Source organism: Rubellimicrobium arenae (assembly GCF_017916275.1).
In the GTDB taxonomy this organism is placed as follows: Bacteria; Pseudomonadota; Alphaproteobacteria; order Rhodobacterales; family Rhodobacteraceae; genus Rubellimicrobium; species Rubellimicrobium arenae.
Genome location: NZ_JAFMST010000008.1, coordinates 258985 through 306449 on the forward strand (window position 1 = coordinate 258985; position 47465 = coordinate 306449).

Consider the following 47465-nt stretch of genomic DNA (forward strand, 5'->3'; position numbering starts at 1 on the left):
TGCCGAAGGTCGAACGGGGAGCGGTCGGCTCCACGACGACGGTGGGCTCGGGCTCGGCAACGACGGGGGCGAAGCCGCCGGCAACGGCTTGGCTGGCCAGGGTCGCAGCGACGGCAGCAGCGAGGAGGGCTTTGGTGAGGCGCATGTCTCTACTCCGGTTAGTAACAAAGCGTTGATGCGGTAGTAGCTTCATACACCCCACGACTCAAGAAAATGCATCCCGGTTTCGGGAGCTTGGACGATTCAGAGCCTGTTGCTGCGCAAATATGCAACAGTGGGCGAGACATACTGGCGCGAGGCCACGATCTGGCCCGAACCGTCCAGCCAATAGATGTTGTCGAAGATCAACGCTTGGCTGCGGCACTTCTCGTCGAAGCGGTTCAGCGTCGCCTCCCGCAGGCCGAGGTTGACCGTTTCCTGCCCCGCCGACGTGATCGTGCAGGAGAAGCTGGAGGTGAGGACCTGATCCTGCGCATCCAGCGTTTCCATGCGGCGGCTGACCGTTCCGCCGCCTGCCCGAAGCGCCTCAAGGACGCCGGCCGAATCCATGGTGATCAGGTCGTCGCCGAACCCCCGCGTGGCCACGAGGATGCCGCCATCGTAGGCCGCCGTCGGCCCGGACTGGAGCGCGAGGGTGACCTCGTCCCCGTTCTCCTGGATGATGCGACCCGGCTCGACCAGGCCAAGCGCGTTGACCTGCATGAGGCGATAGGCCCCGGGGTCGGCGGCGATGGCCTCGGAGGAAAAGCCCCCCGGAATCACGCGGGGCGCGCTGACCGTGGTGTCCGATCCCACGCCGCCCAGGATCGTCTGAACCTGCGACACGACGGAGAGGGCACGCGCCTCGGCCGAGGCGCCGGGCTGGCCGGAGGTTTCGCTGTTCTGGCCGCAGCCCGCCAGGGCAAGCGCGGCCGCCACTCCGCAGATCGTCCGCTTCATCGCCAGAACCGCCCCCATGAATCCTCAAGATCCGCGTAATGCCCTTCGCGCACGATGTCGTAGAGCCGTCCATCGACGTCCAGCCTCGCCCCGCCGTCGCGGTTCAGAGAGCGCAGGCTCGTCCCCACTTCGCGCCGGGTCGGCCGGCCCAGGACGAAGTCGATCGGGATGTTGACCCGGATGCCCTTGTCGAAGGAGCCTTCCCCGAAATCCTCGGCCGGGATGTCCGTCAGGGTGAAGTAGCCGCCCACGGACCAGCCATTCTCGAACTCCCGGTCGAGCCCGAAGGTCGCGCCCCAGTCGCCGGCCAGGAACCGGCCGGCGTCGATCTCGCCCTGGAACCCGTTGCCGAAGTCGTAATAGGCCGACACATGGCCGGTCACGACGTCATAGTCGCGGAAGCTCAGCATGTCGTTGTAGTCGCGCTGGACAGCATAGTTGACCTCGGCCCCCAGGGCGAGCCGGGCTTCGACGGGCTTCCAGAGGAGCTCGGTCGAGACGCCGCCGTACATCTCCTCCAGGTAGCCCAGCGTCATGCGGCTGTAGAGGTTGTCGCCGGGCCGGCCGTACCAGGCCAGGGTCAGGCTATCGAGGGTCGGACCGCCGTCGCTCCCGTAGAGGCTCTGGTTCCGGCGCACGACCGGAACCCCGCCCAGGGGTTCGACCTCGCCGTCATCGTCCTCGCTCGAGGCGAGGATCTGCTGCCGGATGGCACCGGACAGGATCAGGTTCGGACGAAGGCGGTAGGCCGCCGACAGCTCGGCCCCGAACCTCAGCCGGAAGGGGTCGGTCGGGTCGAAGAGCGAGAGGCTCACGTAGGGACGCAGCCCCCAGGTGAAATCCTCGCTGGCCGGCGGCACCTCCACGAGGCCCGCGGGGCCGCCGGCGTCGCCGAACTCCGCCTGGGCCAGGCTGGCGGCCGTGCCGCCCACCTCATTCTCGAAGGCCTCGACGTCGGACCGCGCAAAGGTCACGGCCGACAGCGGGATCCCGTTCTGCACCGGCTCGAGCGTGAGCGTCTCGATGGAAGGCGGAAGCTCTTGGCTCAGGATGCGGACCACGCGGCCCATGGCCTGCGCCTCGGCCCGGTAGCGCGTGTTGGTGTAGCGGACACGGGCCGACCTGTCGTCGAGCGCCACTGCGACGAGTTCGACCCCCTCGGTGCGCAGAGCCTCGCGCAGGCTGGCGAGGACGGTCGACTCCGGCAGATCGGCCCGGTCCCAGCTCTGGGCCGCGCGCAGCCCTTCGGCCCGGACGGCGACCGGCTGCGGCGCAGGGTCGAGGCCGACGCCGAAGGGACGGTCGTTCGGGTTGACCGTGAAGGTCCCGGTGAAGGACAGCTGGGTGCCGTAAAGGTAGCCCAGGCCCAGCTGGATTCCCGGCAGCGGCCGCCAGGTTGCGCCGAAGTTCAGCGGGGATTCGCGGTCGAACAGCGGATCGCCATTCTGGTCGACATAGGCGTCGTCGGACGAATACTCCGCCTTGAGGATCCAGCGTTCGTTCGGGGCCCATTCGATCCCGCCGAAGACCGCGGCATCGCCCCGGAAGAATGCCTCGTAGCCCACGTCCCCGCCTTCGTCGCCGGTCACGAAGGTTTCGGGCCGGTCCCCCAGGAAGCCCAGCGGATTGTCGAAGCCGCCGTGGGTGGCAAACCGTCCCCAGCCCAGGCCCGCCGTCACGCGGAAGGCGTCGCCGACCGTCTTGGTGGCGACCACGTATTCGCCCGAGTAGATCCCGGTTCCCAGGAAGTCCTGCAGCCCCAGAGCCACCATGGGGACGTAGCGGCTCTCGTCGTTGAAGCGGAACCGCAGGTCGAAGCTGCGGTCCCAGTAGGGCTCGTCCTCATCGACCGTGAAATCCGGGATGCCGGAATAGCGGAAGGAGCCCGAAAGGCGCCGCGTCACCTGGAAGGTGAAGGTGTTGCGGATCTGGCCGCCGAAGTAGCCCACGGTGCCCGCGATCTCCCCCTCGTCGGCGCTGAGGGCGGATGGCATCTCCAGAAGCCCCGGCGTGCCGAAGAGCGTGTAGGTCACGGCACGGTCCTGCGCGAGGCCCGGCCCGGCCAGGAGCAGCGCGAGCACGCTTGCGGTGCCCAGGCGGTGATGAAGGGCCATGGCGGGTCTCCTCGTCGTGGTCGCGCTCACCTAATCCGAAGCGGTGGGCAATGGGAAGCCGACACGGGAGATCGGGCGGCCTCTTTGCCCTGCGCCTGGAGGTTCCGGGGTCAGCGCGACAGCCAGGCCGCGGCAGCCCGACCAGCCCGTCGCCCCGTGGCGAGGCAGGCGGTCAGGAGATAGCCCCCCGTCGGGGCCTCCCAGTCCAGCATCTCGCCGGCGGCGAACACGCCCGGGCGGTCGTGAAGCATCAGGTCCCCGGTCAGGGCCGAGAAGCGCAGGCCGCCCGCAGTCGAGATGGCCTCGTCCAGCGGCCGGGGCCCGGAATGCCGCACGGGCAGCGCCTTGAGCAGGGGCGCGAGATCGTCCGGCAAGGGCCGTCCCCATTCCTGCACGAGAGCCGCCCGCGCGCCCTCGATCCCGAGCCGCTTCCGCAGGCGGCTGGCCACCGTCTCGCGCCCGCGCGGGCCCAGCCTCTGCCGCACCGCCTCGGTGGACAGGTCGGGCAGCAGGTCGAGCCGGAGCGGAGCGCCCTCGCGCAGGGGGCGGGACAGCGGATAGAGTCCTCCTCCCTCCAGGCCGCGCGCGGAGACCACGACCTCCCCGCGCGAGACGAGGCCTCCGGCGCTCCAGGCCGCCCCCTTCACGGGTTCGCCGAAGTGGCGGGCCATGTGGGGCGACCAGTCCACCAGAAGCCCCATGTTGGAGGGGGCGAAGGGCGCGACGTCGGCGAACTCCGACGCCCAGGCCCCGTCCGAGCCCAGCCGCCGCCAGCTCGCGCCGCCCATGGCGAGGATGGTGGCGCCGGGCCGCAGCAGGCGTGGCCCCTGGGGCGTCTCGAAGCGGGACACCTCGCCGCCGTCGAACCCGGTCCAGCGCCAGCGCGTCCGAAGCTCCACGCCCCCGTCCGACAGTCGCCGGAGCCAGGCGCGCAGCAGCGGCGAGGCCTTCCAAGCCGTCGGGAACACGCGCCCGGTGGAGCCGGTGAACACCTCCTGCCCCAGCCCGCGGGTCCACTCCATGACCTCCTGCGGCCCGAATTCCCGGAATGCATCGCGCAGCGCGGGGGGCAGCGCCTCGCCCGCGCCGAAGGCGGCCCGGAAGGCGTCGGCCGGCTCGTCCTTCGTGATGTTCAGCCCGGACTTCCCGGCCATCAGCAGCTTGCGGGCCGGGGAGGGCATGCCCTCGGCGATAAGCACGGGATGCCCTGCCCCGGCGAGAACCTCGGCTGCGGCAAGCCCCGCCGGACCGGCCCCGACGACCAGCGCGCCGGGCCAGTCCTCGGGCTGAGGGCCGCAAGCGTCCGAAGACGGATTGCTGGAGGAGGAGGTGTGTGGCAAGCGAAGGTCCATGGATCGCAGGGCGCGCCTCAGCGGTGCCAGCCTCGCGGCGGCTCCGCAAGTCCGGGCAGGGTCACGACATCCGGATCGGCCTTGCTCCTGACCAGCAGCGAACCGATTTAGGGGTCATGGGCCGCTCCCGACAGACCCGACGCTGGACCGAACCCGACGCGGGGCCTCCGCCTCCGCCGGCGGATCCGGACTGCGCGCTCTGCGGGCGGCCGATCCCGGCGGATGCGCCCAAAAGCCTCCACCACCTCGTCCCCAAGCTGAAGGGCGGGAAAGGCGGGCCGACGGTCCTGCTTCATCACATCTGCCACAAGGAGATCCACGCCACCCTGTCCGAGGCCGAGCTCGCCCGCGACTACGCCACGCCCGAGGCGCTCCGGGCGCATCCGCGGCTGGCCCGGTTCGCCGAATGGGTGGCCAAGCGTCCCCCGCACTTCCTGTCGCGCGTGCCCAAGGGCCGCTCGCGCCGGTAGGCAGGTCCGCTCTCGGGCCGCTCGCGAAGGCGTTGGCCAGCCAGGCGGGCAGGAGCCCGGCTTTCCCCTTCCCCACCGCTTCGGCCCGGCCTAAGGTCCCGCAGGAGTGCCGAAAACCCCACCTTGACCCACCCCCATGAGGCGCGTCAGGGAAGGGGAACACATTCATCAGGGAGTTCTTGCATGTCCGCATTCAGCACCAGGCCGGCCGTTTCGGCCACCGCCCTCCTTCTCGCGCTGGGCGCCGGCCCGGCCCTGGCCGACGTGACCGCCCAGCAGGTCTGGGACGACTGGAAGGCGCAGATGGGCGTCTACGGGCAGGACGCGATCAGCATCGGCTCCGAGTCGCAGCAGGGCAGCGTCCTCACCGTGACGGATCTCGGCTTCAACGTCACCGGCGAGGATGGATCGACCGCCAGCGGGACGCTGGGGCAACTCGTGTTCACGGAGAACGGGGACGGCACCGTGACCGTCACCATGTCCGAGGAATATCCGATCACCATCACCACCCCCGCCAACGCCGAGACGGGATCGCAGGCCTCCGAGGTCGCGCTGGCCCTGCGGCAGAACGGCCTTTCGATGAAGGTGTCGGGCCAGCCGGGCGCCATGACCTATGACGTGGCGGCGGCGCGCTACGCGCTCGAGCTCGACAGCGTCAAGGAAGCGGGCACGGAGGTTCCGGCCGAGGGGCTCCTGGCGTTCAACGACGTGTCGGGCACCTACACCTCGACCACCGGCACGACGCGCGACATGACCTACGACCTGACCGCCGCGTCGATGGACCTGCTCGTCGACGCGACGAACACCGAGGACGGCTCGCATTTCATGATGTCGGGCAAGGTCAACACCGTGGCCACCAAGGCCACCGCGTCCATGCCGCTGGACCCGGCGGCGGACCCCGAGATGATGCTGATGAACGGGATGGCCGTGGACGGCGGCTACACCACGGCGAACGGCAGCTACATGTTCGAGGTCACCGACGCCACGGGCCCGACGAACGGCAGCTTCACGACCCAGGGCAGCCAGATGTCGTTCAAGCTCAGCAGGGACGCCGTCGCCTACAACGGCCAGGCCACGAACGTCGCGCTGGACGTGACCAGCGCCGCCATGCCCATGCCGATCAAGGCGAGCCTGGCGCAGTACGGCTTCAACTTCGAGATGCCGCTCGCCAAGTCGACCGCCCCTGCGCCCTGGGCCATGGGGATCAACCTGACGGACCTCGCGCTCAATGAGGAAGTGTGGTCGATGTTCGACCCGCAGGGGATCCTGCCGCATGACCCGGCCTCGCTGGTCATGGACCTCACGGGCACCGCGACGATGCTCTTCGACGTGGCCGACCCGTCCCAGGCCGAGGCCATGGCCGCCTCGCCGATGCCGGCCCAGATCAACTCGGCGAACATCAACGCGCTGAACGTCGACTTCGGCGGCGCGCAGGTCACCGGCAGCGGCGCCTTCACCTTCGACAACAGCGACATGACGACCTTCCCCGGGATGCCCCGGCCGACCGGCGCCGTGGACCTCCGGCTCGACGGCGTGAACGGGCTCATCGACAAGCTCGTGCAGATGGGCCTGCTGCCGCAGGACCAGGTCATGGGCGCGCGCATGATGCTGGGCGCCTTCACGACGCCGGTCGGGGACGATCAGCTCACCTCGCGGATCGAGGTCACGCCCGATGGCCAGCTGCTCGCGAACGGCCAGCGCCTCCAGTAGGCCGGAAGGCGATCCGGAAATCCGGCGGGGGAGGGTTCGCGCCCTCCCCCGTTCCCTTCGGGGGCCGGCTTGCCCCGGCTTGCCGCGCAGCCTAACTCGGGCGGGGACAGCAAAGGACGCATCATGGCATCGCTCGAGGACCTCACCGCCCGCCTTCTGGATGCCGCGCGCAGGGCGGGGGCCGAGGCTGCGGACGCCCTGCTCGTCCGCGGCACTCACCTGTCGATCGACGTGCGCCAGGGACGGCTGGAGGAGGCGCAGCGGTCCGAAGGGATCGACCTCGGGCTCCGCGTCCTGATCGGCCAGCGGCAGGCGGTGGTGTCCTCCTCCGACAGCCGGGATGCCACGCTCGCCGCCATGGCCGAGCGGGCTGTGGCCATGGCCCGCGAAGCGCCGGAAGACCCGTCCGTGGGGCTGGCCGATCCCTCGGAGCTGGCCTCGGATCGCGATGCCGCGCGGCTCGAGCTCAGCGACCCGTCCGAGGATCCGGAGCCCGCCGCCATGGAGGCCCGCGCCCGCGAGGCCGAGGCGGCGGCTCTCGAGGTGCCCGGCGTGACGCAGGTGCTGTCGGCCTCGACGGGCTGGTCGCGGCGCGAGGTGTTCCTGGCGGGCACCAACGGCTTCGCCGCGGGCTACGGCCGGAGCGACCATGGCCTGTCCTGCGGCGCGATCAGCGGCACCGGCACCGGGATGGAGCGCGATTACGACTGGGACTCGCGGGTCTTCCGCGCCGAGCTTCGCTCCCCCGCCGAGATCGGGCGCACCGCGGGGCAGCGCGCGGCGGAACGGGAAGGCGCTCGCAAGCCGCGCACCGGGACCTATCCCATCCTGTTCGACGAACGCATCGCCTCGTCCCTGATCGGCCACCTGCTGTCGGCGATCAACGGCGCTGCCATCGCTCGGGGATCGTCCTTCCTGCGCAACGCGATGGGAGAGCAGGTGCTGCCCGACCACCTGTCCCTGACCGAGGACCCCCACCGGGTCCGCAGTCCGGCCTCGCGCCTGTGGGACGCGGAAGGGCTGCCGACCCGGCCCCGCGCCATCGTCGAGAACGGCCGCCTCACCACCTGGACGCTCGACCTCGCCTCGGCCCGGAAGCTCGGGCTCGCGAGCACGGCCAACGCGGCGCGGAGCCCTGGGGGCACGCCGTCCCCCTCGGTCACCAACATCGCGCTGACGCAGGGCGACGCCTCGCGGGAGGACCTGCTGGCGCAGATGGGAACGGGGCTTCTCGTGACCTCCCTGATCGGCTCGACGATCAATCCCAACACCGGAGACTACTCGCGCGGGGCGTCGGGCTTCTGGATCGAAGGCGGGCAGATCACCTATCCCGTGAACGAATGCACCATCGCGGGCAACCTCGGGGACATGCTCCGCCGCATCATCCCGGCCAACGACGCGCGGTCCTGGCTTCCCCGCGTGGTTCCGTCGCTGCTGGTCGAGGGCATGACGCTCGCGGGGGACTGACGGGGCGTCGCTTGACCCAGAGCCCTATTTGCTTAGGGTGCGGCGCGCCCTTCAAAGGAACACCCCCATGACCCAACGCCTGCACCTCGTCTTCGGAGGCGAACTCGTCGATCCGACGAAGAACGTGTTCCGCGACATCTCCAAGCTCCATATCGTCGGAATGTTCCCGGACTATGCCTCGGCCTATCAGGCCTGGAAGGCCGAGGCCCAGCGCACCGTCGACAACGCACATATGCGCTATTTCATCGCCCACCTGCACCGGCTGCGCGACGAGGAGGCCGCCGCGTCCGCGACCGAAGAACTGGGGAGCTGATCCACCGAAATGCCTGGTTCCTTGGTGCTGGGCGCCTATCTGGCGCTGGCGGCCCTGGGTGGCGGCCGCAGCGAGGCCGAGCCGCCCCGGCCGGATGGGTCCCTGCTCTGGGTGCATCTCGACGGGGTGGCGCGCCTGCCCTCGCTCATCGCTCTGACCGAGCAGTTGCCAGCCGACGTGTCGATCCTGGTGACGCTCCCACGCGGGACCGATCTGCCTCCGACGACTGGGCGCATGATCCTGCGCCATGTGCCGCACGAAGGCGGCGGGAGCGTGCAGGCCTTCCTGGATCACTGGACGCCGGACGCCCTGCTCTGGGTCGGGGGCGGACTGCGCCCGGCGCTTCTGGCGAAGGCCCGGATGCCCAAGCTTCTGGTCGAGGGCGCGCCCGATCCTCAGATCATGATGCGCGGGGCTGGCTGGCCCTGGCTCGCGCGGTCGGTCGTGCCCTTCTTTGATCGCGCTCTGGTCGCGGGGGACGCCGCCGCGGAACGCCTGGCCCGCGCCGGCCTGTCCGACGACCGGCTTGAGATCGCCGGATCGCTGGACGCCCCCGCTCCCGTCCTGCCCTGCAACGAACGCGAGCGGCGCGACCTTGCCCAAAGCCTCGGAGCGCGTCCCGTCTGGCTCGCGGGGGATCTTCCCCTGGCCGAGCTTCCGTCCATCGTGGCCGCCTACCTGCACGCCAGCCGGACGGCGCACCGGCTGCTGCTCATCCTCGCGCCGCGCCATGCGGATGAAGCCCCCGCCTTCGCCCGCGCCCTGAACGACGCGGGGCTCCGGGTGGCCGAGCGTGCGGAAGGGGACGAGCCGGAGGACGGCACCCAGGTCTACCTGGCCGACGGCCCGAGCGAGATGGGCCTCTGGCTCCGGCTCGCCCCGCTGGCCTATCTGGGCGGCACCCTGACGGACGGAGCGGGGGGACGCCATCCCTTCGAGGCGGCGGCGCTGGGATCGGTGCTGATCCATGGCCCCGTCACCATGCCGCATGCGGCCGCCTGGGCCCGGCTCGACGCCGCCGGAGCGGCCCGGGTCATCCTGAACGGAGCCGAGCTCGGACGTGCGGTGGAGGCGCTCCTGGCCCCTGACAAGGCGGCGGCGATGGCCCATGCGGGCTGGGACGTGGCCACGCAGGGAGCCGAGGTCGCCAACCGCGTGGCGGATCTGATCCGGGTTTCCCTGGCCCATCCCGCCCCTTCGGGTCCTGCGGCCGAGGCTCCCGCCTTGGCCAACCCGGCGAGCGCGTGATGCGGCAACCCGGCTGGTGGTATGATCCCGAGCCTCGACTGGCGGCCCGGCTGCTGGCCCCCCTGGGCCTGGCCTATGCGGGAGCCACGGCCTGGCGGCTGTCGCGCGCCACGCCCGACCATGCCGGCGTGCCGGTCATTTGCGTCGGCAACCTCGATGCAGGGGGAACGGGCAAGACGCCGGTCACCATCGCCCTGGCCGAGCGGCTGTCCGGCCGGGGCGTGCCGGTCCATGTCGTCTCGCGCGGCTACGGCGGGCGCCTGGCCGGGCCGGAGCGGGTGCTTCCCTCCCATGGCGCGGCGGATGTAGGGGACGAGCCGCTCCTCATCTCGGCCTTCGTGCCGACCTGGGTGGCACGGGACCGGGCTGCGGGCGTCCGGGCGGCCGCAGCCGCCGGGGCCAGGGCCGTGATTCTGGATGACGGGTTTCAGAATCCGTCGGTGCGCAAGGACCTCTCGATCGTCGTGGTGGATGCGGCGCGCGGCTGGGGCAATGGGCGCGCGATCCCGGCGGGTCCCCTGCGGGAGTCGGTCGCCGCCGGGCTGGCCCGGGCCGATGCCGTCATCTCCCTGGGGGAGGAGGTTGCGCAGGACGTCTTCCGGGCCCGCTGGGGCTCGGCCCTGAGATCCCTGCCCCATCTTCGCGGGGCCTTGCGCCCCTTGCCGACCGGGATGCCCTGGGCGGGCCTGCGCGCCCTGGCCTTTGCCGGCATCGGCCAGCCCGGAAAGTTCTTTGCCACGCTGAAGGGCTTGGGTGCCGAGATCGTGGCGACGCGCTCCTTCGACGATCACGAGCCTCTGAGCCGGCCGCTGCTCCAGCGCCTGGAGGCGGACGCCGCCCGTCTGGGCGCGCAGCTCGTGACCACGGAGAAGGATGCGGTGCGGCTTCCGCCGTCCATGCGGGCGCGGGTGCTCACGCTGCCGGTGCGCCTTCATCTGGAAAGCTGGGACCCGCTGGACGCAAGGCTCGACCGCTTGGGCCTGGGTCAGTCCCAGGGGGAGCCGAGGCAGCCCTGATGCTCGCCCAGGCGGGGCGAGGCGCGATCCAGCGCCAAGGCCGAGTCGGAAAAGACGATGGGCGTGCGCACGCCGGGGACGCCGTCCGGTTCGATCCGCAGCCGCCGCGCGATGACCTGGGGATCGGCAAAGACGTCGGCCATGTCGTTGATCGGCCCGGCGGGCACGCCCTGCCCTTCGCAGCGGGACAGCAGCTCGTCGCGCCCAAGGCGCAGGACCGCCTCCTGCAGCAGCGGCACCAGGATGTCGCGCCGGGCCAGCCGGTCGGGATTGGTGGCGAAGGCCGGGTCCGTTCCCAGGGCCTCGAGGCCCAGCAGCGCGCAGAAGCGCCGGAACTGGCCGTCGTTCCCCACCGCCACGATGGCATGGCCGTCGGCGCAGGCGAACACCTGATAGGGCACGATGTTGGGATGCGCGTTCCCCATGCGCTGGGGCGCGATCCCGCTGGCGAGGTAGTTCATGGCCTGGTTGGCCGTGATCGCCGTCGCCACATCCAGAAGCGCCATGTCGATCCGCTGGCCCAGCCCGGTCGCGTTGCGCTGGTGGATCGCCGCCAGAATAGCCGTGGCGGCATAGACCCCGGTGAAGATGTCGGTCACCGCCACCCCGACCTTCTGCGGCTCGCGGTCGGGCTCCCCGGTGACGGACATCAACCCCGACATGCCCTGGACGATGTAGTCGTAGCCGGCCCGGCAGGCGTAAGGCCCATCCTGCCCGAACCCGGTGATGGAGCACCACACGAGCCGGGGATTGAGCGTCGACAGCGCCTCCCAGCCCAGTCCATATCGGTCGAGGCCGCCCAGCTTGAAGTTCTCGATGACCACGTCGGCCCCGGTCGCCAGGCGACGCACGGCCTCCCGCCCCTCCTCCGTAGAGAAATCCGCCACGACGGACCGCTTGCCGCGATTGCAGGCGTGGAAATAGGCGGCGGCCGTCTCGCCGTCATGGCTGATGAACGGAGGACCCCAGCGTCGGGTGTCGTCGCCTTCGGGACTCTCGACCTTGACCACGGTGGCGCCCAGGTCGGACAGGAGTTGTCCGGCCCAGGGACCGGCCAGGATGCGCGCGAGCTCCAGAACCCTCAGGCCGCTGAGCGGCGGGCGGCCATGCTGCGTCATCGCGCGCCGTTACTGCGTTTCGGCCAGCTCGGAGTCGATGATCGACTTGAGGTCGTCATAGGCCATGTTGGAGTGCGACTCGCCGTTGATGATGAAGGTCGGCGTGGACTGGATGCCGTCACGCTCGGCATTCTCCTGATACCAGGCCACGAGGGCCTCGGCTTGCGCCTCGTTGTTCAGGCAGGCGTCCAGCGTGGCGTCATCCATTCCGGCGGACTTGCCGATGCGGCGCAGGTTCTCGGCGATCTGGGCGGGCTCCCCTTCGCCGATCCAGTCGCGCTGGGTGTCGTAAAGGATGTCGCTGATCCCGAAGAACCGCATCTCGCCGCCGCAGCGGGCGATCATCGAGGCCCAGAGGCCGAAGCGGTCGAAATAGACCTCGCGGAAGACGAACCGCACCTTGCCGGTGTCGATGTAGTCCTCCTTGAGATGCTGGTACTGGTCGGCGTGGAAGGCCGCGCAGTGCGGGCAGGTGAAGGACCCGTACTCGACGATGGTGACCGGCGCATCCTCGGCCCCCTGCGCCATGTCCTGGATGGTGACCGGGGCGGCTTCGGCGGCCGTATCGGCAGGCGCGGCCTGATCTGTGGCTTCCTGCGCCCAGGCGGAGGACAGCATCCCGACGCCGCCAAGGGCAAGCGCAGAGGACAGGGCGGCGATAAGGACGGGTCTCTTCATGGACAGGCCTCGATACTTGGGCGTCCCGTCAGGGTCGGGACCTCGACAGGACATTGGCGGCGAGCGCAGCGAGCGCAAGCCTCAATTCCGAGTCGCTCACGCCATTGGCAAGAGGCTCGACCTCGCTGGGCGGAACGGCGACGCGGGTCGCGATCTGGTCGGGGACGGGCACGGCCTCGTTCATGAAGGCCTCGGGGCCGGCCTGCTTGATGCGGATCCTGGCGATCGCGTTGTAGCCGTAGCAGGCGTTCACTCGCTCGCGCAGCCGCTCCTTCTCCATCTCGAGCCGCAGCGCCGCGGCGCCCAGCGCGAGGATGGTGAGCGTGGCCCCCTCCTCGGCCCCCTTCTTGCCCCGAGGGTGGCGCACCTCGAGGGGCCTGGCGATGGCGGCGATGGATTCGCCCACGATCTCGGACCAGTGGGTCAGGAGCCGCGTCGCGGAAAATCCCCGCGCCTCGCCCAACTGACGGATCTTGGCGCGAAGAAGGTCGGCGGCAGGGGTGAAATGTCCGTGACGGTCCACGCGGAAGCCTTTCATGTGGATGGCATGATGATAGGCCGGAGCGCATGGCGGCGACAGTCCCCCGGCAGGGAAGAATGGGCACGGACATCACGAACAATCTCCTGGCCTGGTACGACCGCCACGCGCGGACGCTGCCCTGGCGCACGCCGCCCGGATCGGGGGCCACGCCGGACCCGTATCGGGTGTGGCTGTCGGAGATCATGCTCCAGCAGACCACGGTCGCCGCCGTGAAGGGCTACTTCGAACGCTTCACGGCGCGCTGGCCGACCGTGGACGCCCTGGCGGCGGCCGACGACGCCGAGGTGATGGCCGAATGGGCGGGGCTGGGCTACTATGCACGGGCGCGGAACCTGCTGGCCTGCGCCCGGACCGTCGCGGCGCGCGGCGGCTTTCCCGAAACCGAGGCGGGCCTCCGGACCCTTCCGGGAATCGGCCCCTATACGGCGGCGGCCGTGGCCTCGATCGCCTTCGGCCAAAGAGCGGTCGTGGTCGACGGCAACGTCGAGCGCGTGATGGCGCGGGTCTTCGACGTGACCACGCCCCTGCCCGCCGCCCGGGCCGAGATCTACGCCCATGCCGATGCGCTGACCCCCGACGAACGGCCCGGGGACTATGCGCAGGCCGTGATGGACCTGGGCGCGACCGTCTGCACGCCCCGTTCGCCCGCCTGCGTGATCTGCCCCTGGCGCGAGCCCTGTCAGGCCCGCGCCCGAGGGGTGCAGGCGGACCGGCCGGTCAAGCTGCCCAAGCGCGAGGTGCCGCAACGGCGCGGCGTCGCCTATGTCGGCCGGCGCGAGGACGGGGCCTGGCTGCTGGAGACCCGGGCCACGGACCGGATGCTGGGCGGGATGCTGGGCTGGCCCGGCTCGGCCTGGGACCGGGGCGAGGAGCACGCGGATCCGCCGGCCCCCGGCGATTGGGTCACGTTGAACGTCGAGGCGCGGCATGGCTTCTCGCATTTCGGGCTGACGCTGAAGGTCCTGGTCGCCCGCCTGCCCCGCGATGCCGAACCGCGACGCGGAGCCTTCGTCCCGGCGTCCGACTTCCGGCCCGGCCAGCTTCCCACGGCGATGCGGCGCGTCCTGGACGTGGCCCTGACCTCGCCATTGATCACGAACCCTGAATGGATTGTTCCGGATTGAGTGGTCCAGAATCGCAGGCCGGTGTTGAATGCATGACACAGGCGGGCGATGATGAGAAAAAAGGACCCTGCCGGGTAGCGAGCCATCGGCAGGGCCCCAGGTGGGAGCCGGGCGCTAAGGGCGCTCGCCAGCTCCGGCGGTCTGGAGGCCCGCCCAGAAGGGGCGGGCCAATTCTTCAAATGTGATGGATCAGTGGACTCCGGCCATCTCGGCCCGGATCTGCTGGCGGAGCACGTCGATGGGCACGAAGCCGCCATCGCGCCGGAAGTGCCAGTAGGTCCAGCCGTTGCACGACGGCGCGCCTTCCAGGTGCGCCCCCACCTGATGGATCGAGCCCTTCACGTCCTGACCGACCAGCGTTCCGTCAGCCCGGACCTTGGCCTTGTGACGCCCGCCCAGCGACCAGAGCTCCTCGCCCGGACGCAGCATCCCGCGCTCCACGAGCACGCCGAAGGCGACGCGGGGCTCGGACTTCTTGGAGGTGGTGGTCTCCAGGGCGGCGCTGTCGAGCCGGCGGATCTGCGCGATCCGCGCTTCGGCCGCCTTCCGGTAGGATTCTTCCCGCTCGATGCCGATGAAGTCGCGGCCAAGCCGCTTGGCCACCGCGCCGGTCGTTCCCGTTCCGAAGAAGGGATCGAGGATGACGTCGCCCGGATTGGTCGTGGCCAGGATGACGCGATGCAGGAGGGATTCCGGCTTCTGGGTCGGATGCGCCTTGGACCCGTCCGCGCCCTTCAGACGCTCGTGCCCGGTGCAGATGGGCAGCATCCAGTCCGAGCGCATCTGCACGCCTTCGTTGAGGGCCTTCATGGCCTCGTAGTTGAAGGTGTACTTGGACGCTTCGTTCTTGGAGGCCCAGATCAGCGTCTCGTGGGCGTTGGTCAGCCTCTTGCCGCGGAAGTTGGGCATGGGGTTCGACTTGCGCCAGATGACGTCGTTCAGGATCCAGAAGCCCTGGTTCTGAAGCTCCGCCCCCAGCCGGAAGACGTTGTGGTAGGAGCCGATCACCCAGATCGCACCATGGGGCTTGAGGACGCGGCGGGCTTCGCGAAGCCAGTCGCGGGTGAACCGGTCATAGTCGCCGAAGCTGCCGAAGCGGTCCCAGCCTTCCTCCACGCCGTTGACGCGCGAGTTGTCCGGGCGGTGCAGCTCCCCCTTGAGCTGGAGGTTGTAGGGGGGGTCGGCGAAGACCAGGTCCACGCTCGAGTCCGGCAGGCGACGCATCATCTCGATGCAATCGCCCGCAAGTATCCTGTTCAGAGCGCTGCCAAGGCGCTCCGCGACTGCCGTTTCTGCCATTCACTGCCTCATGAACCGGCGAATTTTTTCGCTCTGGTTGGGGATAAGTTGAGGACAGCGAGGGGAACTGTCAAAAGCGAAATGTGATCAGGAACTTACCTTTTCCGCTTGCCACAAGACCTTGTGGACCGGAGCGAAGGTACGTCTATGATATGGGGTCGGCCCCAGGCTTTGTAGCGCAGCCATGTGGCTTTTTGACCCATAACCCATGTTGGTCTCCCAGCCGTAGCCCGGGTGCTGTTGCGCCAGCGCGACCATGATCCCGTCGCGCCACACCTTGGCCACGATCGAGGCCGCGGCAATGGACAGGCTGCGCGCGTCGCCGCGAACGAGCCCCGTCGCCGGGCAGGTCAGATTCGGAGGCAGCTGCGATCCGTCGACCAGGGCATGGTCGATGGGGCCGCCAAGAGCCTCTAGGGCACGGATCATCGCAAGATGCGTGGCGCGGAGGATGTTCAGCTCCTCGATCTCCTCCACCGAGGCCTCGCCCAAGCCGACTCGGGCCGAGGCGCGGATGGCTTCGGCGGCCTGCTCCCTGCGGCGGCGCGTCATGACCTTGCTGTCGTAAAGGCCGGACGGGATCCGGTCTGGGTCCAGAATCACGGCAGCGGCGATCAACGGGCCGGCCAGGGGGCCACGGCCGACCTCGTCCACCCCGGCGATTCGGAGATGGCCACGGGCGAGGAGGGCCTCCTCATGGGAAAAGTCGGGCGTGATTCTCATGGCGCCATCTGGCCGCCCCGCCCCCTTGGGAGCAAGCGGCACGGACCATGTCGGCCGTGGGGAGGAGCCCTGGAGGCCCCTCCCCCGGGCCGGACCACGGACGAGCTGGGGCGAACGCCCGTGCCTTGCCCCCGGATGGGGAGGGGTCCGAAGATCCCCTCCCCGCCCACGACGCGAACCAACTGGGGCGATGGGTCCGCGCCGCTCTCCGGCGCTCGGCCCCCTTGAGGGTCCGGGCCGGATCTCTCGAATCGCACCTGGCCGGGCGCGCGTCCCGTGCAAGCTCCACGAGGCTCGCCGCCGGAGGTCCGGACGGCCGTCCCGGACCAAGGCTTCAGCGTCCGGCCGGCACCGCCCGACGTTCACCGAGGTGTCGGATCGCATTTCGGCCAGGGGGCGACGTCATGCAATGACCGTCCCTAAGCCGCCGTCCGACAAGGGGGGGACCCGGCCGGGTTAGAAGCGGGTTATTGAATAGCGGGGTCCGCTCGGGCAGGGTCGAGGCATGAAGATGTCCTTCCCTCTGCTGCTGCCCTTGCTGGTCCTGGCCGCCGCCGCCCACGCGCAGGAACCCTGCTTCGCCGACTACAAGGCGTCGCGGGACAATCCGCTCGAGTTGCAGTACGGCGTGGCCGAGATCCGCGGCGACTGCACCGTGCGCGAGGCCGAACGGGAGCTGCGTCCCCGCCTCGCCGCGGATGACTGGCAACTCCTCGAGGTGATCTCTACCTTTGGGGAGTCGGGACTGGAGGAAAGACGTGAAAGCGCTGGCGAGTATTTCCTCCGCTACTGAGCTCACCTCGGGCGAGGCCCGGGCCTGGGGCAGCCGCGCGGTCGCGATCGGCATCGCCTCGATCGTGGCGATCCTGCTCGGGGCCGCGGTGCTCCTGTTCATCAACCTTCCGGACGCGAACGCCTTCAACGCGCGGGTCGAGCGTCTCTTCGTCGAGACCGACTTCACGACCCAGCGCGAACTCCGGCTCCTCGAGGTGCTGGCCCAGTCCGGCACGGCGTTCGGAGAGGTCCTGACTTCCTACCGCACGATCATCTTCGTGCTGCTGGTCTTTGCCACCGCCATGATGATCGCCGCCGTGGCCTTCCTCGTGATGCTGGTGGCGCTCAACCGCCGCATGGGCCAGATCGAGCGCAAGGGCATCGAGGTGAACTCGCTCCTCATCTCGCGTGAATCGAACACGGTCTACCTCAACAACTTCGAGTTCAAGCTGACCGAGGCCGCCACGGAAACGCTGGCTGTCCTCGCCGAGGCGCGCATGGACGACGAGGTGCTGTCGGGCGCGCAGATCGAGGCGGTGATCTCGGGCCGCGACGCGTCCCAGTGCGACGAGGCGGCCGGAGCCACCCGGATCAAGCGCCTCCGCGACACCCTGGGCAACCAGATGGTGAGCGAGCTCCTGGTCCGGAACATCGCGCGCAAGGGCTATACCCTGGCCGTCGACAAGGCGGCGATCCGCATGGTCTGAGGGGACCGCCCGGTCCCCTGCCGCGCGCGTCAGCCCAGCGTCCGGGCCAGCACCGCTTCGGCCTCGGCGACGAGGCGGGCCTCGTCGAGGCCCGGGAACTCCCCCTTGGCCCAGGCGATGCGCCCGTTGATGAGCGTGAGGTCCACGGCCATGCCGACGCCGACCTTGGGGATGAGGCTGACCGGGTCATGCCGGGTGCCCACATAGTCCAGCCGCCGCGTGTCGATCGCGAACAGGTCGGCGGCCATCCCGGGCGCGAGCCGCCCGATGTCGCTGCGGCCCAGCACCGAGGCTCCTCCCTCGGTGGCATAGCCCAGGAAGGCCCCCGGACGCGGCACCGGGTTCCGGCGCGTCCCTGCGGCAAGGCATTGAAGCATGTAGGCCGAGTGGACGCAGTGCATCAGGTTCGAGTTGTCGTTCGACGCCGCCCCGTCCGCGCCGAGGCTGATCCGTACCCCCGCCGCGTCCAGCGCCGGGATGTCGGTGACCTCGGCGCCCACGAGGTAGACGGGCTCGGGGCAGTGGGACATGCCGGTGCCCGATGCGGCCATCCGGGCGATCTCCTCCGGGCGCAGCTCCCAGCAATGGGCGTACCAGGTGTCCGGCCCCGCGAAGCCCAGCGATTCGCAGTACTCCACGGTCCTCATGCCGTGGCGCGCCTCGATCACCGGGCTCTCGCCTTCGCCCACATGGGTGTGCAGGAGCACGCCCCTGTCGCGGGCCAGGCGCACCGATTCGACAAAGGTGTCGCGGTAGCAGTTCACGGGCTGGCAGGGCGCCACGACGACGCGGACCATGCCGAAGGGATCGGGCTCGTGATAGGCATCGATGAGCCGCCCGCAATCGGCGAGGAACTCGTCCGTGGTCTCCAGCATGGCGTCGGGGATGGTGCTTCCCTCGGACTTGGGCAGGGTGTTGGTCCCCCGCCCGGCGTGGAAGCGCAGTCCGAACATCTGCGCGGCTTCGACTTGGCGGTCCACGATGCGCGTCCCGGCCGCGCGCGGGAAGTTGTACTGGTGGTCGAAGGCCGTCGTGCAACCATGCTTGATGAGCTCGGCCATGGCCGTAACGGAGGCATGGTAGAAGCAGTCCTCGGTCAGCCGGGCGAAGATCGGATAGATCGTGTCCAGCCATTGGAGCACCGACATCCGGGTCCAGTCGAGCTCCACCCGGTTCCGCACGAAGCACTGGAAGAAGTGGTGGTGCGTGTTGACGAGCCCCGGGTAGAGGAACCAGCCCGAGGCGTCGATGACCTCCACCCCCGGCCCGGCGTCGAGGCCCGGCCCGATGGCGCGGATCGCGGGGCCGTCCGTCAGGAGGTCCACATCCCGCAGGACGGGATCGCAGGCACCGGTGACGACGGCGGCGCAGTTTCGGAACAGGTAGCTCATGCAGGGGCCTCGGTCATGCCCGGGAAGGGCGCAAGGTCGTGAATCGGGGGACCGGCGGAGGTGACGGCCTGCGGCGGAAGGAGCGGCCGGCACAGCCCTGCGACCGATCCACCGACGCGATGCGGGCCGGGTGGCGGCTGCGACCTCCGGGGGTATGGTATCGTGCGGCGCTCATGGGGCGGGATGTGTGGCGGGTCCGTTGGTTCGGCTGGCCCGACTAAAGCCGCAGGTTCGCTCGTCCGCCAGCGCCAGCGCCGTTTCCGCCGCTCGGTCCGGGCCGCTGCTGGCAAAGCGGGCGGCGTTGTCCAGTTTTGAAGCGGAGCGGCAGCGCCGAGGTCCCGAGAGGCATCCGGCGATTCGCCGCCCAGCTCCGCCCTTCGCGCCCAGGTTCGACGGAAGGCCTGCCGCAAGGGGGCTGCTGGTCGCGCCGCCTACCAGACGATGGGGTGGGTCGCGCCGGTCGTCACGTTCACGAACCCCTCCGGCAGCGCCTTGGTCGGGGCGACCAGGACCCATCGCCAGGGCGCGCAGGTCAGCGTGGCGAACTTCAGGAACTCCGGAAAGCCAGGCTCCCAGAGATGGAGGGCGGACTCGGCGTACATCCAGTCCACCTGGGAGCCCGCCCGGTACAGCGCCTGCATCTCGGCATCCAGGTCCTCGGCCGGCCGGGCCGTCATCAGCCCGCCGACCTCCAGCCGGACCTCAGCTGCGACCTTTCCCCGGTGGACGAGGACCCAGCCCCCGCCGATCTCCTGCAGGCGGTTGACGGCCCGCGCCATGGCCGCGTCGTCCGAGCCCACGCACCAGACGTTGTGGCTGTCATGGGCAACCGAGCAGGCCAGTGCGGTCTCGGGATCGCGCGGGCCGCAGCCGGTCCAGAACATCCGCGCCACCGCCCCGTCGCCCCGGTAGCGGTCCACCAGCGCCCATTTGGTGATCTGGCGCCCCGGGTCGCGCTGCACCTCGCCGCCCGCCACGGGCAGTTCGACGGTCAGGAAGTCGTCCTCCCAGTGGAAGGGGCGCAGCACGGCGGCCTGCATGGTCGTCCGGCCCGGAGCCGCCGCGATCGCGAAATCCCCGGCCACCAGGGTCCGGCCCACGTTCATGGTGTCCGTGGCCCAGTCCGGCCAGTCGATCCGGATCGCCGGCCCGACATAGCGGGTCCGCTCGCCCACCCGCTGCCCGTCGGCCCAGACCTCTGCGATTCCGACGCCCGGCACATCATCCAGAAGCACCAGGTCGGCATAGCGCCCCGGGGACACCGATCCGACCAGATGCTCGAGCCGCATGTGCCGCGCCGGGTTGATCGTGGCGCAGCGCAGCGCGATCTCGGGCGGCAGGCCCTGCGCGATGGCGGCGCGGACATTGTGGTCCGATGCGCCCTTGTCCAGCGTCTCGGTGGCGCTGCGGTCGTCGGTGGTGAAGGCCACGTTCGACCAGTCGGGCAGGCCGCGCGCGATCAGCGCGGGCAGGATGCGATCATAGGAAAAGGGGCGCAGCTCGACGAAGATGCCGCGCATCAGCCGGTCCCAGGCTTCGTCCGCGGCCCAGACCTCGTGGTCCGAGGACAGCCCGGCCGCCGCGAAGGCCGAAATGTCGTGCGGGTCGGTAAGGCCGGAGCCATGCCCTTCCACCACGCCGCGCCCGGCCATGGTCGCCCCGATCACCTCCCACATCCGGGCATAGCCGGGGTTCTCGGGGTTCCAGACGGCCGGCCAGTCCATCACCTCGTCAAGGCCGGTCACCGTGGGATCGGCCAGGAAGCGCCTCAGGTCCGAAGCATCGTAATGGCCGCCCGTCTCTTCCCAGGCGGAGGGCGGGACCGCCGAGCCGGGCTGGACGAAGATCTTGAGCGGGCTCCCGGCCAGGCGCGCCTTCTGCCAGAACTCCAGGTTCCTCGCGCCGTTGACGTTGCCGAACTCGTGGCTCGCCTCGCAGGTCCAGGTATTGCCGCGGGGGAGGACGAGGGCGGCCTCGTGCTCGGGCGTGAGGTGAGTGGACTCGATGTGCTTGTGGACCTCGCCGAACCCCGGCACGGCCGAAAGGCCATGGCGCCGGACACGTTCCCCCGCTTCGCCGCGCCAGCTTCCGATGGGGCCGACATAGGCGATGCGGCGCCCGGCGATCACCACCTCCTGGTCGGCCAGCCAATGGCCGGCATAGGCCGCGAACAGCCGGCCGACCTCGATCACCCGATCCGCCGGCCGCCGGCCCAGGGCCACCAGCGCGAGCGTCTGGCGGATGCGGACCTCCTCGGCGGCGTCGGGGCGCAGGTCGGGGGTCATGCCGCGCTCTCCCGACGCCGGGTGCGGGCGGAGAACAGGATGAGGGCCAGCACGGTGACCACGAAGGGGATGGTCTGGATCAGCTCGCCGGGGATCCAGCCGAACAGGCCGGGCATGACGATGGACAGGGCCTCGAAGACCCCGAAGAGCAGCGCGGCCAGGAGGGCGCCCACCGGATGCCGCGCCCCGAGCAGCACCGCGCCCAGCGCGATGAAGCCCCGGCCCGCGGTCATGTCGCGCGTGAAGCCCACATAGTTGAACATCGCCAGTTGCGCCCCGCCCAGCCCGGCCAGCGCGCCCGACGCCACGAGCGACCACATCCGCACCGCATCGACCCGCACGCCCGCCGCCTGGGGCGCGGCCGGGGCCTCGCCCACCGCCCGCAGCCAGAGCCCGCGCGGCGTCCGGTAGAGGATGTACCACAGGCCGAACACGGCAAAGGCCGCGACCCAGCTCAGCAGGGAGTGGCCGGACAGGAGGCCCAGGACGGGCACGCCGTCGACCCAGGGAATGTGAACCGCAGGGATCTTTCCGGACACGAGGTTGATCGAGGTCCCCTTGTCGCCCCCCGTCGCGAGCGAGAGCGCGAAGGGCGTCCCTCCGGCCGCGAGGATGTTCACCGCAAAGCCCACGAGGATGATGTCGGCCCTGAGGCGCAGGTGGAACAGGCCCATCAGCGCGCCCAGCAGCGCCCCCATCCCCATGCCCGCCAGCACCGCGATCCACCACGGGGCATGGACGGACACGATCACCGCCGTCAGGGCGGCGATCAGCATCATGCCCTCGAGCGCCACGTTCAGCGCTCCGCTCAGGTCCGAGACGAGGCCCCCCAGCGTGGCGAGAAGAAGGGGCGTGGTGGCGCGGATCACCGCGACGAGGAACGTGGCCGAAAGGACGGCGGTCAGGAGTTCGGTCATTCGGCGGGGGCCCCCACGGCCGGAGAGCGGCGTCGGCCGAGCCGCCCGAGCCATCGCCGGCCCGGCAGGCGGACGGAGGAGGCGACGAGAAGGATGATGAGCGCCTGCACCACGCCCAGCATCTCGGTCGGCACGTCCGAGCGCAGGCCCATGAGCTGCGCGCCCTGTCGCAGGTAGCCGTAGGCGAGCGCCACGACGGGCACGGCCAGCGGGCGGGACCGGGCCACGATGGCGATCAGGATTCCCTCGAAGGCGAGGTTCCCCTCGAAGTCGATGGCGATGCGCCCGAAGGCCCGGCCCTGGACGAAGACCGCCCCGAGAAGGCCCCCGATCGCGCCCGAGGCCGTCATGGCCGACACCATGATCCGGCGCGCCGGGATGCCGGCATAGTCCGCGAAGCCGGGGTTGTGTCCGACCAGCCGAAGCCTGAGCCCCCAGGCCGTCCGATAGAGCGCGAACCAGGCCAGCCCCGTCGCGACCAGCGCCACGGCGATCCCCAGGTCGAAGCGGGTGCCGGGCACGATGGCCGGGAACACCGCCTGCGGAGGGAAGTCGGGGCTGTTGAGCTGCCCCGTCCCGGGCGGGGCCAGATGCGCCCGCACGATCCAGTTCACCACCCGTATGGCGATGTAGTTCAGCATCAGGGAGGACACGATCTCCGAAGCGCCGAACCGGGCCTTGGCCCAGCCGGGCACGAAGCCGTAGGCCGCCCCGGCGGCCATCGCGGCCAGCATCCCGAGCGGGATCGCCAGCGGCGTCACGCCCAGCGGCGACAGCGCCACCAGCGAGGCCAGGAGCCCTCCGACATAGGCCTGCCCCTGGACGCCCAGGGCGAACTGCCGCGCCTGGAACACGAGGCTGAAGGCGAGGCCGGTCAGGGTCAGCTTGGCCACGTCGTCGATCCAGAGGCCCCGCGTCCGGTTGGAGGACATCGGCGCCATCAGGAAGGTCGAGAACGCCTTCGCGGGTTCGTCGGAGGTCGCGAGCACGATCAGGAAGGCCACGACCAGGGCGACGGCAAGGGCGGCCAGCGCGCGCCCGGTCTCGCGCAAGAGGGTGGCGGTGCGGGAGGATGCGGCGGTCATGCGAGGGCGGCCTGCATCTCGGGCGCGGCCTGCCGCTCGATGCCGAGCATGTAGGCTCCGAGCCGTTCCGCCGTCAGGTTGGGCGTGTTGCGGAAGGCCGCCACGATGCGGCCCCGGTAGAACACCAGAAGGCGATCCGACAGCGCCAGGAGCTCCGACAGGTCGGCCGAGGCCAGGATCACGGCCGCCCCGCCGTCGCGCGCGGCCGTCAGGGCGTTCCAGATGAACTGCGTGGCGCCCAGATCCACGCCGCGCGTGGGCTGGTTCACGAGAAGGAGGCGCGGCTGCTCGGCCAGCTCGCGGGCGACGACGACCTTTTGCATGTTCCCGCCGGACAGGGTGCCCACCGGCGCATCCGGCCCGCCCACCCGGATCGACAGCCGGTCGATCAGGCGGCGCGCCTCGCCCCGGATGGCCCTGCGGTCCAGAAGTCCGCGCCGCACGAATCGGCGGTCGCCCAGGCGGGTGGCGACCAGGTTCTCGGCCACGGTGGCGCCGGTCGCCAGGCCGGTCGCGATGCGGTCTTCGGGGATGTTCGCGACCCCGAGCGCCCGCCGGGCCGGCACGTCGAGCGTTCCGATCTCCTGACCACCCAAGCGCACGGAGCCCGCCGCGACCGGGCGAAGGCCGGCCACGGCCTCGATCAGCTCGGCCTGCCCGTTCCCCTCCACGCCCACCAGGCCCAGGATCTCGCGGGAGCGGACCTCCAGGCTCAGGTCCTCGGCGATGGTGGCCCCGCTTTCGGCCATGAGCCGCAGGCCCGACACCGACAGGGCCACAGGCCCCTCGTTCCTGGCACGCTCGACCCGCAGCGTCACCTCGCGCCCGACCATCATCGCGGCCAGGCCCGCCTCGTCCGTGTCGCCCCGCGCCACCTCGCCCACGCTGCGCCCGGCCCGCATGACGGTGATCCGGTCCGAGATCGCCAGAACCTCCGGCAGCTTGTGGGCGATGAAGATGACCGTGCGGCCCTGCGCCACCAGCGCGCGGATCGCGGTGAACAGCTCCTCCACCTCCTGCGGGGCAAGGACGGCGGTCGGCTCGTCGAGGATCAGGATGCGGGCGTCGCGGTAGAGCGCCTTCAGGATCTCCACCCGCTGCTGCTGCCCCACGGGGAGCCGCCGCACCGGCAGGAGCGGGTCCACCCGCAGCCGAAACCGCTCGGACAGGTCCCGCACCCGGGCGATGGCCGCCTCGCGGTCGAAGCGGAGCCCCGAGGCGGGCTCGGCCCCAAGGACCACGTTCTCGTAGACGGTGAAGGACGGCACGAGGCTGAAGTGCTGGAAGACCATGCCCACGCCGTGGTCGAGCGCGTCCCTCGGGCCGGTAAAGGCGACCTCCCGGCCGGCGATCCGCAGGGTGCCGGCATCGGGCCGTTCCAGCCCGAAGAGGATCTTCATCAGCGTGGACTTGCCCGCGCCGTTCTCGCCCACGACGGCATGGACCTCGCCGGGCCGGACGGTCAGGTCCACGCCGTCATTGGCCACCGTGCCACCGGGATAGACGCGGGTGATGCCCCGCGCCTCGATCATCGGAACCATGCCCACCCCCCGGGAACGGCCGCCCGGCGCAGGGCCGGACGGGCCGGCTGCCTCAGTTCATCGCCGTATCCACGGTGATCTCGCCCGAGATGATCTGCTGCTCGATGGCGTCGACCTGGGTCCGCACCTCCTCGGGGACGAGCTTCGCATACTGATCGTTCCTGGAGATGCCGACCGCGCCGTCCGCAAGGCCGAGCAACAGGGTCTGGCCGTAGGGCGCCGTGCCGTCGAGGGTCTGCTGGAGCACGGTGTAGAGCGAGTCGCCCACCTTCTTCTCGACGCTGGTGAAGATCACGTCGGCCTGCGCCGGATCGGTCGGCGCGAAGATCGCGGCCTGGTCGCTGTCCACGCCGATGGCGAGCTTGCCCTCGTCCCGTGCGGCCTGCAGCGCGCCGATCCCGGTCGCCCCGGCGATGGGAAAGACCACGTCCACCCCCTGCGCGAACTGCGCGAGCGCCAGTTCCTTGCCCTTGGCGGGGTCGGTGAAGCTGCCGGCAACCGCCTGCACCACCTCGACATCCGGCTTGGCGGCCTTGGCGCCCTGCTCGAATCCCACGGCGAACTCCAGCACGGTGGAGCCCTCGACCCCGAGGATGGTGCCGAGCTTGCCCGTTTCGGAGATCATCGCGGCGGCGTAGCCGGCCAGGTAGGCGGCGGTCGAGGTGCGGTAGGTGATGGCAAGGATGTTGGGGAAGGCCCCGCCCGAAAAGTCGGGCGTATCGTCGAAAAGGATGAACCGGGTGTCCGGGTATTCGGGCGCCAGCGCCTGCATGAAGCCGTTCATCTCCCAGGTGCCGGCGATCACCACGTCGAAGCCCTGATCGGTGGCGTCGGCCAGCGCGGGCTCCCACCGCGACCGGTCGAGCCCTGCCTCGATGACCGTGACGTCCACCGGCAGGTCGGCCTCGGCCCGCTCCAGGCCGGCGGCGGCGCTGTCGAAGAAGCTCTTGTCCCCCAGGTTGCCATGCACCACGAGGGCGACGGTCAGCGGATCGTCCTCGGTGTAGTCCTGCGCGACGGCGCCGAGCGGGAGGACGGCGGCAAGGCCCGCACCCAGCACGAGTTGCGCGGCAAAGCGTCGGGAGGGTCGGAACGTCATCGTGCGGTCTCCTTCTCGGGTGTCCTTGCGGTGGAGCCGGGCCGCCAGGTGACGGACTCGGCGAAAAGGGCCTTGAGGCGGTCGAGGTCGCCGCTCTCGACAAGGGTCACGGGCGGCGTGCCCAGGCGGCTGGACGGGTCCACCACCGTCATCCCCCGCGTGATCCCGGGGGCGAGCGCGACGTCCACGCTCGCCGTGAGGGCGCCGGTGACGATCGAGGGCTCGATCACCACGGCGGCGGCGAAGGGATCCACGAACTGGAAGACGTCGCCGCGCCCGTAGCCGATCGCAAAGCGCCGCGCATGCGACGCGAGCGCATGGGCGAAGGCGCCATACGGGTCGTCCGTCCGGCCCTGGAAGGCGTCGTCCATCTCCGGCCCCGTCATGGCGTGGCTGCGGCAGGGCTCCCAGGGGACCACGACGGTCGGGATGTCGGCCCCGAAGACGATCGCCGCCGCCTCGGGGTCGGCGTAGATGTTGAACTCGGCCGCGGGCGTGGTGTTGCCGCGCCCGTAGACCGTGCCCCCCATGAGGGTGAGCTGGCCGATCCCGGCCTCGATCCCCGGCGCGAGGCGGAGAGCGAGCGCGAGGTTGGTCAGGGGTCCGATCATGAGCAGGTCGACCTTCGCCTCCTCCGCGCGGGCCCGCTCCAGGCGGCGGCACAGGAAGGTCACGGCGTCGTGGCTTGCGGGCTCGGGGATGCGGGCGGGCCGGGGCGCGCCGCCCAAGCCGTCCTCCCCGTGGACATGGGCGGCGTCGATCACCGCGCCGGTCAGGGGCCGCGCCTGCCCGGCATGGACCGGAACATGGGCGGCGCCCGCCAGGGCGAGAACGCTCAGGATGTTGCGGGTCGCCGCCTCGAGGCCCACGTTGCCGAACACCGTCGTGATCGCCTCGGGGACGACGCCATGGGCGATCAGCATCATCAGGGCCTGGGCGTCGTCCACCCCGCCGTCGGTGTCGAGGATCAGGGGGTTCCGCATCAGGCTGCCCTTTCGCCGCGTGCCACGCGGTCCCAGAAGTTCCGGTAGGTCGCCGCGTAGTCGCGGCGGAGTTCGTCGAAGTCGGCCCGCAGCAGGCGACGGTCCCGCACCAGCGCCTCGCCCGCGACCCAGAGATGCCGGAGGTCCCGCCCCGATCCCGAGTAGACGAGCGCCGTCTCGATCTCGGGCGTTTCGGACCAGCCCGGGCCGCGCATGTCGAAGACGGCGATGTCCGCGGCCTTGCCGATCTCCAGCGATCCGGTCTCGTCCCCGAGGCCCAGAGCCCGCGCGCCGTCGATGGTCGCCATGCGGATCAGGTCCCGGGACGGGATGGGCTGCGCCCGGCCTTCGCGATGGCTGGCCACGAGGCCCGCCACCTTCATCTCGGTCACCATGTCGTAGGCGTTGTTCGCGGCGACGTTGTCCGTCCCCAGCGCCACGATCACCCCCGCCCGGCGCAGGTCCACCACCGGGCATATCCCTTCGCGTCCCGACCGCAGCCCCGCCGTGGCGCAATGCGCGACCGAGGCCGCCGGGGCGGCGGCGAAGATGGCGATGTCCTGGGGCGAAAGATCCAGGCAATGGGCCGCATGGACCCGACCGGCGAAAAAGCCGGACCGTTCCAAAGCCTGCGTGGCGGTCAGGCCCCAGCGGGCCAGGGTGTCCTCGTTGTCCTCGGGGCCGGCCGCCATGTGGAGGTGCATTCCGCAGCCCAGCCGGTTGGCGGCCTCCACCTCGGCCATGAGGGTCTGCTCGGAGTTGTCGACAAAAGGCGCGTGCGGCCCGAACCAGGGGATCACGCGGCCCCGCCGCTGCCCTTCCACGAAGGCCACCGCGCGTTCGAGCTCGGCCCGGCCATGCTCCAGGTCGCCCAGCTCGACGATGCCGTAGGCCACGACGGCCCGAAGCCCCGAGGCATCGGCGGCCCGGGCGACCTCTTCGGCGTGGAAGTACTGGTCGCAGAAGGTCGTGGTGCCCGACAGGGCCATCTCGGCGCAGGACAGGGCAACGGCCGGGCCGATGTCGCCGGGGCCGAGGCTCAGCTCGGGCTCGCGGATCGAATGGTACCAGCCGTCCATGGTGAGGAGCGAATGCCCCTCGGAGCGGCCGCGGAACAGGATCATCGCCGCATGGGTGTGCGCGTTGACGAGGCCCGGCATGACGAGATGGCCCGACAGGTCCAGCACCTCGTCGAAGCGCGCGGGATCGGGGCGCGTGGCGCCGGACCCGAGGCCGGCGATGCGGCCATCTTCGACGCTGATCCAGCCGTCTATGAGGACGCGGTTCGACGGATCGACCGTCAGAACAGTGGCGCCGTGAAGCAGAAACGAGAGCATTTGACCCGGTCTTGAGAACCGCCTTAAGAAATGGTTGGGCCGAGCAGACAGGACTTGTCAAATGCAAACGCCGACCGTCAGCGCGCCGCCGGGACGCCCCGTTCGCCTGCACGTTTTCCGGGCAGCGCCGCAGTCCGGCCGGGCCGCCCGATGAGCCGCAATCCGTTCCGCGCCGATCTTGAGGTGCCGTCGCGGCTGGCCCGGCAGGAGGGCGAGGCGATCCGCGCCGCGGCGGCGGAGGTCCTGTCCGGCGGCGCGATCCCGGGTCCGGCCGCCGCCGCCCTGCGCGACCGCTTCGGCCTCGGGCCGGACGACCTTCTGCTGCATCTCCTGCCCCTGGCGCGCGGGATCGCCCGGCCCCCGGTCTCGGGGTTCCATGTCGGCGCCGTGGGGCGGGCGGCGGGTTCGGGCGACCTGATCCTTGGCGGCAACCTCGAATTTCCCGGCGCGGCGCTGCACCAGACGATCCACGGCGAGGGCTTCGTCGCGATCCGCGCCTGGCAGCGGGGGCAGTCGCTCGACACCCTCGCCATCTCGGAGGCGCATCCCTGCGCCCATTGCCGCCAGGTCCTGACAGAGTTCGCCTCGTCCGGATCCCTGGTCCTGATCGATCCGCTGGGCCACCGCCTGACGATGGAGCAGCTCTACCCCTGGCCCTTCGATCCGGGCTACCTCGACCAGCCGGGCGCCCGGCCGCACCAGGGGACGGATGCGGGCCTGCGCGCCCCGGCCGGCCTGCCGCAGGAGGTTGCCGCCCGTCTCGCCGAGGCGGGACGTCAGGCGCATGCACCCTATTCCGGCTGCCCCGCCGCCCTTGTCCTGGAAACGGCCCTGGGCCTGTTCGCCGGAGGCAACCTGGAGAGCGTGGCCTTCAACCCCACCCTTACCCCCGGGCAAACCGCCATGGTGGCCCTGATCGCCGCCGGAGGGGACCCGACCTCGATCACGCGCGCCTGGCTCGCGCAGCGAACGGGCGGCCCCGTGGACCTGACCCGCTCCGTCGCCGAACTGCTGGCCGCCGTATCGCCCCGGGCCGAGCTTTCGGTCCACGCCTGGCCCGACTGACACCCGATCCCACCAGAAAGGACCCGCATGACACGACCGCCCCGCGCCCTGCTCGCCGGAGAAAGCTGGACCGTCCATTCGATCCATCAGAAGGGCTTCGACAGCTTCACGACCACGGATTACGCCGAAGGCGGTGGCTGGCTCATCGCTGCGCTGGAGGGAGCGGGATGGGAGGTGACCTACCAGCCCTCGCACGTCGCGGCCCGTGATTTTCCCGACACCGCAGAGGCGCTTCGCGCCTGGGATGCCGTGATCCTGTCGGATATCGGGGCCAATACGCTGCTCCTGCACCCCGACACCTTCCTGCGCGCGTCCCCGCGTCCGGACCGGCTTCTCGCGCTCCGGGATTATGTGGCCGCCGGCGGCGGGCTGATCATGGTGGGGGGCTACCTGACCTTCCAGGGCATCGAGGGGAAGGCCCGCTACGCCGGGACGGCGGTGGAGGAAGCGCTCCCCGTCGCGATCTCGCCCCAGGACGACCGGGTCGAGCGGCCGGCCGGCGTCGCACCCCGGCCCGCCCAGGCGCAGAGCCCGGTCCTGGCCGGGCTCCCCGACGGCGAATGGCCGGCGCTGCTGGGCTACAATCGGCTGACCCCCAAGCCGGGCGCCGAAGTCCTGGCCATGGTTGGCGATGACCCGCTGATCGTGGCGGGCAGCTTCGGGGATGGCCGCGCCCTCGCCTATGCGAGCGACTGCGGCCCCCACTGGGCTCCACCCGCCTTTGTCGAATGGCCGGGCTATGCCCCCCTTTGGGCCAACATGGCGGCATGGGTTGCCGGTCGGAGCGGCTGACCCGGCAGGCCGTCGCGCCACCGGCCATCCTGCGCCGCAGGGCCTGCGGGCCGACCGGAAGCGTCCGGTCGCCCCGGCATGCGCGACCCGTCCAGTGGACCGGGGCCCGGCCTGGACGGCGCCGCTGCCCTGCGAGGAACCCGCCTGAACGGCGATTGCGGCACCAAGGTCCGAACTGGCACATCGATGCCAGCGGGCGAGAGCACGCCAAGCCCCTCCATCTCGGACGGGCGAATTGGCCGCGTCGGTCCTCCACCAAGGTCATGGTGCGTGCGACGGGCATATTGAGACGAATCTAACGAAATATTCAGGAGTCAGTGCCACTCTGGCGGGGATCAGTGGTCCCCTGCCCGAAAGTCTTCCATGCGCCTGACCCTTAAACTCAAGCTTGCTGCCGTATTCCTCCTGCTCATTGCATCGTCGGCAGTCGCGATGACGCTTGCCATCCAAGGCCTGAGCACCCTGAACACCCGCCTCGGCCTCCTCGTCGAGGACGATGCCGAAAGCCTCAGGCTGGCCCAGGATCTCAAGGCCGAGACGATCTACATCCAGCGCGAGATCAGGGACATGATCCTTTACGATGATCGTGCCACCCTCGATGCCGTCAAGAACGAGATCGCCGCCACCCGGGAGCGGGTGAACTCGGCCAAGGATGAACTCCTGTCCCTGTCCGATGCCAGCGATCAGGACCTGATCAATCGCCTGTGGGACATCAACCTGCGCCTTCGCGACGTCAACAGCGAGGCGATCCGCCTGGCCGATGCCGGCACGCCGGACGGAAACGCAGCCGCCTTCCGCAAGGTGTCCACCGACGGCGAGGCGCTCTGGAAGGAGCTGCTCCCGGCCATCAACGACCTCGTGGAGAAAAAGCGCGACGACATGGCCCATGCGGCCAGCGACACCGACGCCCTGTATATCCGTTCGCGCAACCTCCTTGTCGGCCTTGCAGTGACCAGCGGCCTCGTGGGGGCTCTCGGGGCGCTCTGGATCACGGTCACCATCGCACGGGGCCTGACACGGAGCGTGGAACTCTCCACCCGTGTCGCGTCGGGCGATCTGACCAAAACGGCCGAGGTGCGCGGCAACGACGAAGTGTCGGACCTGCTGCGCAGCCTGAACAGCATGGTCGAGGGACTGCGCCGCGTCGTGGGCGAGGCGACCGGCAACTCCCGTCACGTGACCTCCGCCTCGACCGAGATGGCGGCCACGGCCACCCAGCTGAGCCAGGGGGCGACCGAGCAGGCTGCCGCCGCCGAAGAAGCCTCCGCCTCGGTGGAGCAGATGGCCGCCAACATCAAGCAAACCGCCCACAGCGCCCAGGAAACCGAGGCCATGGCGACGCGGGCGGCCCAGGAGGCCCGGCTATCGGGCGCGGCCACGACCGAAGCCGTCAGCGCCGTGAAGACCATCTCCGAACGCATCCTGGTTATCCAGGAGATCGCACGCCAGACCGACCTCCTCGCCCTCAACGCCGCCGTCGAGGCCGCGCGCGCTGGAGAGCATGGACGGGGCTTCGCCGTGGTCGCCTCCGAGGTCCGCAAGCTTGCGGAACGCAGCCAAAGCGCCGCCGGCGAGATCAGCGCGCTGTCGACGCGGACCGTGCAGGCTGCCGAGACCGCCGGACAGCGCATCGGCGGCCTGGTCCCCACCATCGAGCGCACGGCCAACCTGGTGGCACAGATCAACAACGCCAACCAGGAGCTCGCCACCGGAGCGGCGCAGGTGACGCTTGCCCTTGAGCAGCTGAACCAGGTCACTCAGGAGAACACCTCCGCTTCGGAACAGTTGGCCCTGACCGCAGAGCAGCTTTCCAATCAGGCCGAGGCTCTACAGGACTCGATGGGCTTCTTCCGCGTCGATGCGGACGTCGCATCCACCGCTCCCGTATCCGCCAGCGCCCCGGCCCAGGTGGTTCCATTGGCCAAGCCTGCGCAGACGGTTCCCCGCCGGAGCCCCTCCGTCCGATCGGGCATCGACCTGGATCTCGGTCATGCCGAGGACGACCTCGACGCCCAGTTCACCCGGGTCAGCCGACAAGCCTGAGGGGGCGGGCCGGACATGAATGGGCGGCGCGCGGATACCGCAGGCTCGGCCGTGCTCCGCAGCCAGTCCTCGCCCCGCCAGCAGGACGCGTCCGGCACCGTGCGGCCTTGAAAAGGTCAGCGGGAGAGCTTGGCCGAAGGATCAGCAGAGCACCTTGGTTCCTGCATCCCCTCGGCCGCCTTCCCGCTCCCACAGTGGCCCGGGACCTCCGGGCGGCATTGCTCCGACAGCAGCCCGCCGGGCCGGGCTACACGACGACGCCATTCAGTGACCGAGCATCGGTCTGGCCCAGATGCCCCCCGCAGACCAATGTCAGGCCGGATCGCAACGCCAGTGGTGACCCCGGATGGATTCGAACCATCGACCTGCCGCTTAGGAGGCGGCCGCTCTATCCCCTGAGCTACGGGGCCCCGCCCTCCTCTTGCCTGCCCCGAAGCCATAGGTCAACGGCGGAGGGCGGGCTTGGAGATCACAGGTGGGCGCGTCATAAAGGCCGCAAGAGCCTGCACGGAGCCCCTTGCGTGTCCAAGACCCCCAAACGCCCCCTCACCCTGCGCGACGTCTCCGAAGCTTCGGGCGTGTCCGAGATGACCGTGAGCCGGGTCCTTCGCGGCATGGGTGACGTCAGTGATGCCACCCGCGCGCGCGTCCGCGAGGCGGCAAGCCGGCTCGGCTATGTCCCCAACCGCATCGCCGGGGCGCTTGCCTCGAACCGGGTCAACCTCGTGGCCGTGGTGATTCCCAGCCTGGCCAACATGGTCTTTCCCGAGGTGCTGGGCGGCATTTCGGAGGAACTGGGCGACACCGGGCTTCAGCCCGTGGTGGGCGTCACGGACTACCTGCCCGAACGGGAAGAAAAGGTGCTCTTCGAGATGCTCTCCTGGCGGCCCTCGGGCGTGATCGTCGCGGGGCTGGAGCACTCGTCGGCGTCGCGCGCCATGCTGGAGCGCGCCGGCATCCCGGTGGTCGAGATCATGGACGTCGACGGCGAGGCGATCGATGCGGTGGTCGGCATCTCGCACGCCCGCGCCGGACGCGAGATGGCACAAGCCATCCTTGAGGCGGGCTACCGCCGCATCGGCGTGCTCGGGACCAAGATGCCGCTGGACTACCGGGCGCGGAAGCGCATGGAAGGTTTCCGGGCCTGCCTTGCCGAAGCGGGGATCACCATCGAGGATCAGGAGTTCTACGAAGGTGGCTCGGCGCTCCTCAAGGGCCGCGAGTTGACGCAGGCCATCCTCGGGCGGAGCCCGGACCTCGATTTCCTGTATTACTCCAACGACATGATCGGAGCGGGCGGGCTCCTCTGGCTTCTAGAACAGGGGGTGGCCATTCCCGAGGTGGTTGGATTGGCTGGCTTCAACCGGATCGAACTGCTGGACGGGCTGCCCCGTCGGCTGGCCACCATGGACGCCTGCCGCCGCGAAATTGGCCGCCGCGCCGCCGCCATCGTTGCCGCACGCCATGCCGATCCTTCGCTGCCGGGCGGTGAACGCATGGAGCTCACTCCGACCATCGAACCCGGCGATACGCTCCGGGCGCCCAGAACGCCGCTTTAGGGACGGACGAAGCTCCGGCCGGGGCGTGCCGCCGCTTTGACCTCCCCCTGAGGGTCAGGCTTTGAAGCCCAGTTCGTGTGAGGTTCCGGCATGAAGCACCGCGCCCACGAGAACCGCCCCTTAGCCGAGTCTTTGGTGCTGAGGCAGCAGATCACCGGCCGCAGACAGGTCGACGCAGGCGTCCATATGGTTTTGTGGCCACCTGAGCCTGAGACCGCCAGCAGTCCTGGATATGCTTTGGCACCGCGTGGGTCGGGTCTGTGGCAGGGCCGCGGCCGGCCTCGCAAACGACCCGAGAGGCTCCACGCCGACAAGGCTCACGACCACCGTCGCTGCCGGGCCGAATGCCGCGCCCGATCCATCCGGCCTCGAATCCCAAGATAGGCGTGGACAGCAGCCAAACGCTCGGTCGGCACCGCCGGATGGTGGAACGAACCTTCGCCTTGGCTCAACCGAATGCGCCGCCTCAGAGTGCGGCTCACGAGCGCCGCACCGACTTTCGCGGGGCCGTCACCCGTCCGGGATGCGCCCTCGTCTGCCTCAACCAGATCGCAAGATTTTGTCAGATGTTGCAGGGCGATGCGCCCGGTTCAGCCCTGCGAGCGGATCCACAGGGTCATCATGGGGCCACGGGCGCGATGCCGAACGAAAGCCGCGATCCCCACAGTCTTCAGCCGAAACGACCCCTAGAGGCCATCGAGCTCCGCAGAGGTCCGGCAAGCGTTCAGTCCTCGCTGTAGCGCTGCTCGCGCCAGGGGTCGCCGTACATGTGGTAGCCGTTCCGCTCCCAGAAGCCGGCGCGGTCGGCCCCGATCAGCTCGATCCGGCCCAGCCACTTGGCGCTCTTCCAGAAATAAAGATGCGGGACCATCGCCCGCATCGGCCCGCCATGCGCCTGCGTCAGCGGCTGCCCCTGCCAGTGCGTGGCCAGCATCGCGTCGGGCGCGGCAAAGTCCATCAGCGGCAGGTTGGTCGTATAGCCGTCATAGGAATGGAGGAGGACATGGGTCGCCTGATCGACCGGGCGCGCCACCTCGAGGAGGTCCTGCACGCGGACGCCCTTCCAGTCGTTGTCGTAGCGCGACCAGGTGGTGACGCAGTGGATGTCGGTCCGAAGCTCGGTCTGCGGCAGCGCCTGGAACTGCTCCCAGTTCAGGGACAGCGGCTTTTCGACCAGCCCCACCACGTCGAGCCGCCAGGTGGACAGCGGCAGGTCCGGGTGGACGCCCAGGTCGAGCACCGGCCAGTCGCGGACGAGGTGCTGTCCGGGGGGCAGGCGGTCCTCCTCCGGGCGGCTCTGGCGTCCGGTGAGGAACTTGCCCGCCTCGGCCCAGAGGCGCTTGGTGCGGGTCAGCTTGCTGTCGTCGGGGGTGTCGTCCATGGCCACCTCTCACGCTTCGGGAACGGCTGTCACGCTTCGGGAACCGACCGGCGCAGCTCCTCCAGCCAGACGGTCGCGACCGAATCGGAGGGCGCGCGCCAGTCGCCCCGGGGCGACAGCGACCCGCCCGCCGAGACCTTGGGCCCGTTGGGCAGCGCCGAGCGCTTGAACTGGCTGGTGGTGAAGAAGCGCCACAGGAACGCTTCCATCCATTTGCGGATGGTGGCGAGGTCGTACTGCTTCTTGAGGCTGTCCGGGAACTCGTGCGGCCACAGTCCCGCGTTCACGTCGCGCCACGCATGCCAGGCCAGGAACGCCACCTTGGAGGGCGGCAGGCCGTAGCGCATGATGTGGAACAGGAAAAAGTCGTGCAGCTCATAGGGGCCGATCTTGTCCTCGGTGCTCTGCATCCCGGCCTCGTCATCCGCCGGGATCAGCTCGGGCGAGATGGTCGTGCCCAGGATCGCCTCCAGCACGGCGTCGGTCTCGGGGTCGAACTGGTTCGACCGCACGGCCCAGCGGATCAGGTACTGGATCAGCGTCTTGGGGACGCCCGCGTTGACGGCGTAATGGCTCATCTGGTCGCCGACGCCATAAGTGCACCAGCCCAGCGCCAGCTCGGACAGGTCGCCGGTGCCGATGACGAAGCCATTCCGCTGGTTGGCGAGCCGGAACAGGTAGTCGGTCCGCAGCCCCGCCTGCACGTTCTCGAAGGTGATGTCGTACTGGGGCTTCCCCTCGGCAAAGGGGTGGCCCATGTCGGCCAGCATCTGCCGCGCGGCGGGCCGGATGTCGATCTCGGCCGCGGTGATGCCGAGGGCGCGCATCAGCTTCCAGGCGTTGGACTTGGTCGTCTCGCCGGTGGCGAAGCCCGGCATCGTGAAGCCCAGGATGGTGGAGCGCGGGATGTTCAGCCGGTCGCAGACCTTGGCCGCCACGATCAGCGCGTGGGTGGAATCGAGCCCGCCCGACACGCCGATGACCATGGTGGTGCCCGAGGTCGCCTCAAAGCGGCGGCGCAGCCCTTCGACCTGGATGTTGAACGCCTCGTAGCAGTCCTGGTCGAGGTGGCTCGCCCGGTTCGGCACATAGGGAAAGCGCCGGATCTTGCGGATCAGGCCCTTGTCCTGGACATGCGGCTGGTGGTCGAAGGTCACCCGCCGGAACACCGCCCCGCTGCGGCGCGCATGCTCGGCGGCGTCGGCGAAGGTGCCGGTCCGCAGGCGTTCGTTCAGGATCCGCTGCGTGTCGATGTCCGCGATGCAGAGCCCGGGCTCCAGCGAGAACCGCTCCGACTCCGCCATCAGGTCGCCCAGTTCGTAGATCGCCCCCTGCCCGTCCCAGGCGAGGTCGGTCGTGCTCTCCCCCGGTCCGGCGGCCGAATAGGCGTAGGCGGCGAAGGCCCGGGCCGATTGCGCGCGGCAGAGCATGTGCCGGTCGTCGGCCTTGCCGATGACGATGTTCGACGCCGACAGGTTGGTCAGGATCACCGCCCCCGCGAGCGCCGCCTCCGACGACGGCGGGATCGTCGCCCAGTAGTCCTCGCAGATCTCCACATGGAAGACGAAGCCGGGCAGGTCCGCGGCCTCGAAAAGGAGGTCCGACCCGAAGGGCGCGTCGCGTCCCGCCAGCCGGATGGTCTGGCCACGGATGTTGCGGCCATGCGCGAACCAGCGCTTCTCGTAGTATTCGCGGTAGTTGGGCAGGAAGGACTTGGGGACTACGCCCAGAATCGCGCCCCGCGCCACCACGACCGCGCAGTTGTAAAGCCGCCCCTCGTGCCGCAGCGGCGCGCCGATCAGCAGGACGGGCGACAGGTCGCGGCTGGCCTCCACGACGGCGGCGATGGCCTCCTCGACCGCGTCCAGCAGCGCCGTCTGCATGTGCAGGTCGTCGATGGCATAAGAGGAGACGCAAAGCTCCGGGTAGACGACCAGATCGACGCCCGCCTCGTGGGCGCGCCGCGCCTCGGCAAGGATGGCGTCGCGGTTGAAGCCCACGTCGGCGGGGCGCACATGCGGCGTGCTGGACGCGACCCGCACGAAACCATGGCGGTGCAGGGCGTAGAAGTGGTCGGGTCCCGTCCAGTCGTTCACGCCAGCATCTCCTCGATCATCTCCGTCGCGGTCATCAGGCATTTCAGCCGAACGCCCCCTCGACCGATCGCACCATAATGCGCCTCGCGGTGGATGGTATCCCGTCCGCGCCGGGCGCAGGCAAAATGCACGAGGCCTTCCTCGGCCTCTTCGCCCGCCGGCCCGGCATAGCCGGTGATCGCCACGGCGATGTCGGCGGGGGAGTGCTCCAGCGCACCTTCGGCCATGGCGCGGGCCACCGGCTCGGAGACCGCCGTGTGTTCCTCCAGCATCTCGGGCGACACGCCCAGCATCTGGGTCTTGGCGTCCTCGGTGTAGACCACGAAGCCCCGTTCGAAGGCGTGCGAGCAGCCCTCCACATCCGTGAGCAGCGAGGCCAGAAGCCCGCCCGTGCAGCTTTCGGCGGTGGCCAAGGCAAGATCGGCGTCACAGGCTTTCTGGAGGATGCGCGTGATGGCGTCCTCGAGCGGCTTGGGGATGTCGCTCGACAGGGTCTCGGTCATTCTGATCTCATTCGGGTGGCTGTGGATCCAGGCGATGCAAACGGGGCAACGGCGTCGGCCCGGGCGGGTTCCGGGCCGACGGGCGGCAGCTGGCTCTCCGGCGTCGGACGGGGCGGCGCCCGGACGCGTTGCCAGGCGGTCCGCACCCCTCCGAGCCCCCGGTGGGCACGCCGTGAAAACCGGCAAAGGCCGGGATATCCGGCGTGATCGACCGGCCAAGGGAAAGAAGATGGGGCGGGACTCTTGCCTGATCCACAGGAATCCTAACGTATTCCGCAGCATGACCCGGCCTGGAGGAGCAACAGGATGACGAGCAAGAGCGACGAAGACATTCGCAGGCGCGCCTACGAGCTTTGGGAGAAGGAAGGCCGCCCGCACGGCCGGCACGAGGAGCATTGGCGGCAAGCCCTGGAACACGGTGGCGACGGCGCGGACACGGGCCAGGCGCCCGACGCCATGCCCGAGGCGGTCTCTCCTGAGGCCACGCCCGCACCCGCCCGCAAGACCCGGAGCCGCTCGGCCAAGTCGGCTGGGCCCGCCGAGGAAGCCGCAGCGCCCGCGCCGTCCGAAGCGCCCGCGCCCGAGACCAAGAGGCGGGCCCGCCGCACCACGCCCGAGACCGGTGGCGAGGCCCCGATCCGCCCCGCCGCCCGGCCGCGCAAGCCGCGCAGCACTCCGGCCCAGTGAGGTGCGGCCCCGCCGAACCGGCACGGGACGGTCAGGGGGCGAAGAAGATCCGTTCCATCACTGTCCAGCTGTCATGGCCGGGCAGCGGGATCTGCATGGGATCGCACAAGGCATGCCATTCGACGTTGCGGGGGTCGGCCGCCAGGCGAGCCGTGTCGCCCTCGTGGTCCGTTCCAGCATATTCGTAGTAGGCGAACTCGTAGAGTTGCCCGTCCGGCATGACCTGGACGAAGATGTTGAAGTTCCGGATGTTGCAGGCGGCCAGCAGGTCGCGGATGCCCGGGCCGTCATGAAGGCGGCGGTAGTCGGCCAGGCAGTCCGGCCTGAGTCCCACAACCATGCCAAAGCGTAGAACCGTGTCTCCCGTCATGCCCTGATGTTCCGTCCCGCAAGTGGCCAGGCTTCGTCCGACATTCGCCTGCGCGTCGCGGGCTGGCAACGGCTTCCTGCGCCGGCTACCCCGACGGTCAGGCGAGGTGATAGCCCTGCGGGAGGATCGGGGATGGCGCCTCGCGGCCCATGTGCGGCGCCAGGCTGATCTCGGCCGCGCGGCAGATCGCATCCAGCGGCAGCGCGTTGACGTTGTCGCCGAAGGGCTGGCTCAACTCCTCGGAAACCTCCGCGAGGCCGAGGAACACATACGCCGCGATGCCCACGAAGAGCGGCGTCAGCCATCCTGCAGGGCCGATCAGCGCAAGCGGAAGCAGCACGCAGTACAGGTAGGTCGTCCGGTAGATCAGCAGCGAATAGACATAAGGCAGCGGCGTTCCCGCGATCCGTTCGCAGCCGGCCTGCTGGAGCGCGAAGCTCCCCAGCCGGGCGCTGAGCGTCCGCGCCCCGAAGCCGTCGATCGTCCCCCGCCCCAGCGCCTCGGCCATGAGCTCGCCCAGGCGGTCGAGCGCGGCATCGGGCGGATGCGGTGCGTCCAGGAAGAGGGCGATGTCACCGTCGGCCGCCAGCTGGCCAGCCCGGCGCCGCAAGCTGGCACGGTGGAGATGGATGAAGGTCAGCGCCAGTTCGAGCATCCTGAGGCGCAGGCCGTCGTCCGCCACGAAGATCCGGACCTCCCGCGCAAAGGCGCGCATGTCGGCCAGAAGTCCGCCCCAGAGCCGCCGCGCCTCCCACCACCGGTCATAGGCGGCGTTGTTGCGGAACCCAAGGAACAGCGACAGCGCGATGCCGAACACGGTGAAGGGCGTGGCGTCCACCTGCGGCAGGCCACCATAGGCGTCCTCCACCCAGACCAGGGCGGCCGCGATGACGATCAGCGAGATCAGCGGCCGGGCGATGTGCGGCAACACCGACCCTCGCATCGCGAAGATGATGTCGAGCATGCGCGGCTTGTTTCGGATGATCATGCAGGCGCTCCTTGCGGAAGGGGCGGGACAGGGAGGGTCAGGGGCGACACCTCGTCCGGGGCGCCCCCGCGGCACGGGCAAGGCCCAAGCCGGACGGCGCACGATCCCGCATGGATCAGCGGGCGTCCAGGGCCGCAGGCCCGGCCGCGCCGTTCCGCTCCCGCCGCGACTGCCGCAGCAGGGAGACGGTGTAGATGATCAGGCTGGCCCAGATCATGGGGAAGGCGATCATGCGCGCGCGTCCGAACTCCTCGCCAAACAGAAGGACGGCGGTCATGGCGATCATCGTCGGCGCGATGTACTGCAGGATGCCGATGGTGGACAGGCGGAGCAGCTTGGCCCCGTTCGCGTAAAGGATCAACGGAACCGCCGTGACCACCCCGCAGCCGAGCAGGAGCCATGTGCTGCCGGCATCGCCGGTCAGGAAATGGCTGCGCCCCGTCGCGCCGAGATAGCCCAGGTAGAGCAGCGCCGGCGCGAGAAGGAGGAGCACCTCGAGGAAGAAGCCCTGGTTCGGTCCGATCGGCAGCCATTTCTTCAGAAAGGCGTAGGCGCCCCAGGTCAGCGTGAGGCCCAGGGCCACGACTGGCAGGCGCCCCGTTTCCCAGGTCAGCACCGCCACCGCTGCCGCGGCCAGCCCGATGGCCACCCATTGCGCCGGGCTCAGTCGTTCGCGCAGGAGCATGGCCCCGAGAAAGATGCTGAACAGCGGGTTGATGTAGTAGCCCAGCGCCGCATCGAGCGCATGACCGGCTCCGATGGCCCAGACATAGATCCCCCAGTTGACCGAGATGAGCGTGGCCGTCACCGCGGCCATGCCGAGCATCCGGGGCGACTGCATCGCGCGCCTGAGATCCGCCGTGCGGCCCGTGGCCCACAGCACCAGCCCGGCGATGGGGATCGACCAGATGACCCGGTGCGCGATGACCTCGGACGGGGGAATATGCGCCAGGGCCTTCATGTAGATCGGCAGGACGCCCCAGACGATGTAGACCGTCGTCGCCAGGATGAGGCCCTTGGGGCTGTCTTCGCTGCTGTTCATCGGGATCTCCCGTTCGCCACCGTCACGGTGGCCAGCCGGTATCGCAAGCCGCCGCAGGGCGCCATCCCAATCCGGGCGGCCGCGGCGCAGGGCGTTCGGGACCGGCGCTCCGGCTCATCCTGTGACGGGGCTGGCCCATCGGCTGTCCGGCCTTCCGTTCGGAGCGCATGGACGTCGGGACCGCGGCCGTCCGGCGTGGTCACGATCGGGACGGCTCTTCGTGCGAAGGGCCGCCGACGCCTCGGCGCCGGCGGCCCCATGCAGGACCAGGTCTTGGAAGGAGGCCGATGCCCCCTTCCAAAGCGTCACCAGCAGCAGAAGCCGCCATCCACGAGCAGGTCTACGCCCGTGCAGTAGGAGGAGGCCTGGCTTGCCAGGAACACCGCCGGGCCGACCATCTCCTGCACGCTGGCCATGCGCTGCATCGGGGTCTGGCTTTCGAACTCGCGGGTCTGGTGGACCATCTCGGGGCGCGTGTTCATCGGCGTGGCCGTGTAGCCGGGGCTGATCGAGTTCACGCGGATGTTGCGGTCCACCCACTCCATGGCCAGGCTCTTGGACATGTGGATCACGCCCGCCTTCGAGGCGTTGTAATGGGCCTGCATCAGGCCGCGGTTCACGATCACGCCCGACATCGAGGCGATGTTGATGATCGATCCGCCGCCGTTGCGGATCATGGCCCGCGCCTCCGCCTGGCAGGACAGGAAGACGCCCTTCAGGTTGATGTCCATGAGCGTCTGGTACTGGTCGACGCCCATCTCCTCGGCCGGATTGGCGTTGGCGATGCCGGCGGCGTTCAGCGCGATTGACAGCGGGCCCAGCTGGGACTCGGTCTCGGCGACGGCGCGGTTCATCGCCTCGGGGTCGGTCACGTCGGCGGCGAGGCCGATGGCGCGGCGGCCCGTCGCGGCGATCATGTCCAGGGTGGCCTGGACGCCGCCGTCGGTGCGCCGGTCCAGGCAGGCCACGTCCGCGCCCATCTGCGCAAAGCCCAGGGCGATGCATTGGCCGATGCCGCTGCCCGCGCCGGTGACGATGGCCACGCGGCCAGACAGGTCGAACATCCTCGGGGTGTCGAGGTCGATCATCACGAAAGGTCCTGTGTTGGGGGGATCAGCTTGTCGCGAGTTCCATGACCCGGACGTCGGTGGCCTCGGAGCGATCGAGGATGCCCGCCTGGTTGCCGTGGGACAGCACGAGGATGCGGTTCGAGACGCCCAGCACCTCCTCGAGGTCCGAGCTCACGACGATCACGGCGACCCCCGAGGCGGCAAGCTCGACGATGATGTCGTAGATCGAGGAGCGGGCCCCCACGTCGATGCCGCGCGTCGGCTCGTCGAGCACCACGACCCGTGGGTTCCGGGCCAGCCACTTGGCGATGACGACCTTCTGCTGGTTGCCCCCCGAAAGCGCCGAAGCCGGCTGCTCGGCGCGCCCCTTGACGCCAAAGCGGCGGATCGAGGCGTCGGCGAAGGAAGCGAGGCCGCGGCCGGTGATCCAGCCCTTCGCCGCCACCCGGTCGGTGTTGGCGTAGCCCAGGTTCTCGCCGATGCTGTGCTCGACGATCAGGCCTTGGAGCTTGCGGTCTTCGGGGACCATCACGATCCCCCGGCTGATGGCGTCGGCCGGCGAGCGGAGCGCGAGCGGCTGCCCCCCGAGGCGGACCTCGCCGGAGGCGATCGGATCGGCGCCGGTGATCGCGCGGACGAGTTCGGTGCGCCCCGCGCCCATCAGGCCGGCGATGCCGAGGATCTCCCCTTCGCGGACGTCGAAGCTCACGTTCCGGAAGGCGCCGTTCGCTCCGGTCAGGTTGCGCACCGACAGCATGACGCCGCCCTTCGGAGCGGGGATCGTCGGGAACATCCGCTCGAGGCTGCGGCCCACCATGGCCTCGACGACCTGCCGCACGGGCACGTCGCCACGGTCGAACTCGGCCACCTTCTGGCCGTCGCGCAGGACCACGATCCGGTTGGCGATGCGCCGGATCTCCTCGAGTCGGTGCGAGATGTAGATGATGCCGACGCCTTCGGACCGCAGCTTGTCGATCTGGGCGAACAGGAGGTCGGTCTCGGCCCCGCCCAGCGAGGCCGTGGGCTCGTCGAGGATCAGCACGCGGGCCTTGAGGGCCAGCGCCTTGGCGATCTCCACGAGCTGCTGCTGGGCGGTCGAGAGGCCCTCGACCTGCCGGGTGGCGGGAATCATCAGGCCCAGGCGCTGGAGCTGCTCCTCGGCCCGGCGCACCATGGCAGCCCGGTCGATCTTGCCACCCTTCATGGGCCAGCGGCCGACGAAGACGTTCTCCGCAATGGTCAGGTGCGGCAGGAGCTTCAGCTCCTGGTGGATGAGCGCCACGCCCGTGTCGATGGCCTGACGCGGGCTGGCGGGCGCATAGGGTTGCCCGTCGAGGGTCATGGCGCCGGTCGAAGGCTCCCGCGAGCCGGCGATGATGCCGGACAGCGTGGATTTGCCGGCGCCATTCTCCCCAAGGAGTGCGATGACCTCGCCCGCCCGGATGTCCAGATCGACGCCTTGCAGGACTGTGATGGTTCCGTAGGTCTTGCCGATGCCGCGAAGCGACAGGATCACCGGGTTGGTCGAGGTCATCTCGGGCGCGCTCCTGGCTTAGGGATGGTTCTCGATGAAGGGCTCGACGTTGTCCTTCGTCGTCAGCGTGGCGGCCTGCAGCTGTTCGGCCGGGACCTCCTGGCCGCCCACGATCGAGATCGCGCTGTCCACGGCCAGACGGCCCATCAGCTGGGTCTGCTGCGTCGCAGTCACGTCGAAGACGCCATCCCGCAGGGCTTCAAGCGCGGCGGTGTCGCCGTCGAAGCCGGCCACGTGGATCTCCTGCGGGAGGTCCGCCACTTGGACCGCCTGGGCCGCGCCGAGCGCGAGGGCGTCGGCCTGGGCGAAGATCATCGTGACGTCCGGGTTGGCCTGCAGGAGGTTCTGGGTGATCTGGAAGCCTTCATCCTGCGACCACATGTTGCTCCACTGCTCGGCCACGACGCTGACGCCGGGATTCTCGGCCAGCGCCTTGGAGCAGCCCTCGGAGCGGTCCACCTCGGGCGTGGTGCCTTTCTGGCCGTGGACGATGATCATCTGGCCTTCGCCGCCCGCCAGGCCGATCAGATGCTTGCACACCTCGTAGGCCGAGGTGACGCTGTCGGTGGCGATGAAGGTCTTGCCGGGCGCGCCTTCGGGGTTGCGGTCGACGGTGATCACCGGGACGCCGGCCTCGTTGGCCATCTCCACCGGCACGGTGGCCGCCGCGGCGCCGGCCGGGATGTAGATCAGGGCGTCGATGTCCTGGGTCAGGAGATCCTGGATCTGGTTGACCTGGGTCGGGCCGTCGCCGCGGGCGTCGACGGTGATGACCTCGATCCCCTTCTCGCCGGCGTAGGCTTCGACCGACTGCTTGATCTGGTTGAAGAAGTTCGCCTGCAGGTTGGCCACGGCGAGACCGATGCGGTCCACCTCCTGGGCGCCGGCGGCACCGGCGGTCAGCGCAAGTGCGGCGACGGCCGACATAAGCTTGGTCTTGAACATCCCTTACTCCTCCGTTGGGACCGGGTCATCCCGGATTTCTTGCCGGCGTGGTGCCGGCTTGCCTCGGCCGCGGGGCGACCGGTTCACTTCCTGTTGCGGTAGGTTTCCGCCGCGACAGCGATGGCGATGACGATGCCGATGACGATCTGCTGCACGAAGGGCGACACGTTGAGCAGGTTGAGCCCGTTGCGCAGCACGCCGATGATGAGCACGCCGATCAGCGTGCCGGGGATGCCGCCGCTGCCGCCCGTCAGGCTGGTGCCGCCGATGACGACCGCCGCGATGGTGTCGAGCTCATAGCCGAGGCCCGAGCTGGGCTGCACCGAGTCGAGGCGCGAGGCGAGCACGATCCCGGCCAGGCCCGCGCAGACGGCGCTGGCGGCGTAGACGGCGATGGTGACGAGGCGGACGTCGATGCCCGCGAGGCGGGCCACCTCGTTGCTGCCGCCCACGGCGTACAGCATGCGGCCGGCCGAGCGGTAGCGCAGGAACAGGTAGGCGGCCAGGAACACCAGAATGGCCAGGGCCACCGTGACGGTCAGGAACCCGCCGTGCCGGATGCTGGCGAGGTCGTTGAACCAGTCGGGAAAGCCCACGATCTGCTGGCCGTCGGTGATCATGTTCGCCAGGCCGCGCGCCACCGACATCATGGCCAGGGTCGCGATGAAGGCGGGGACCCTGAACGTGGTGATCAGGAAGCCGGACACCACGCCCGTTCCCGCCGACGCCACAAGGGCCACCAGGATGGCCGCGGCCATCGGCAGGCCAAGCTCGTTGGCGAGGTAGCCCATGACCATCATGGCCAGGGCCAGCACCGAGCCCACGGCCAGGTCGATGCCGCCGATCAGGATGACGAAGGTCATGCCGACGGCCATGATGCCCAGCACGGTGACCTGGTCGAGGATGTTGAGGAAGTTGCGCGTCGACAGGAACCGGTCGGACGTGAAGCTCAGGAACAGGCAGAGCAGGATCAGGCCGATCAGCGGCCCCGTGGCGCCCTTCAGGGAGAAAAGGCGCGGGATACCGGCCGCACCGCGTCGAGCGGATGCTACGTCTTCCATGGATTTCCCCTCCTCCCGAGAAGCTGCGCACGGAGCCTGCATTTTTATGCAACCCTGTGTGTTTATTTCAGTGCCGCCGTTTCGAACGGTTGTCAAGCATGGATGAAGTTACTAGGACTGCTTCGTGAATAAAATTCCGGGGCCGCATAGGCAGTCAGGAATGGGCATCCGCCGGGCTGGACGACCATGCTTCCGGACGGGACCGAGCGGGAGGGAGGAGTCTCGATGTCGCGCGCTCACGAGCTCAGGCTCGTCTCACGCATCGCGCAGATGTACCACAAGGAGGGCCTTCGCCAGGCCGAGATCGCCCAGCACCTTCGGCTGTCCCAGGCGACCGTCTCGCGGATGCTGAAGCGCGCCGTCCACGAGGGCATCGTCCGCACCACCATCATCCCGCCGCCCGGCACCTTCGGCGATCTGGAGGACTGCATCCGGTCGAGCTTTGGCCTGAGCGAGGTCATCGTCGTCGACTGCACCGAGGACCGCGAGGCCGCGATCATGGCGCGGATCGGCGAGGCCGCCGCCCATTTCCTGGAGGTCACGCTTCAGGACGGCGAGATCATCGGCGTCTCGAGCTGGAGCCAGACCATCCTGCGCATGGTCGAGAACGTCCATCCCATGCGCGTGGGGCGCGCGGCTTACGTCGTCCAGACCCTCGGGGGCCTCGGGGCGCCCAACGTGCAGGACCATGCCACCCATGTGACGATGCGCCTGGCGCAGCTCACCGGAGCCCAGCCCAGGCTGTTCTCCGTCCCGGGCGTCGCACCCTCGCGCGAGGCGCGGGAGCTCCTGATGGCGGATTCCTTCGTCCAGGAAACCATGAGCCTTTTCGGGAAGGTCACCCTGTCCTTCGTCGGCATCGGCCCGCTGAGCCCCTCCGAGATGCTGGCCCGAAGCGGCAACGCGTTCTCCGAGGCCGAGATCGATCAGCTCGCGGGCGCGGGGGCGGTGGGCAACATGAGCCTGCGCTTCTACGACCAGAAGGGGCAGCCGGTCCGGACGCGTCTGGACGACCGCGTCATCGGCATGACGCTCGACGAGATGAGGGGCGTCGGCCGTCACGTGGCCCTCGCGGGGGGGCGCAACAAGACCGAGGCCATCGCGGGGGCGCTGCGGACGGGCGCCGTCGATGTCCTCATCACCGACAAGTTCACGGCCAGCCGGCTGGTGCAGATGCAAGTGCAAGGACAGGAACATGCGACGCTTTGAAGGAACTGCCGTTCTCGTGACGGGCGGCAACAAGGGGATCGGCTACGGCATCGCCGAACGGTTCGCGCGCGAGGGCGCGAAGGTCGCCATCGCCTCGGTCGAGCCGCAGGTCCACGAGGCCGCGGAACGCCTGGCGCAGGAGCATGGCGGCCCCGTGCTGCCGATCCTGTGCGACGTCACCAAGCCGGCCGACGTCGCGGCCGCCTATGACCAGGCCGAGCGGGAGCTCGGGCCGATCGGCGTGTCGGTCCAGAACGCCGGCGTCATCACCATCGCCAAGGTCGAGGACCTGACCGAGCGGGAGTGGGACCTCAACCTTGACGTCAACACCAAGGGCGTCTTCCTGTGCTGCCAGGAGGCGATCCGTCGTTTCCGCGCGTCCGGCACCCGGGGCCGCCTCATCAACACGGCGTCAGGTCAGGCGCGCGACGGGTTCATCTACACGCCGCATTACGCCGCCTCCAAGTTCGGCGTCGTGGGCCTGACGCAGAGCCTGGCCAAGGAGGTCGCGCCCGAGGGGATCACCGTGAACGCGATCTGCCCGGGCATCATCCACACCGACATGTGGGACTACAACGACCGTGTCTGGGGCCAGATGCTGGGCGAGTACGGCCCGGGCGAGCTGATGGCCGAATGGGTTGCCGGCATCCCGATGAAGCGCGCCGGAACGCCGGCCGAGGTCGGCGCGCTCGTCGCCTTCCTGGCGAGCGAGGATGCCGCCTACATCACCGGCCAGACCATCAACGTCGACGGCGGCCTGATCATGTCCTGACCGACCACGCCGCAGGCCTGTCGGCCCTCGCTTCCCGACAGGCCCCCCTCATCCCCCTGGGGTCAGCGGGCGATGAGGACCTCGATGCCGCGGCGTTCGAAGGCCTGGGCGTCGCGG

The 47465-nt window shown here is 69.8% G+C and carries 42 protein-coding genes, 1 tRNA gene and 1 pseudogene; 17 read left to right on the plus strand and 27 right to left on the minus strand.

Annotated features, from left to right (window positions below; genetic code table 11):
- Positions 1-243: 243 nt before the first annotated feature.
- From J3P31_RS14860 to J3P31_RS14870, 3 genes are all read right to left on the minus strand, one after another.
- On the minus strand, positions 244-939 hold the full coding sequence (locus J3P31_RS14860) for a YjbF family lipoprotein (RefSeq protein WP_210529263.1): 696 nt from the start codon (positions 937-939) through the stop codon (positions 244-246).
- Complete coding sequence (locus J3P31_RS14865; protein ID WP_210529264.1) at positions 936-3053, minus strand: YjbH domain-containing protein; 2118 nt, start codon at positions 3051-3053, stop codon at positions 936-938. The genes J3P31_RS14860 and J3P31_RS14865 overlap by 4 nt, the downstream gene beginning before the upstream one ends.
- A gap of 110 nt (positions 3054-3163) precedes the next feature.
- Entirely contained in the window at positions 3164-4318 is a 1155-nt protein-coding gene (locus tag J3P31_RS14870) for a TIGR03862 family flavoprotein (protein WP_246849550.1), read from the minus strand.
- 203 nt (positions 4319-4521) lie between these two features.
- On the opposite strand from J3P31_RS14870, the gene J3P31_RS14875 reads away from it, so the two are divergent.
- From J3P31_RS14875 to lpxK, 6 genes are all read left to right on the plus strand, one after another.
- Entirely contained in the window at positions 4522-4875 is a 354-nt protein-coding gene (locus tag J3P31_RS14875) for an HNH endonuclease (RefSeq protein WP_246849523.1), read from the plus strand.
- Between the two features lie 183 nt (positions 4876-5058).
- Entirely contained in the window at positions 5059-6585 is a 1527-nt protein-coding gene (locus J3P31_RS14880) for a DUF2125 domain-containing protein (RefSeq protein WP_210529266.1), read from the plus strand.
- A 120-nt stretch (positions 6586-6705) separates the two neighbouring features.
- Complete coding sequence (locus tag J3P31_RS14885; protein ID WP_210529320.1) at positions 6706-8052, plus strand: TldD/PmbA family protein; 1347 nt, start codon at positions 6706-6708, stop codon at positions 8050-8052.
- Between the two features lie 67 nt (positions 8053-8119).
- A complete protein-coding gene (locus J3P31_RS14890; protein ID WP_210529267.1) occupies positions 8120-8365 on the plus strand; it encodes a DUF4170 domain-containing protein in 246 nt (81 codons plus the stop codon).
- A gap of 9 nt (positions 8366-8374) precedes the next feature.
- Complete coding sequence (locus J3P31_RS14895) at positions 8375-9613, plus strand: 3-deoxy-D-manno-octulosonic acid transferase (protein WP_210529268.1); 1239 nt, start codon at positions 8375-8377, stop codon at positions 9611-9613.
- Positions 9613-10629 (plus strand): tetraacyldisaccharide 4'-kinase, encoded by a 1017-nt coding sequence (gene lpxK / locus J3P31_RS14900; RefSeq protein WP_210529269.1) that lies wholly within the window; start codon positions 9613-9615, stop codon positions 10627-10629. Before J3P31_RS14895 ends, lpxK begins: the two co-directional genes overlap by 1 nt.
- Here the strand turns inward: lpxK and J3P31_RS14905 are convergent.
- From J3P31_RS14905 to J3P31_RS14915, 3 genes are all read right to left on the minus strand, one after another.
- Entirely contained in the window at positions 10599-11747 is a 1149-nt protein-coding gene (locus J3P31_RS14905; RefSeq protein ID WP_210529270.1) for a CaiB/BaiF CoA transferase family protein, read from the minus strand. The genes lpxK and J3P31_RS14905 overlap by 31 nt on opposite strands.
- Positions 11748-11756: 9 nt before the next feature.
- Positions 11757-12365, minus strand: a complete 609-nt coding sequence (locus J3P31_RS14910) for a DsbA family protein (protein WP_438270302.1) — start codon at positions 12363-12365, stop codon at positions 11757-11759.
- A gap of 88 nt (positions 12366-12453) precedes the next feature.
- On the minus strand, positions 12454-12963 hold the full coding sequence (locus J3P31_RS14915) for a DUF721 domain-containing protein (protein WP_210529272.1): 510 nt from the start codon (positions 12961-12963) through the stop codon (positions 12454-12456).
- Positions 12964-13022: 59 nt separating this feature from the next.
- Here J3P31_RS14915 and J3P31_RS14920 point away from each other — a divergent pair, with 59 nt between their 5' ends.
- On the plus strand, positions 13023-14090 hold the full coding sequence (locus J3P31_RS14920; RefSeq protein WP_210529273.1) for an A/G-specific adenine glycosylase: 1068 nt from the start codon (positions 13023-13025) through the stop codon (positions 14088-14090).
- Positions 14091-14279: 189 nt separating this feature from the next.
- On the opposite strand, the gene J3P31_RS14925 is transcribed toward J3P31_RS14920, so the two are convergent.
- Positions 14280-15389 carry a site-specific DNA-methyltransferase gene (locus tag J3P31_RS14925; RefSeq protein ID WP_210529274.1) on the minus strand — a complete coding sequence of 370 codons (1110 nt, stop codon included), beginning with the start codon at positions 15387-15389 and terminating at the stop codon, positions 14280-14282.
- An 87-nt stretch (positions 15390-15476) separates the two neighbouring features.
- The gene (gene rnhB / locus J3P31_RS14930; protein WP_210529275.1) at positions 15477-16112 is read right to left on the minus strand and encodes a ribonuclease HII; all 636 of its coding nucleotides are present in this window, start codon (positions 16110-16112) and stop codon (positions 15477-15479) included.
- A gap of 505 nt (positions 16113-16617) precedes the next feature.
- Here rnhB and J3P31_RS14935 point away from each other — a divergent pair.
- Both J3P31_RS14935 and J3P31_RS14940 read left to right on the plus strand, forming a co-directional pair.
- Positions 16618-16905, plus strand: coding sequence for a hypothetical protein (locus J3P31_RS14935; RefSeq protein WP_210529276.1), 288 nt, complete (start codon positions 16618-16620; stop codon positions 16903-16905).
- Positions 16889-17593, plus strand: coding sequence for a winged helix-turn-helix domain-containing protein (locus J3P31_RS14940; protein WP_210529321.1), 705 nt, complete (start codon positions 16889-16891; stop codon positions 17591-17593). Before J3P31_RS14935 ends, J3P31_RS14940 begins: the two co-directional genes overlap by 17 nt.
- A 29-nt stretch (positions 17594-17622) precedes the next feature.
- Here J3P31_RS14940 and J3P31_RS14945 read toward each other — a convergent pair whose 3' ends face one another.
- The 8 genes from J3P31_RS14945 to J3P31_RS14980 all read right to left on the minus strand — a co-directional run bounded on the left by J3P31_RS14945 (position 17623) and on the right by J3P31_RS14980 (position 28231).
- Entirely contained in the window at positions 17623-18984 is a 1362-nt protein-coding gene (locus J3P31_RS14945; protein ID WP_210529277.1) for an amidohydrolase, read from the minus strand.
- A 431-nt stretch (positions 18985-19415) separates the two neighbouring features.
- Positions 19416-21269, minus strand: a complete 1854-nt coding sequence (locus J3P31_RS14950) for an adenine deaminase (RefSeq protein ID WP_210529278.1) — start codon at positions 21267-21269, stop codon at positions 19416-19418.
- The gene (locus tag J3P31_RS14955; protein ID WP_210529279.1) at positions 21266-22186 is read right to left on the minus strand and encodes an ABC transporter permease; all 921 of its coding nucleotides are present in this window, start codon (positions 22184-22186) and stop codon (positions 21266-21268) included. The genes J3P31_RS14950 and J3P31_RS14955 overlap by 4 nt, the downstream gene beginning before the upstream one ends.
- Positions 22183-23271 (minus strand): ABC transporter permease, encoded by a 1089-nt coding sequence (locus J3P31_RS14960; protein WP_210529280.1) that lies wholly within the window; start codon positions 23269-23271, stop codon positions 22183-22185. The genes J3P31_RS14955 and J3P31_RS14960 overlap by 4 nt, the downstream gene beginning before the upstream one ends.
- Positions 23268-24812: an ABC transporter ATP-binding protein gene (locus J3P31_RS14965; RefSeq protein WP_210529281.1), complete on the minus strand. Its 1545-nt coding sequence runs from the start codon at positions 24810-24812 to the stop codon at positions 23268-23270. Before J3P31_RS14965 ends, J3P31_RS14960 begins: the two co-directional genes overlap by 4 nt.
- A 52-nt stretch (positions 24813-24864) precedes the next feature.
- A complete protein-coding gene (locus J3P31_RS14970; RefSeq protein WP_210529282.1) occupies positions 24865-25911 on the minus strand; it encodes a BMP family lipoprotein in 1047 nt (348 codons plus the stop codon).
- Complete coding sequence (locus J3P31_RS14975) at positions 25908-26894, minus strand: nucleoside hydrolase (protein WP_210529283.1); 987 nt, start codon at positions 26892-26894, stop codon at positions 25908-25910. The genes J3P31_RS14970 and J3P31_RS14975 overlap by 4 nt, the downstream gene beginning before the upstream one ends.
- Positions 26894-28231: an amidohydrolase family protein gene (locus J3P31_RS14980; RefSeq protein WP_210529284.1), complete on the minus strand. Its 1338-nt coding sequence runs from the start codon at positions 28229-28231 to the stop codon at positions 26894-26896. Before J3P31_RS14980 ends, J3P31_RS14975 begins: the two co-directional genes overlap by 1 nt.
- A gap of 150 nt (positions 28232-28381) precedes the next feature.
- Here J3P31_RS14980 and J3P31_RS14985 point away from each other — a divergent pair, with 150 nt between their 5' ends.
- The 3 genes from J3P31_RS14985 to J3P31_RS14995 all read left to right on the plus strand — a co-directional run bounded on the left by J3P31_RS14985 (position 28382) and on the right by J3P31_RS14995 (position 32131).
- Positions 28382-29296, plus strand: a complete 915-nt coding sequence (locus J3P31_RS14985) for a cytidine deaminase (protein WP_210529285.1) — start codon at positions 28382-28384, stop codon at positions 29294-29296.
- 27 nt (positions 29297-29323) lie between these two features.
- Positions 29324-30088 carry a glutamine amidotransferase gene (locus J3P31_RS14990; RefSeq protein WP_210529286.1) on the plus strand — a complete coding sequence of 255 codons (765 nt, stop codon included), beginning with the start codon at positions 29324-29326 and terminating at the stop codon, positions 30086-30088.
- Between the two features lie 363 nt (positions 30089-30451).
- On the plus strand, positions 30452-32131 hold the full coding sequence (locus tag J3P31_RS14995) for a methyl-accepting chemotaxis protein (RefSeq protein ID WP_210529287.1): 1680 nt from the start codon (positions 30452-30454) through the stop codon (positions 32129-32131).
- 334 nt (positions 32132-32465) lie between these two features.
- On the opposite strand, the gene J3P31_RS15000 is transcribed toward J3P31_RS14995, so the two are convergent.
- Positions 32466-32541 (minus strand) — tRNA-Arg (locus J3P31_RS15000).
- 111 nt (positions 32542-32652) lie between these two features.
- On the opposite strand from J3P31_RS15000, the gene J3P31_RS15005 reads away from it, so the two are divergent.
- Both J3P31_RS15005 and J3P31_RS21925 read left to right on the plus strand, forming a co-directional pair.
- A complete protein-coding gene (locus tag J3P31_RS15005) occupies positions 32653-33690 on the plus strand; it encodes a LacI family DNA-binding transcriptional regulator (protein ID WP_210529288.1) in 1038 nt (345 codons plus the stop codon).
- A 270-nt stretch (positions 33691-33960) separates the two neighbouring features.
- A pseudogene (locus J3P31_RS21925) lies at positions 33961-34253 on the plus strand (transposase); the annotation flags it as partial.
- A 161-nt stretch (positions 34254-34414) separates the two neighbouring features.
- Here J3P31_RS21925 and J3P31_RS15015 read toward each other — a convergent pair.
- Genes J3P31_RS15015 through J3P31_RS15025 form a run of 3 tightly spaced genes read right to left on the minus strand, consistent with a single transcriptional unit; the run spans position 34415 to position 37670 of the window.
- Positions 34415-35071: a sulfite oxidase-like oxidoreductase gene (locus tag J3P31_RS15015; RefSeq protein WP_210529289.1), complete on the minus strand. Its 657-nt coding sequence runs from the start codon at positions 35069-35071 to the stop codon at positions 34415-34417.
- Between the two features lie 29 nt (positions 35072-35100).
- The gene (locus tag J3P31_RS15020) at positions 35101-37167 is read right to left on the minus strand and encodes an NAD(+) synthase (RefSeq protein WP_368373087.1); all 2067 of its coding nucleotides are present in this window, start codon (positions 37165-37167) and stop codon (positions 35101-35103) included.
- On the minus strand, positions 37164-37670 hold the full coding sequence (locus tag J3P31_RS15025; protein WP_210529291.1) for a CinA family protein: 507 nt from the start codon (positions 37668-37670) through the stop codon (positions 37164-37166). Before J3P31_RS15025 ends, J3P31_RS15020 begins: the two co-directional genes overlap by 4 nt.
- A gap of 306 nt (positions 37671-37976) precedes the next feature.
- On the opposite strand from J3P31_RS15025, the gene J3P31_RS15030 reads away from it, so the two are divergent.
- Entirely contained in the window at positions 37977-38357 is a 381-nt protein-coding gene (locus J3P31_RS15030) for a DUF2934 domain-containing protein (RefSeq protein ID WP_210529292.1), read from the plus strand.
- A gap of 31 nt (positions 38358-38388) precedes the next feature.
- Here the strand turns inward: J3P31_RS15030 and J3P31_RS15035 are convergent, their stop codons facing one another.
- The 7 genes from J3P31_RS15035 to J3P31_RS15065 form a co-directional block, all read right to left on the minus strand.
- Positions 38389-38727 carry an L-rhamnose mutarotase gene (locus tag J3P31_RS15035; RefSeq protein WP_210529293.1) on the minus strand — a complete coding sequence of 113 codons (339 nt, stop codon included), beginning with the start codon at positions 38725-38727 and terminating at the stop codon, positions 38389-38391.
- A gap of 97 nt (positions 38728-38824) precedes the next feature.
- Positions 38825-39715, minus strand: a complete 891-nt coding sequence (locus tag J3P31_RS15040) for a bestrophin family protein (RefSeq protein ID WP_210529294.1) — start codon at positions 39713-39715, stop codon at positions 38825-38827.
- Positions 39716-39830: 115 nt separating this feature from the next.
- A complete protein-coding gene (gene rarD, locus J3P31_RS15045; RefSeq protein WP_210529295.1) occupies positions 39831-40757 on the minus strand; it encodes an EamA family transporter RarD in 927 nt (308 codons plus the stop codon).
- A 305-nt stretch (positions 40758-41062) separates the two neighbouring features.
- The gene (locus J3P31_RS15050; protein WP_210529296.1) at positions 41063-41845 is read right to left on the minus strand and encodes an SDR family oxidoreductase; all 783 of its coding nucleotides are present in this window, start codon (positions 41843-41845) and stop codon (positions 41063-41065) included.
- 25 nt (positions 41846-41870) lie between these two features.
- Positions 41871-43361, minus strand: a complete 1491-nt coding sequence (locus J3P31_RS15055; RefSeq protein ID WP_210529297.1) for a sugar ABC transporter ATP-binding protein — start codon at positions 43359-43361, stop codon at positions 41871-41873.
- Between the two features lie 18 nt (positions 43362-43379).
- Positions 43380-44306, minus strand: coding sequence for a sugar ABC transporter substrate-binding protein (locus tag J3P31_RS15060; protein ID WP_210529298.1), 927 nt, complete (start codon positions 44304-44306; stop codon positions 43380-43382).
- Between the two features lie 83 nt (positions 44307-44389).
- Positions 44390-45367: an ABC transporter permease gene (locus tag J3P31_RS15065; protein ID WP_210529299.1), complete on the minus strand. Its 978-nt coding sequence runs from the start codon at positions 45365-45367 to the stop codon at positions 44390-44392.
- Between the two features lie 225 nt (positions 45368-45592).
- On the opposite strand from J3P31_RS15065, the gene J3P31_RS15070 reads away from it, so the two are divergent.
- Both J3P31_RS15070 and J3P31_RS15075 read left to right on the plus strand, forming a co-directional pair.
- Positions 45593-46576: a sugar-binding transcriptional regulator gene (locus J3P31_RS15070; RefSeq protein WP_210529300.1), complete on the plus strand. Its 984-nt coding sequence runs from the start codon at positions 45593-45595 to the stop codon at positions 46574-46576.
- Positions 46563-47348 (plus strand): SDR family oxidoreductase, encoded by a 786-nt coding sequence (locus J3P31_RS15075; RefSeq protein WP_210529301.1) that lies wholly within the window; start codon positions 46563-46565, stop codon positions 47346-47348. The genes J3P31_RS15070 and J3P31_RS15075 overlap by 14 nt, the downstream gene beginning before the upstream one ends.
- The last annotated feature ends 117 nt before the right edge of the window (positions 47349-47465 follow it).

Bases quoted from the DNA above. Each gene is read 5' to 3' on its own strand.
- J3P31_RS14860 (WP_210529263.1), bottom strand. From the start codon at position 939: ATGAAGCGGACGATCTGCGGAGTGGCGGCCGCGCTTGCCCTGGCGGGC.
- J3P31_RS14865 (WP_210529264.1), bottom strand. From the start codon at position 3,053: ATGGCCCTTCATCACCGCCTGGGCACCGCAAGCGTGCTCGCGCTGCTC.
- J3P31_RS14875 (WP_246849523.1), top strand. From the start codon at position 4,522: ATGGGCCGCTCCCGACAGACCCGACGCTGGACCGAACCCGACGCGGGG.
- J3P31_RS14880 (WP_210529266.1), top strand. From the start codon at position 5,059: ATGTCCGCATTCAGCACCAGGCCGGCCGTTTCGGCCACCGCCCTCCTT.
- J3P31_RS14890 (WP_210529267.1), top strand. From the start codon at position 8,120: ATGACCCAACGCCTGCACCTCGTCTTCGGAGGCGAACTCGTCGATCCG.
- J3P31_RS14895 (WP_210529268.1), top strand. From the start codon at position 8,375: ATGCCTGGTTCCTTGGTGCTGGGCGCCTATCTGGCGCTGGCGGCCCTG.
- lpxK (WP_210529269.1), top strand. From the start codon at position 9,613: ATGCGGCAACCCGGCTGGTGGTATGATCCCGAGCCTCGACTGGCGGCC.
- J3P31_RS14905 (WP_210529270.1), bottom strand. From the start codon at position 11,747: ATGACGCAGCATGGCCGCCCGCCGCTCAGCGGCCTGAGGGTTCTGGAG.
- J3P31_RS14910 (WP_438270302.1), bottom strand. From the start codon at position 12,365: ATGCTGTCCTCCGCCTGGGCGCAGGAAGCCACAGATCAGGCCGCGCCT.
- J3P31_RS14915 (WP_210529272.1), bottom strand. From the start codon at position 12,963: ATGAAAGGCTTCCGCGTGGACCGTCACGGACATTTCACCCCTGCCGCC.
- J3P31_RS14920 (WP_210529273.1), top strand. From the start codon at position 13,023: ATGGGCACGGACATCACGAACAATCTCCTGGCCTGGTACGACCGCCAC.
- J3P31_RS14925 (WP_210529274.1), bottom strand. From the start codon at position 15,389: ATGGCAGAAACGGCAGTCGCGGAGCGCCTTGGCAGCGCTCTGAACAGG.
- rnhB (WP_210529275.1), bottom strand. From the start codon at position 16,112: ATGAGAATCACGCCCGACTTTTCCCATGAGGAGGCCCTCCTCGCCCGT.
- J3P31_RS14935 (WP_210529276.1), top strand. From the start codon at position 16,618: ATGAAGATGTCCTTCCCTCTGCTGCTGCCCTTGCTGGTCCTGGCCGCC.
- J3P31_RS14945 (WP_210529277.1), bottom strand. From the start codon at position 18,984: ATGAGCTACCTGTTCCGAAACTGCGCCGCCGTCGTCACCGGTGCCTGC.
- J3P31_RS14950 (WP_210529278.1), bottom strand. From the start codon at position 21,269: ATGACCCCCGACCTGCGCCCCGACGCCGCCGAGGAGGTCCGCATCCGC.
- J3P31_RS14955 (WP_210529279.1), bottom strand. From the start codon at position 22,186: ATGACCGAACTCCTGACCGCCGTCCTTTCGGCCACGTTCCTCGTCGCG.
- J3P31_RS14960 (WP_210529280.1), bottom strand. From the start codon at position 23,271: ATGACCGCCGCATCCTCCCGCACCGCCACCCTCTTGCGCGAGACCGGG.
- J3P31_RS14965 (WP_210529281.1), bottom strand. From the start codon at position 24,812: ATGGTTCCGATGATCGAGGCGCGGGGCATCACCCGCGTCTATCCCGGT.
- J3P31_RS14970 (WP_210529282.1), bottom strand. From the start codon at position 25,911: ATGACGTTCCGACCCTCCCGACGCTTTGCCGCGCAACTCGTGCTGGGT.
- J3P31_RS14975 (WP_210529283.1), bottom strand. From the start codon at position 26,894: ATGCGGAACCCCCTGATCCTCGACACCGACGGCGGGGTGGACGACGCC.
- J3P31_RS14980 (WP_210529284.1), bottom strand. From the start codon at position 28,231: ATGCTCTCGTTTCTGCTTCACGGCGCCACTGTTCTGACGGTCGATCCG.
- J3P31_RS14985 (WP_210529285.1), top strand. From the start codon at position 28,382: ATGAGCCGCAATCCGTTCCGCGCCGATCTTGAGGTGCCGTCGCGGCTG.
- J3P31_RS14990 (WP_210529286.1), top strand. From the start codon at position 29,324: ATGACACGACCGCCCCGCGCCCTGCTCGCCGGAGAAAGCTGGACCGTC.
- J3P31_RS14995 (WP_210529287.1), top strand. From the start codon at position 30,452: ATGCGCCTGACCCTTAAACTCAAGCTTGCTGCCGTATTCCTCCTGCTC.
- J3P31_RS15015 (WP_210529289.1), bottom strand. From the start codon at position 35,071: ATGGACGACACCCCCGACGACAGCAAGCTGACCCGCACCAAGCGCCTC.
- J3P31_RS15025 (WP_210529291.1), bottom strand. From the start codon at position 37,670: ATGACCGAGACCCTGTCGAGCGACATCCCCAAGCCGCTCGAGGACGCC.
- J3P31_RS15030 (WP_210529292.1), top strand. From the start codon at position 37,977: ATGACGAGCAAGAGCGACGAAGACATTCGCAGGCGCGCCTACGAGCTT.
- J3P31_RS15035 (WP_210529293.1), bottom strand. From the start codon at position 38,727: ATGACGGGAGACACGGTTCTACGCTTTGGCATGGTTGTGGGACTCAGG.
- J3P31_RS15040 (WP_210529294.1), bottom strand. From the start codon at position 39,715: ATGATCATCCGAAACAAGCCGCGCATGCTCGACATCATCTTCGCGATG.
- rarD (WP_210529295.1), bottom strand. From the start codon at position 40,757: ATGAACAGCAGCGAAGACAGCCCCAAGGGCCTCATCCTGGCGACGACG.
- J3P31_RS15050 (WP_210529296.1), bottom strand. From the start codon at position 41,845: ATGATCGACCTCGACACCCCGAGGATGTTCGACCTGTCTGGCCGCGTG.
- J3P31_RS15055 (WP_210529297.1), bottom strand. From the start codon at position 43,361: ATGACCTCGACCAACCCGGTGATCCTGTCGCTTCGCGGCATCGGCAAG.
- J3P31_RS15060 (WP_210529298.1), bottom strand. From the start codon at position 44,306: ATGTTCAAGACCAAGCTTATGTCGGCCGTCGCCGCACTTGCGCTGACC.
- J3P31_RS15065 (WP_210529299.1), bottom strand. From the start codon at position 45,367: ATGGAAGACGTAGCATCCGCTCGACGCGGTGCGGCCGGTATCCCGCGC.
- J3P31_RS15070 (WP_210529300.1), top strand. From the start codon at position 45,593: ATGTCGCGCGCTCACGAGCTCAGGCTCGTCTCACGCATCGCGCAGATG.
- J3P31_RS15075 (WP_210529301.1), top strand. From the start codon at position 46,563: ATGCGACGCTTTGAAGGAACTGCCGTTCTCGTGACGGGCGGCAACAAG.